A 45490-nucleotide genomic window follows, 5' to 3' on the forward strand; every position below is an offset into this window, starting at 1 on the left:
CCCCCCCCCTTCAGCCCCCCCTGGTCTGCTACTCGCTCCGGTACGGCAGCGTCGTCCCGGGCAGGTTGTACTCGTCCCGCCGGCCGCACATGCCGAAGCCGCCGAGCCGGGTGGGCGCGGCCTCGTAGGCGGTGGCCTCGCCGAGGTAGGCGGGTTCGCCGTCGGCCAGCGCGTCGAGCTGGGCGCCGGTGCGTTCGGCGGTGGCCAGGGCGCCCGCCCGCCACAGGTCGCGCCAGGTGGGCACCTTCTCGCGCACGATCCGGGCGGCGGCCCGCTGGAACTCCAGGTACGGGCCGTCGTCGCCGGCGACGAGCGCCTCGCGCAGGGCGAGGTAGCCCTCCACCGCGAGGTCCCGGCGGCGCTGGGCGGCCGCCGCCGTCTCCGGACCCGTGCCGGGCGGCAGGGTCGCCGCCGCAGCGTACTGCTCGGGGTCGGCGAGCACCTCGGGCGGGAAGGTGAACACGGCGTCCCCGGCTTCGGGCAGGCCGCTGTTCTGCATCAGCACGGTGATGCGCAGATCGCCGCCCTGCACCATGCGGTGCACGGTGCCCGGCGTGAACCACGCGATGGAGCCGGCCTCGAGGGGGATGTCCCGGTAGCCGTCGGGGCTCAGTGTCTGGACCGCGCCCCGGCCGCCGGTGACGACGTACGCCTCGGTGCAGACCAGGTGCAGATGCGGACTGCCACCGCAGACGCCGTCGGCGGCCTCCCAGTCGTAGGCGCTCAGATGGGACAGGCCGATCGCGCCGGGCAGCGGGTGCGGCAGGGCGGGCTTCGCTTCGTTCACCACGGCAGGCCCTCCAGGTGCGTGCCGACCCGGTCGCGGTCCCAGGCGCCGTCGGCGACGACGAGCCGGTAGCGGAAGGCGAAGGACTCGCCCGGCGGGAGTTCGAACTCCTCGAAGAACGCCCAGGAGAAGGCGACCGTCGGGAAGGGTTCGGAGCGGACGAACCAGTGCGACTCGTGGATCGCGGACGCCTCGTCGAGGTTCTCGGGCGCGTGCGCGAAGACGAGAGTGGAGTGGCCGTCGACGTCGTCGTGCTCGGTGGTGAAGGCGAGCCAGGGGCCCTGGGTGCCCATCAGCTTCCCCGCGTCGGCGTCGGTGTCCGGGGCGAAGACCGTACCGCCGGTGAAGTCGCGCGGGCCGCGCCACTGGAGCCCGGTGTAGCCGGCCATCTCCCGACCGGCGGTGGTCGGGGACCCGAAGGCCAGCGGCTCGGAACGGACGTTGGTGAGGCGGATCGACCAGTCCAGGGCCCAGGCCCCGGCCTCTTCGACCACCGAGTGGACGGTCAGCCCCCGCACCTCGCGCGCCCACTCCTCGCCGCCGTTCTCCACCCAGGTGAGCTCCTCGGTGAAGGCGAGGCGGTCGTCCTCGACCGTGAACTCCGGGAAACCGTCGTGCCGCATGGAGCCGACGCGCTCGGGCAGGGGCAGATAGCCCTGGCCGTGGACGTAGCAGTTGCCGCCCCAGAAGTTCTGGCCGGACAGATGGCTCGCGGTCATCTGGAGGCCCTTGTGCCAGCGGTGGTCGTTCGGGCGGTAGCCGGTGACCGTGCGGCCGGACAGGGTGCGCACCGGGTGGGCGTACGGCTTGCGGGATTCGAAGGGATCCGGGTCGGGGCGGTAGACGTAGCGGAGGATCTCCGTGCCGTTCGCCGCCGTGACGGCGATGTCCTCGCCGTGGGTGTGGGTGACTCGGATGCTCATGCGCGCTCCTTGGGGGCCCAGTCGGGGTACTCGCCGTGCATGGCCTCGTAGAAGGGGTCGCCGGGTCCGATCTCGCCCGCGTGCACGGAGCGGCCGGTGAACGCCGCCTTGTACAGGGCGGCGGCGAACTCGAGGGTGGCGCGGGCGTCCTGGCCGCTGCCCGGTGGCCGGGTGCCGTTGTCGTAGGCGTCGAGGAGTGCGCCCAGCTGGGCGGTGTGCGAGCTGGGCACGTCGTGCGCGGGGGCGCGCCAGGCGGTGGCCCGGTCGGAGCCGACGTGCGGGGCCGGGGTGTAGGCCCAGCTGTCGTTGGTGTGGCCGTACAGGTGGGTGAGCTCGACGGTGGCGTCCGCGCAGTCGATGCGGATACGGCTGACCTCGTCCGGGGACAGCACGCTGTTGACGACCGTGGCGAGGGCGCCGCTCCTGAAACGCACCAGCGCGGTGGAGACGTCCTCGCTCTCGGTGTCGTGCACGAGCCGGGCGGCCATGGCCCGGATCTCCTCCCACTCGCCGAGCAGGTGCAGCATCAGGTCGTACTGGTGGATGCCGTGGCCCATGGTCGGCCCGCCGCCCTCGCTGGCCCACTTTCCCCGCCACGGCACGGCGTAGTAGGCGGCGTCCCGGTGCCAGGTGGTCTGGCAGTGCGCCACCAGCGGGGCGCCCAGCTCGCCGCTCGTGATCAGCTCGCGGGCGTGTACCGCGCCGGAGCCGTAGCGGTGCTGGAAGACGACCGCCGCGTACGCCCCGGAGGCCTCCTCGGCGGCGGCGATCTCGTCGTACTCGGCGAGCGACAGGGTGAGCGGCTTCTCGCACAGCACCCAGGCACCCGCCTTGAGGGCCGCCACCGTCTGGTCGCGGTGCAGGGAGGGCGGCGTCCCGATGAGGACCAGATCGGGACGGACGGCGTCCAGCATCGCGTCCACCGAGGTGTACCCGGCGAGCCGGCCGCCGGCCAGCTCGCGGAAGGCGTCGAGCCGCTCCTGGTCGACGTCGACGGCGGCCACCAGCTCCACCCGGTCGGAATGGGACCGCAGCGCGGGCAGATGGCTGCCGCCGACGATGGCTCCGGTGCCGACGACGGCCACGCGGCGGCGGGTGGGGGACAAGGACATGCGGCGCTCCTCGGACGGCCGGCGGACACACGCTGGGAAAGCACTTTGGAAAGCGCTTGCACCGGAAGCCGACCCTAGGCGTGAGCGAATGTCTGGACAACCCCCCTGCATCGACCTGCACAAGGTCTTCCCGAGCATTTTCCCAGCTCGGGGCCAAGATTGTGGTTGTTGCCGTGACCATGGAAACGGTATTCCCCCGCCTCTGTGCTGGGGCTCGCCCCACCTCGAAGCGGCTGCCAGCCGGAGTGAGCGGACGGCGGCCCGTCCCTAGCGTTCTGTCGCACCGCCCCCCTCTCCGGCAGGTCCCTGCCCGCCACGAGGGGCATCGGCGACAGAAAGGACATCCACCCGTGTTATCCCGCTTCCCGGGAACCGCGAGGCGAGCCGCCCTCGCCCTGACGGCCGCCGGTCTCGCCTTGACGGCGCTGCCCGCCACGGCCGGGGCGAGTCCCGGCCCCGGCCCCCTCGCCCGCTACCACGACCAGCAACTCACCTGGAAGAGCTGCCTGCTCGGACCGGACGACACGACCGGCAAGGAACTGGAGCAGGCGGGTGCCCGCTGCGCCGACGTGACCGTCCCGCTGGACTACTCGGACCCCGGCGGCCGCACGATCACCGTCGCGATATCCCGGATCCGCGCCACCGACACCGCCCACCGCGTCGGCCCGCTGCTGCTCAACGGCGGCGGCCCCGGCGGGACGTCCCTCGGCGACGGGCCGTGGGTGCGCAAAGCCATGAAAGACGTCGCCGCGCGGTACGACGTGGTCGGCGTCGATCCCCGTTTCGTCGGCCGCAGCACACCGCTGGACTGCCGCTGGCCGACCGGCTCGGCCTGGCGCGGGGCGGGTGAGGACCGGGCCGGCTTCGACCGCGTGGCCGCGTTCTCGAAGGACCTCGCCCGGCGCTGCCGTATCCACGCGGGCGACGTGCTGCCCCACGCCACCACCCGCAACACCGCCCGCGACATGGACGTCATCCGGGCCGCGCTCGGCGAGCGGCGGATCTCCTACCTCGGCTACTCGTACGGCAGTTACCTCGGCGAGGTGTACGCCACGATGTTCCCCGGCCGGACCGACCGGGTCGTCCTGGACGGTGTGATCGACCCGGACCGGTACGGGCCCCGGCTGCTCCGGGGCGTCGAGCGGGCCAACCGCCGCGCGCTGGAGGGCTGGGCCTCCTGGGCCGCCGCCCGCCAGGCGACGTACGGGCTGGGCCGCACACGGGGCGAGGTGCTGGCGACCGTGGACCGCGTCCGCAAGGCCGCGGCCCGCACGCCGCTGCGGCTCGGCGGCCACCGGCTGGACGAGCACGTGATGCCGATCGTCGCCTTCAACGGCCTGTCGCAGCACAACGACGCCGCCTACGGGGACTTCGCGCAGGGCGTCCGGGACATGCTGCGGGCGTCGCGGGGGCAGCGGGTCACGCCGTCCCCGTGGCTCGCCGGGGTGCTCGAGTTCGTGCTCACGGACACCGACTCCCACTACGGCAGCGTGCAGACGGCGATCCTGTGCGGCGACGGCCCCGCTCCGCGCGACCCGGAGGTGTACTGGCGCGACGTGCAGCGCACCCGGGCCGAGGACCCGCTGTTCGCGCCCGTCACGCACAACCTGAGCCCGTGCACGTTCTGGGACCGGCCGCGTGAGCGTCCGACCGTGATCCGGGACGACCTGCCGGCCCTGCTGGTCAACGCCACCGGGGACCCGCGCACCGACTACGAGGGCGCGCAGACGGTCCGCGGGATGTGGCCCTCTTCCCGCCTGATCACCGTGCCCGGCGCCGACCAGCACGCGGTGTACGGCGTGTACGGCGTGCCGTGCGTCGACGACACGGTCAACGCGTACCTGGCCACGGGGCGGCTGCCGGGGCGGGACATCGCCTGCCGGGCCCCCGCGGACGGCTAGGCCCTGTGGTCACATTCCCGTCGTCCGCCCGAAGGGCGGGCCCCGCGGCAGCAGGTGCGTGCTCTCGGCGTGCCGGGCGCAGGCCCTCGTACTGGTTGTACGTGGGTCTGTGCCCGGTGCGGCGAGTGGGGTTCCCCCCTGTTCGAAGAGCTTGGGGGAGCGTGCATGGCGTCGCGGGGCAGGCGGGAATTCGACGACAGGGCCTGGCGCACACCGGTGCCCGGGCCGTTCCCGGTCCGGGCACCGTGAGCGGGCGGGATCGGAGCCCTCAGGACTCGACGATCTTGCGCACGTTGTCGACGGAACCGCAGCCGGCCTTCAGCTGCCGCTCGCGCTCCTGCCAGAACGCCTGGCCCAGTTCCTCGCGCCGCCCCATCGCCACATTCTCGCGCGCGCCGTTGAGGATGGTGCGCTCCTCCTCGTCGGCGTGGTGGGTGACGGCCTCCACCAGTTCCTCGAGCTTCTCGTCCCACTCGTCGGAGCCGACCTCCTCCACTTGGAGGAGTTCCAGGAGGGCCTTGTTGCCCTCGTCGTGCTCGTGCTCGCCGTGCTCGACCTCTTCGTCGTCGATGTTCTTGTACCGCTTCAAGGCCGGGTAGACCTTGGCCTCCTCGGCCAGCGCGTGCGCGATCAGCAGATCCGCGAATTCCCGCAGCGCACCCGACCGGTCGGCTTCGACGCTCCGCATCTCGCGGAAGAGGTCCTCCATGCGCCGATGATCCCGGAGGATGAGCTCGACGACGTCTTGTTTATCGGCCATGGAACCGGAACGCCTTTCATACGAGGGAATCGGGCCACATTCCTTTACCCCATTCCTGACGCTTTGTGCGTCTACCACCGATACCAGCGACCCTTGCGGCCGCCGCTGTCCGCCGTGCGGATCACGAAGCCCAGCAGCCACAGCACCAGCACGACCACCGCGATCCACCACAGGGCCTTGAGCGCGAAACCCGCGCCGAACAGGATCAGGGCCAGCAGAAGGACAAGAAGCAGGGGAACCATAGATATCAACCTCCGCTCCCCCTGGTGCCCCGCCGGCTAGCGAACACACACTCGATTTCCTGGGTTTACCCATCCCCGCCCGGGGCATATGCGCCGCTTCGGCCGAGCCGGGGCGCCGAGGCCCGATCAGACCTTAAGTCGCCCCGATGGAACGGGAGTTGTTCCGCGTGTTGCGGGTAATGGGAGCGGCGGCCGGTGCACCGGCCACTCCATCCGACCCGAGGGGGGTTTCATGGGCAGCACGGCGAGACGCGTCCGGATCAGATCGGGCTGCGTGGTGGCGACGGCCCTGGCGGTTCTGGCCGTCGGCGCCGGCCCCGGCGGCGCGGCGAGCGCGGCACCCGCGCCCGCTACGTCGACCACGGAACCGGCGGACGCCACACTGGGGTACCGCGCCAACGCCCGTCACGACAGCTTCGTCGCCAAGGCCACGGCGGCGCCGCCGTTCACCAAGCTCTGGTCGGCCGACCTGGGCTCGGCCGTCTCCGCGCCGGTGGCGGTCGGCGGGAAGGTCTTCGTGGTGGTCAACGCGGTGGGCGAGGACGAGACCGGCGGTCCGCACATGGAACTCGCCGGCCTGGACGCGGCCACCGGCACGAGGCTGTGGCCCCAGCGCCTGATCGCCGACAACGACGCCAAGGCCACGCTGGCCTACGGCGGCGGACTGCTGTACACCCAGACCGGCAGGGGCGTGGTGACCGCCTGGGACCCGGCGACGGGCCGGCAGCGGTGGTCCCGCAGCATCGGATCCGGCATCTGCGAGTATCCGCCGACGTGGTACGACGGCGTCCTCTACACCCAGTACGGCCGCGGTACGGCCCTGGCGCTGCGTGCGAGCGACGGAGCGGAGCTGTGGCGGGCCCCGCTCGTCGACTGGGGCATCTCGCCGGTCGTCGTCGACGACCTCGGCGTGTGGTTCGGCTTCGACAACTACTCGTTCCAGCTCCTGGACCGGAGCAGCGGCCGGGAACTGCGCCGCTACGACGTGCCCGACCTCACCGCGCGCGGCGGCAACCCGATCGCGCGCGGCGCCGGGGCGCTGTGGCTGCGCAGTTCGGCCGCCGACGACGAGCGGACCGTGGCGTACGACCAGAACACCGGAGCCGTCCTGCGCTCCTTCCCCGCCGACGCCACGCCCGCGTTCGGACCGGGCCGGGTCTACGTGGCCCACCGGGGCGTCGTGAAGGCGCTCAGCACGACGACGTACCAACCCGCCTGGAGCTACACCAGTCCGCGCCAGGCGGCCACCGTCCGCCTCGTCGCGGGCGGCCACGTGTACGTCCAGGACGGCAACGGCAAGCTGGTGGTCCTGAACGAGCGCACCGGCGCCGTCGTCTGGTCCTACCGGCTGTGGTCCGAACCGCACCCGATGGAGAACGTGCTCGCGGAGGAGGACTGGCGGGGCTGGGTCAACCCCGGCATCGCGACCGCGGGCGGCCGGGTGTTCGCGCCCGGGCAGAACGGGGTGCTGACCGCGTTCGGCCACTGAGCACCCGGGCGATGCCGAGGCGGCCGGTGCCGGCCGCCTCGGCGTCGCGGGCTCGGCGGGCCCGGAATACAGGTCGCGCACTCTACGGCCCCGGAATACAGGTCGCGCGCTCGGCGGCCCCGGGAACTCGCGTCGTCCGGGTCGCGCCGGTGACCGCAAAGACCAAAACCTCCGTTGATTCCGCAAGAGAGACAGCTCGTCGGCGCTCGGTGCAGCATGTGGCCCACGTCACCCTCCCCCACAGGGCCCTTACCTACCCGCAACGACGTACCGACAGGTGGTGGCACTCGTGCGCCTGCGCACTCCCCTCGCCCTGCTCGGGGCCGCCGTGCTCGTGCTCGTCGGACCGCCGCTGCTGACCACCGGCAGCGGCTCCGAGACCGGCACACAGATCCCTGGCCTGCGTTTCATGGTCCCCAACACGCCCGGCGGCGGCTACGACATCACGGCCCGTACGGCCGCGAAGAACGCCGAGGACGCCGGACTGACCCACAACATCGAGGTGTTCAACCTGCCCGGTGCCGGCGGCACGGTGGGGCTGAGCCGGCTGGTGAGCGAGCACGGCAACGGCAAACTCGCCATGTCCATGGGCCTCGGGGTCGTGGGCGCCGTCCGTTCCAACGACGCGCCGAAGACGCTCGGCGACACCACGCCGATCGCCCGGCTCACCGAGGAGCAGGACGTCGTCGTGGTCGCCAAGGACTCCCCGTACAAGACGATCGACGATCTCATCGGCGCCTGGAAGGAGAACCCGGGCAAGCTCCCGGTGGGCGGCGGCTCGTCGCCCGGCGGGCCCGACCACCTCGCGCCGATGCTGATGGCGCGGGCCGCCGGGATCCCCCCGAAGCAGGTCAACTACATCCCGTTCGACGGCGGCGGCGAGCTGCTCGCGTCGATCCTCGGCAACAAGGTCGCCTTCGGTGTGTCCGGCGTCGGCGAGTACCTGGACCAGATCAAGGCGGGCGAGCTGCGTCTCCTCGCGGTCACCGGCCCCGAGCGCGTCGAGGGGCTGGACGCGCCCACGCTGAAGGAGGCCGGGTACGACGTGAACTTCACCAACTGGCGCGGCATCGTCGCCCCGCCCGGCCTGACCGACGGGGAGCGCGCCAAGCTCGTGCGGCTGCTCGAGGAACTGCACGGCTCGGACGAGTGGCGCAAGTCCCTGGAGCAGAACGGCTGGGACGACGCCTTCCTCACCGGTGAGGAGTTCGACGCGTTCCTCGACGCCGAGGACAAGCGTGTGGTTTCGGTGCTGAAGGAGCTGGGACTGTGACGACGCAGACCACCGGGAATCCCCCGGCCGAGCGCAGCGAGCGGCGCGCGTGGCTGCGCGAGCACTCCGAACTCGGCGTGTGCGTGTTGCTGCTGGTGCTGGGCGTGCTCGTCCTGACGGACGCGCTCACCATGGACGTCGACATCGCCCAGCGCGGCCCGATCGGCCCGAAGACCGTGCCGGTCGTGGTCGGTGCCGGCCTGCTGGTGATCGCCGCCCTGCTCGCCGTTGACGTGTTGCGCGGCGGCCGGGGCCAGGCCGAGACTGGCGAGGACGTCGACCTGTCGGAACCCGCCGACTGGCGCACGGTGCTGCTGCTCGCCGGGGTGTTCCTCGGCTCGGCCGTGCTGATCGAGCCGCTCGGCTTTCCCGTCGCGGGCGCGCTGCTGTTCTGGGGTGCGGCCTTCGCGCTGGGCAGCCGCAGGATCGACCGCGATCCGATCATCGCGGCCGGGCTCTCCCTCGTCACCTACGTGGTCTTCAACAACCTGCTCGGAGTGCCCCTGCCCGGCGGTCCGCTGATGGGAGTGCTGTGACATGGATGCCTTCAACTCCCTCATGGACGGCTTCGGTACGGCCCTCACCCCGGTCAACCTGCTGTGGGCTGTCATCGGTGTGCTGCTCGGCACGGCGATCGGCGTGCTGCCCGGCATCGGCCCGGCGATGGCGGTCGCGCTGCTGCTGCCGGTGACGTACGGGCTCGAACCGACCGGCGCGTTCATCATGTTCGCGGGCATCTACTACGGCGCGATGTTCGGCGGCTCGACCACCTCCATCCTGCTCAACACGCCCGGCGAGAGCGCGGCGGTGGTGGCGGCCATGGAGGGCAACCCCATGGCCAAGTCCGGGCGTGGCGCGCAGGCGCTCGCGGCGGCAGCCGTCGGGCATTTCGCGGGTGGCCTGATCGGCACGATCCTGCTGGTCGCGCTCGCCCCGACGGTCGCCGAACTGGCCGTGGACATCGGCGCGCCGGACTACTTCGCCATCATGGTGCTGGCGTTCATCGCGGTGACGTCGGTGCTGGGCTCGTCCCGCATCCGGGGCCTCGCCTCCCTGCTCATCGGCCTCACGCTGGGCCTGGTGGGCCTGGACCAGATGACCGGCCAGCAGCGCCTGACCTTCGGCTCGCTCCAACTGGCCGACGGCATCGACGTGGTGATCGTCGCGGTCGGTCTGTTCGCGATCGGCGAGGCCCTGTGGGTCGCGGCGCACCTGCGGCGCAGCCCGCCGGAGCCGATCCCGGTGGGGCGCCCGTGGCTGGGGCGCGGGGATGTGAACCGGACCTGGAAGTCGTGGCTGCGCGGCCCGTTCATCGGTTTCCCGTTCGGCGCGATCCCGGCGGGCGGCGCGGAGATCCCGACCTTCCTGTCGTACGTGACGGAGAAGCGCCTGTCGAAGCACAAGGACGAGTGGGGCAAGGGCGCCATCGAGGGCGTGGCCGGTCCGGAGTCGGCGGCGTCGGCCTCGGCGGCGGGCACCCTGGTGTCGATGCTGACCCTGGGCCTGCCGACCACGGCGGTCGCGGCCGTCATGCTGGCCGCCTTCCAGCAGTACGGCATCCAGCCCGGCCCGCTGCTCTTCGAGCGCGAACCCGACCTGGTGTGGGGCCTGATCGCCTCGCTCTTCGTCGGCATGGTGCTGCTGCTCGCGCTCAACCTGCCGCTGGCACCGCTGTGGGCGAAGCTGCTGCGCATTCCGCGGCCGTACCTGTACGCCGGGATCATGTTCTTCGCGGCGGTCGGCGCGTACGCGGTCGGCGGTGAGGTGATCGACCTGGTGATCCTGCTGATCATCGGCCTGATCGGCTTCGGCATGCGCCGCTACGGCCTGCCGGTGCTGCCCGCCGTCATCGGCGTGATCCTCGGCCCGAACGCCGAACAGCAGCTGCGGCGCGCCCTCCAGATCAGCGACGGCAGCGTGACGGGACTGTTCAACACGCCGTTCGCGGTGACGGTGTACGCGGTAATCGTGCTGCTGCTGGCCTGGCCGCTGCTGAGGAAGGCGGTGACGCGCAGGCGCGTGGAGGCCTGACGCGGCGTGACGCCGTGGGGGCGTGGCTCGGCCGAGCCACGCCCCCACGGCGTTTCTCAGGGCACCGACTCCCGTATGCCGTCGGGGAAGCGGATCTCCACGCTCCCGTCGGCTCCGGTCCATACGCGGGCCCCCTCGACCAGGGCGTGCGCCACCGGGTCGGCACTGAGCGCGACCAGTGTCACCATCAGGCGCGTACCTCCGGGGTGGGACGGCAGCGTCAGGAGCGGCGTCGCCGAGTGGTGTCCGTACGCATTGCCGCCCACCGCCGCCATGACCGCCCCCTCGTCGTCGCTCCACCCGTGCAGGCCGACGAGTGTGCTGGTCAGGCCGTCCGTGCGGCGGGCCAGAGCCCAACCGGGGCCGGTTCGGGCGGCCAGTGGCGTGGTGTCGTCGGCGACGGCCCAGCCGCCCTCGCGCACGGGCGTGCCGGGGGGCGCCTCGACGCGGTGCACCCGGACCTCCCAGGGGCCGTGCACCACGCTGACCGTCTCGATGCGGTGTCCTGAGCTGTCGCCCGGGAGCAGGGCCCGGTGCCAGGAGGCGGCCCGGGCGCCCTCGACGCCGAGGGGGTGGATGCGCCCGCGGGGGCTGGGTGTGCCGTCGGGAGCGAGCAGCGCGATGTGGTTGTCGGGGCCCACCCGCGGTGCCGGTGGTGTCTCGGGGGCCGTGGCGCTGGAGTAGGCGAAGCGGGCGTAGTGGGGGCTGTCGTCGGCCGTTGCCGGTGGGGGCGGGAGGCGGTCGCTGCCGTGGTTGACGAGCCGGACGATGCCGTCGGCCGTCGTGGAGTGCAGGAGCCAGCCCGGGGCGGGTAACGCGAGGCGCACGTCGGCCGTCTCCACCGGGCCGGGTTCCTCGGGCGCCGTCCACACGGGGTGGTCGGCGGGCAGGAGCAGGCCGAGGAAGGCCTTGCTCGCCCAGTACGGGGAGGCCGGGCCCGAGTACCGCTGGGTGACGGGGAGGAAGGGCCCGTACCAGCCGAGCGTGAGCAGCCCGTGCTCGTCGGGCACGCCGCGCTCGGCGAAGTGCTTCAGCGCGCCGGAGGCCAGGCGGCGGGTGCGGCCGGGCGGCAGCGGGGTGGCGTCGGCGAGGACACCCGCCCACAAGGGGGCCGCCGTCGCGAACCGGTAGGTGAGCGAGCGGCCCTGGTGGACGGGCGCGCCGTCGGCCCCGAAGAAGTGCTGGTGGTCGTGGAGGAACGAGCGCAGACGCGTCCGGTGTTCCGCCACCAGCCGGGGGTCGGCGCGCGGCCCCGCGATACGGGCCCACAGGACCGGGTACAGGTGCAGCGCCCAGGCGTTGTAGTAGTCGAACTTGCGGCCGTCGCCGTCGGTGTACCAGCCGTCGCCCCGGTACCAGTCCTCCAGGCGTGCCAGGCCCGCGTCGATCTCGCTGCGGCTGTGCGGGGCGCCGACGGAGGCGAGGAACTCCTCGGTGATGACCTGGAACAGCCTCCAGTTGGAGTCGTTGACCACGGCTCCGACGAAGCCGCCCAGCCAGTCGGCGACCCGCTGCCGTACCCGGTCGTCGAGCCGGTCCCAGATCCAGGGGCGGGTCTCGTGCAGGGCGATCGCGAGGGACGCGGCCTCCACCATGGGCTGGGACCGGTCGGTGATGGGCGGCCAGCGGTCGGGGCCGCGCGGGTCGGTGCCGGCCGCGAGCCCGGCCGCGTACCGCTCGATCAGGCCGGACACACCCTGCCCGCCCGAACCGGCGATACGGAACGCGGCCAGCAGGAAGGAGCGGGCGAACCCTTCGAGACCGTCCGACCAGGGCCCGGAGTGGCTGGGCGGGCCGGGCAGCCGGTACTGGGCCAGGCCCGGGGAGGCGTAGGGCGTGAGGGCGTCGAGGAGGCGGTCGGCGATGGCCTCCCAGTGGGCGCGGGTCCAGCCGGTGAGGGGCGAGGTCAGCGGGTCCGGGGGTGGCAGGTGGGGCAGGTTGGGGAGGTGCGTCGGGTCGGGGAGCGACACGTGCGGCGCGCTCATGCGGGTGCGGTTCCTCCGTTGGTCACAGGGCGCGCCCGGGCGGGGGCGCGCCGACGCTGTCGCGTACGACGATGTGGGTGCCGAGCAGATGGTGGGCCCCCGCGGCGTGCTCGGGGTCGCGCAGCGCGATGCGCACGGCGGCGCGGCCGAGTTCCTCCGCGGGGGTGCGGACGGTGGTGAGGGGCGGGTTGAAGTCCTCGGCGAGCGGGATGTCGTTGTAGCCGACGACGGAGATGTCGCCGGGGACGCGCAGTCCGGCGTCGGCGATGGCGCGCAGGGCGCCGGCGGCGACCATGTCGTCCCCGGCGAAGACAGCGGTCAACTCCCGCCCGAACTTGAGGAGTTCGGTCATCGCGCGGTGACCGGCGGCCCTGCCGAGTCCGCAGTCGACGACGTGTGCGGCCTCGGGCGGCAGCCCGTGCTCGGCGAGGGCGGCCCGGTAGCCGGCGACGCGGGCGTCGAGCGCGGTGTTGCCGGGCAGTCCGCCGAGGAAGACGATCCTGCGGTGTCCGGCCGACAGCAGATGGGCGGTGATGGCGCGGGCCCCGGCCTCGTTGTCGAACTCGACGACGAGCGCCGGTATTTCCGGGTCGGGCGCGGGCCGGCCGCAGAGCACGAGCCGGGCTCCGGAGGAGTCGAGGGCGTGGGCGTAGTGGGCGACGCGCTCGCGGTAGGCGTCGTCCTCGACGACCCCGCCGACCAGGATCACCAGCCGGGCGCCCTCCTCCCGCATGAGCTGCACGAACTCCATCTCGCGCTGCGCGTCGCCGCCGGTGGCGCCGACCACGCAGAGCCAGCCGCGGTCGGCGGCCTCCGCCTCCACGCCCTCGGCGACCTGGGCGTAGAAGGGGCTGGTCACCTGGCGGACCACGGCGGCGGCCATCTTGCGGCCGCCGCCGACCAGGGCGCGGGCGTGCGCGTTGGCCACGTAGTCGAGGTCGCGGGCCGCGCGCAGGACCCGGGCCCGGGTCGCCGGCGGCACCGGGTGGTTGCCGCTGAGCGCGCGGGAGGCGGTGGCCGTCGACACGCCCGCCCGCTCGGCGACCTCGCGGATCGTGACCCGTCCCTTGGACACCCTGTCGTTCCCCATCCCCCGCGTCTCCTCTTCCGCCCACCGCTGTTCAGGTGTTGGCCGCGTAGTCCTTCGCGTACTCCTCGGCCATTCTGTCGCCGCCCCGGCTCCGCCACTTCTTCACCGCCGCGTCCCACTCGGACATCGGCAGCCGTCCGGCGATGATCCCGGTGATGGTGTCGTCGAGGAACGTCTTGAGGGTGGCGCCCTGCGAGTTGTTCGTCGCGGACTGGAGCCCGAAGGAGGCGTCGCGGATGGCGTGCGGTACGACCTCGCGCTGCCAGGCGTGCAGGGCGCGCACGGCGTCGGGCATGCCGGGCACGAACAGCACCTGGGGGCCTTCGGCGAGGTACTTCAGCGGCAGGTTGGTGTTGTTCTCGACCTCGCCGAGCTTGGTGGGTTCGGGCGAGCCGCCCTTGCCGCGGGTGAAGTGGACGCCCTCGACGCCGTAGTGCACGAGTTCCCACTCCTCGCTGCCGAAGGGCGCGGCGAGGTAGTCGAGGATGCGCAGCAGCAGTTCGATGCGCTCCTTCTTGGCCTGCTTCAGGACGGTGTAGCCGAAGGAGCGGCGGGCGGCGACGATGCCGCCGGGCTCGCCGCCGACGCTGTACGGCAGGGCCGCGGCGGGGCTCATCTTGCCCTTGGACTCCCGGTACTTGGGCAGGTATGCGCCGAACCCGTCCTGCATGGAGCCGACGGTGCCGTTGTAGTAGAGGGTCGTCAGGTCGATCTGCGAGATGGACGTGGCGTCGGGGTGGTAGGAGCCGTTCTTGCGCAGCTGGGCCTGGAAGGCGATCGACGCCTTGTAGCGCTCGTCGGCGGGGGCCGGCAGGAAGGTGCCGTCCTTGGTGACGGCCCAGCGCTGGGGCGCGTTGTGGGCGGCGGAGTGGTAGGCGTTGCCGAACAGGGAGCCGTTGGCGGCACCGAGCATGTACGTCCGGCCGCGGGTGCCCTGCCGGGCCACGGCGGTGAAGTCCTCGGCGGTCCAGCCCTCCTTCATCCCCGCGTCGGCGAACATGTCCTGGTTGATCCAGAGGGTCGAGCCGGGCAGCGGGCGTTCCAGCGGGATGCCGTAGATGCGGCCGCCGATGCGGCCCATGTCGCGCCAGGCGTGGGTGGGGATGTTGGCTAGGTTGGGGTAGTCGGCGATCGCGTCGCCCGACAGGTACGGCGTGAGGTCCTGGCCGCGGCGCTGCACGAACTGCGCCTCGCGGGGCAGGGTGAAGCCCGCGAACATGTTGATGATGTCGGGCAGGGCGTCGGCGTCGCCGGCCATGACCGTCGCCATCTTCTTCTGGTAGTCGGCCTGGGAGATGATCGTGTACTCGATCTTCACGCCGAGGGCCTTCTCGACGGCTGCCCAGAAGCGGTTCTGCGAGCGGGGCTTGGGCGGCGTGCCGAAGGAGACGGTCATGACGCGGACGGTGGAGCCGTCGCCCGGGGTGCGGGAGACGGACTTGACCAGGTCGGACGGGTAGGTGGTGTAGCCCGCCTGGACACCGGCGTCGGTGGGCGCCAGGTCGGGCTTGGGCCCGGCGGCGGGCCGGTAGGCGGGCCAGGGGGCGAGCTTCTTGCCGGCGTTGGAGACGTCGCTGTCGCCTGAGTCCGAGGAGCAGGCGGTCAGCAGACCGGGGACGGAGACGGCGGCACCACCGGCGGCCACGGTACGCAGCAGGGTGCGTCGGGACATGCTGGGCATGGGTGAATCACCTCGTGTCGGCTTGGGTCAGCTCTTGATGGCGCCGGTGAGCACGCCCTTGGTGAAGTACTTCTGGAGGAACGGGTAGACGAGCAGGATCGGCACGGTGGCGATCACGAGCACCGCCATCTGCACGGTCTGCGGAGCGGTGACGGTGGCCTCGCCGGTGGTCGCGTCGGTGAGTCCGGCGCCGGACACCACATAGGTGCGCAGCACCTGCTGGAGCGGCCAGTGGTCGCTCTCCAGGTACAGCGAGGCGTAGAACCAGGAGTTCCAGTAGGCGACGGCGTAGAACAGGCCGACGACGGCGAGGGCGGCCTTGGACAGCGGCAGCACCACCGACACCAGGACCCGCCAGTCCCCCGCCCCGTCCAGCCGGGCCGCCTCGTACAGCTCCTCGGGGACCGACTGGAAGAAGCCGCGCAGGACGACCAGGTTGAACACGTTGACCAGGACGGGCAGGACGAGCGAGGCGTACGAGTCGAGCAGGCCGAGTTCCTTGACGAGCAGGAAGCTCGGGATCATGCCGGGCGGGAAGAGGAACGTGAACAGCACCAGCAGGAGCACGGGCTTGCCGCCGAAGACGCCAGGGCGGGACAGCGCGTACGCCAGCGTCACCGTGCAGGCGAGGCTGAGCAGGGTGCCGACGATCGTCACGCCCGCGCTGACGCCGAGGGCGTGGGTGACGATGCCGCCGTCGAAGATGTCGCGGTAGGCGTCGAGCGTGGGCTCGCTGGGCCACAGCACCCAGCCGCCGTTGTCGACGACCTCCTGGGTGGACGCCAGCGAGGTCGACACGATCACCAGGAACGGCACGCACACCAGCAGCACGACGGCGGCGAGGGCGAGGGCCTTCGCGGCCTGGGTGAGGGGCCTGGGCTTCTCCATCCAGCCGGGCCGGGCGGACGCGCTCACTTGTAGACCCCCTGTTCGCCGAGGCGGTGAGCCACCTTGTTGGCGGCGTACACGAGGAGGGCGCCGACGACACCCTTGAACAGGCCCGCTGCGGCCGCGAATCCGTAGTCGCCGCCGACGATGCCCTGGTAGTACACGAAGGTGTCGATGACCTCGGCGGCCTGCGGGCCGACCGCGTCGCGTTGCAGCAGCATCTGCTCGAAGCCGACGGAGAGGATGTCGCCGAGCCGCATGATCAGCAGCAGCACGATCACCGGGCGGATGGCGGGCAGGGTGACGTGCCAGAAGCGCCGCCAGGGCCCGGCGCCGTCGATGGCGGCGGCCTCGTACTGCTGCTCGTCGACCTGGGCGAGCGCGGCGAGGAAGATGATCGTGCCCCAGCCGGCGTCCTTCCAGATGACCTGGGCGACGACGAGCGGCTCGAACGCGTCGGGGTTGCCGATGATGTCGACGGTGTGCAGACCGGCCCCGCTCAGGCCGCTGTTGAGCAGGCCTGTGTCCCCCAGCACCTGCTGGAAGAGCGCGACGACGATCACCCACGAGATGAAGTGCGGCAGATACGCCACCGACTGCACGAACCGGCGAACCGAGCTCCAGGTGAGCGTGTGCAGCAGCAGGGCGAGGCCGAGCGGTACCGGGAAGTAGAAGACCAGCTGGAGGACGGAGATCCAGAGGGTGTTGAGGACCGAGTCCCAGAACGCCGCGTCCTCGAACATGCGCTGGAAGTTGCCCGGGCCCACCCAGGGGCTGCCCCACAGGCCGTCGAACGGCACGTACTCCTTGAACGCGATGACGTTGCCGACGAGTGCGCCGTAGTGGAACAGCAGGAAGTAGGCGACGCCGGGCAGCATGAGCAGGAACAACGTCCCGCTCTGAAAACCTTTACGCTTGCGCTGCACCCCATCAGGATCGCGTCGGCCCGGACCCACCCCCTTCGTACCTGCTCGTTCCCGTAAGGCAGTTGCCACGGCTCCCCCTCACCTCGGCGCGTCCGGTGAAGGGAAGTTAAAACGTTTGCACAGCCCGGTCAACACTTCTGACACAGACGGGACTTCACGCCTGGAGACGGGACTTCAGGCCGAGAGCAGTCCCCGGCCGAACCAGTCGGAGGACGAGCGCACGCCGGGCAGGGCGAAGAAGTAGCCGCCGCCGGTCGGGGAGATGTAGTCCACGAGGGGTTCGTCGATCAACCGGGTCTGCGTTGCCTCGAACTGGCGCCGCACGTCCTGCTGGTAGCAGCAGAAGACCAGGCCCATGTCGAGGTTGCCGACGCTGTCGACGCCCCGGTCGTAGTTGTAACCCCGGCGCAGGATGCGGGAGTCGTCGGTCGCCGCGGTGCGGGGGTTCGCGAGGCGGATGTGGGCGTCGAGCGGGATGGCCGTGCCGTGCGGGTCCTTGGCGTAGTTCGGGCTGTCGGTCTCCTTGGCGCCGTCCAGCGGCGCACCGGTGTCCTTGCGCCGGCCGAACATCTGCTCCTGCTCGGTCAGCGAGACCCGGTCCCAGAACTCCACCAGCATCCGGATGATCCGGACGACCTGGTAACTTCCCCCGCTCGCCCAGCCGGGTTCGCCCTGCCCGTCACCGACCCACACGAGGTGGTCCATCTCGCGGGCCGAGGCGACGTCCGGGTTGGCTATGCCGTCCTTGAAGCCCAGCAGGTTGCGCTGGGCACCGCTGGGCCGGGGCACGTTCTGGAAGCCGTCGACGCGCCACCGGATCTGCATCGCGCCCCTGGTGTGCTTGGCGATGTCGCGCAGCGCGTGCAGCACGGTGTCCTGCCGGGCCGCGCAGATCTGGAGGGACAGGTCGCCGTGGCACTCGGCGGGATCGAGGTTGTCGTTGGGGAAGGTGCGCATGGGGGTGAGCCGGCGCGGCTTCGCGCCGGCGAGTCCGTAGCGGTCGTCGAAGAGGGAGGCACCGACACCGACGGTCACGGTGAGCGCGTCGGCCGGGACGACCGGGCCGAGGATGCCGTTGTCCGAGGGCGGGGCGCCGACACCCAGGTCGGTGGGGGTGCCGCCGGTGGTGAGGAAACGGGCTCGCTGGGTCAGGGTCCGCAGCAGGTCGGCAAGTTCCGCGCGATCGTCGGCGATGACGTCGAAGGAGACGAAGGCGGCGGCCTTCTGCTGGGGGGTGAGGATCCCGGCCTGGCGGGGGCCGTGGAAGGGCACGGCGGCGGCGTTCATCCCTTCAGCCGCTCGGGCCGCTTGGGCCGCGCCACTGCCGGTCTCGGCGAGCGCCACGCCTCCCCCGGCGAGGACCGCGCCCGCCGCTCCGGCACCCAGGGCCGTCTTGACGAAGGAACGGCGGCCGGTGTGGGCGGGGCAGCCCGGCGGAGGCGTGTCAGCGGACGGCATGGGGACGTTCCCTTCGGCGTGTTCGTTGTGCTCGTGGCGGCCGGTGCTCACGCGGACTTCCTGATCTCGAGCAGGTCCGGCACGGGCGACAGGTCTTCCAGGAGCTGCCCCGTGGCCCCGTCGATCCGGGCCTTCTCGGTCCGGCCGAGCCGGCCGACAGGGGTCCAGCGGCCGTCGCGGTGCTCGGCGTCGAGCAGCGTCTGGAGTCGCGCGATGTCCGCGTCGACGGTGGGCAGCAGATGCGGGGCCCGCGTGGTGAGCAACGGCCGGAGCACGGTGAGCAGTTCGCGTGTACCGGAGAGGTTGGCGTCGGCCGTGGCCAGTCCGGTGCCGCTGCCCTGGTCGGTGTCGCCGGTCAGCTCGAACTGGAGGGTGTTCTCCAGGATCTCGTGGGCGCGCAGGGGCAGGTCGGAGGCGTCGAAATCCTGGTGCGGGAAGGCCTTTCGCAACCCGGCGGAATCGGCGGCCAGTTGTTGTGCCGGGCCCTTGAGCTCGTCCGCCGCCCGGCCGTGCCACAGCCCGTACTCGATCCGCTGGAAGCCGGTGAAGTCCTTGTCGTGAACCCCGCCTGGCAGACCGTCGGGCCGGCCGTTGATCTTCTGGTCGAAGTCCTCGAAGGTGCCGTAGGCGGCGCCGAGGGAGGCGTAGGTGCGGTGCGCGGTCAGCCAGTCGGCGCGTGCCGCGTCCAGGTGACCGGCGCGAATGTCGTCGCCGAGCTTCCGGGTCTCGGTGACGAGGGTGGCCAGACCCCGGTTCACGTACGCCTTGTAGGCCCGCAGCGGCCCCGCGAGATCCTGCTCGGAGACAGGGACGACGGCCCCGGCACCGGCGGCACCGCCGACCCGGACCGCCTTGGAGGTGACGGCCTTGCCGTCGGCCGGGACACAGCGCCAGGCGTACGTACCACCCGCCACGGTGGCGACGAGGTCGCGGGTGGTGCCGGGGGCCAGGCCCTCGATCTCGCCGTAGACCGCGTTGGTGGCCGGGTCGATGAGGTACACCTCGGACGTCTGGTCGCCGGTGTTGCGCATCTGGAAGGCCTGCCGCCCCGGCTTGGGCGCGGTGAAACCCTCACCGCAGTCCTTCGCGGAGACGGCGACCGTCTCGCCCCCGGCGGGCTCGGGGCGCGCCAGGACGACGACGAGCCCGGCCAGGAGGGCGGGCACGGCGACCACGGCGACGGGGATGGGCCAGGCGGGGCGGTGGCGTGCGGGGACGGGGAGGGGTGGCGGGGCCTTCGTGGGGCGGGGCGGGGTCGCGGGCGCGGTGCGTGTCGGGCTCGGGCTCGGGCTCGGGCTCGGGCTGGAGGCAATTCCCCGCAGGCCCCTCACGAACAGCGTCATCACCACGCCGAGATACCCGACGTACCCCACCACCTGAAGCCACGTCATCGTCGGCGTCAGATTGAGCACGCCCTGGAGCAGAGTGCTGTACCAGGACCCGGCGTCGACGCTGCCGCTCAGGTCGACGGCGTAGGCCGCCCCACCGGGCAGGACCCCGCCCTCCTGGAGGTCGCGCAGCCCGTAGCCGAGCACGCCCGCGGCGATCACGATGAGGACGGCGCCGGTAGCGGTGAAGAAGCGGGTGAGGTTGATGGAGAGCACCCGGCGGTAGAGCCCCCAGCACAGCACCGTCGCCAGAACGAGGCCGATACCGGCGCCGGTGAGCGGCCCAATCGACTCGTCCGCCGCGCGGGCCGTGGTCCACAGGAACAGGGCGGTTTCCAGGCCCTCGCGCCCCACCGCCAGGAAGGAGGTGAGGACCAGCACACCGGCGCCCATGGTCAGTGCCTCGGTGACCTTCTCCTTGATCTCTCCCGCCAGACTGCGGGCCGAGCGGCGCATCCAGAACACCATCGCGGTCACGAAGGCGACGGCGACGACACTCAGCACGCCGCCGAAGGCTTCCTGCACGGCGGTGGAAAGGGAGGCGGCGGTGAACGTGAGGACCGCGCCGAAGCTCATCGAGAGCGCGATCGCGGCCAGTACGCCCGTCCACACCTGCGGCAGACGGGACTTAGCGTCCGCCCGCACGAGGGTGGCGACCAGCACGGAGACGATGAGGCCGGCTTCCAGTCCTTCCCTCAGTCCGATCAGGAAGCTCGGAAACGCGTCGTCCCACATGTGCTGCGGCCCTCCCGGCCCTCCGCCCCGACCCACCACGCGAGCGGGTTAGCCAAGGCATGCCTTACCGACGCCGACCATCATGACCTCGGCTCTCTGGGCATCTGGTCATGAATGGCTCATGGCACGGCAAAAGTCGGGAGTCCGAGCTGCCCCGTCGGGCCGGCAGAGGCTGCCGGGCCTGGCTCAGCCGGACGGCGTGACCGAGGACCACACGCCGAACCACTGTTCGGCGCCGAACTCCTCGAACCGCTCCACCTCGGTGAACCCCAGCTTCGCCGCCAGCCGCATCGAGCGGTCGTTGGCGGTCTGGGTGCAGAGCACCACCGGCTCACCGGGAAGCGCGTCGGCGAACCAGCCGAGTGCCGCTGCGCACGCCTCAGCGGCGTACCCCCATCCCCACGCCTCCGGCAGGAACATGTAGCCGAGCTCGGCCTCTCCGCCCTCCGGACGGACGCGACCCGGGCGTTCCGCGTCACGTCGGTCGAGCGTGACCGTGCCGATCATCACTCCGTCGAGATCGATCACGAACAGGCCGGGGCGCCGCCCGGGCACCTCGGGCACCGCGCGCTCGAGCTCATCACGCGGTCGGGGGCCACCGAGGTAGGTGCGCACCTCCGGCGACGCGAACAACTCGATGAACGCCGCACGGTCCCGGGCCTCGGACTCGCGGAGCACGAGCCGTTCGGTTCTAATCGGGGCAGTTGGCCAGGCGACGGGTCCGGATCCAGTCATGACGGGCAACCTATCGCCAGCCCACGAGAGAGATCCGAAAGAGAAGGCCTGGCCGGAGGCGCCCGGGCCCCTACCCCGAAAACCTCCCCCCTCAGAGGTCGTCTCAGGTGGTGGCGCGTCGATACAGATCAAGGCGCTGGCGACACCTACGAAGCCCAGGAAATGCTCAGCTTTGCGTTCGTATCGAGGGTGCAACCGACGGCAGCCCGCCAGCCAGGCCATCGTGCGCTCGACCACCCAGCGGTGGCAGCCGAGGTGTGCAGAGGACTCGACGCCCCGGCGGGCGGTGCGCGGCACGATGTTCCTGTGGCGCAGGTGCTCAAAGTCGTAGCCCTTGTCGGCGTGCAGCTTGGCTGGGCGGCGACGCCTGCGCGGTCATCGCACCTGCGCCGGTCCCCGCCCTGCGGACGCCGCGGTGCTTCCGGCGCCACACACTGGAACAGTTCCCACACTCCGTCCGGTACCAGCTGTTCGACTGTCGCCATGCTCGGAGCAACGAGCTTCAGGCCAGTCGTGGTCAGGAAAGCCGCAAGTCGATCCAGGGGATGGTGTCACCCGGCAACAGGTAACGCTCGGTCTCGATGAACCCGTGCTTCTGCGCGAACCGCAAACCGTCCTCATTCGACGACAGGACGACGGTCTCGATCACCCTGGCACCCAGCTCCCGCGCCCGGTGCAGCCCACGCCCATAGAGCGCTTCGCCGAATCCCTGTCCACGGTAAGCGGCAAGCACCCGGGCGATCACTGTCGCCGTCAGAGTGTTGTCCGTCGGCGGGCGTACCGTGCTGCAGCCCACGACTGCGTCACCGAGATACGCGATCTCCAGGTGGTGGCGCTCGGAACGTTCCCGTACCTCTTCCATGGACAGGACGTGGGTCGGGATGACCACATTGTGGACGTGCTGCCAGTCTTGGAGAGTGGCATCGCCGTCAGGCTGTTGGAACCGAAGATCAGACATCGCAGCAGGAGATCTGAGTACTTCTCAGACGTCAACTCCTTATGCCAGCCAACAAGTCACCGCTCGAGTTACGCGCCCGGAGCCAACCGAGACGCCCCCTTATGCTTCCCGGGAGCCGCCGGCGGCAGACGGCACCGGGCTGGCGACCCGCTCAGCGTGACCGGGCAGGCGACCTGCCGGGACTCGGCGCCGCCGGCCGGCGCGGGCACGGCGACGATGCCCGGCAGCCCGAGCCGGTCGGCGAAGGCGAACGCCTCGTCGAGGGTGTTCACGGGCGGCCCGGCGGGCACGCCGGCGGCCGGCAGCAGGCGGACCGATGAGTCTGCACCGGCCGTGCGCAGCCGTTCCCCCAGCGTCTCGAGCAACTCGTCGCGATGAGCCACCCCGTTCCGGGTCCGTGCGGAACCGGTCGCCGTCGGCGAGGGCGCGAGCCGCCGGTCCGCGGTGGGGAGGTCTCATAGGGGGCGATGCTCGGACGGGCGTTGCCTATGCGCCCGCCGGGACGACGCCCACGACGGCGTGGGCGGACGTCTGGTCGACGCTCGGACGGGCGTTGCCCATGCGCCCGCCGGGACGACGCCCACGACGGCGTAGGCGGACGTCTGGTCGACCATCGCCGACAGCAACGAACTCAGCGGATCCACCTCGACGCGCCGGCCCTTGCCGCTTCGCCGCCGGGCTCCCCCGTCACGCTCGTCAGTCCGCCGGCTTCCGCGCGGCACCGCACGAGTTGCCCCACCCCTCTTGACGCGTCAGTGACAACAGTGGCTTGATGCATGGGAGCGCTCCCACCTCACCCAGGGAAGGGATCACCATGCGCAGAACCCGCCGCCCCTCCTCGCGCTTACGCATCATCCCGGTTCTCGGCCTCCTCGCCGCGCTGCTCCTCCCCCTCGGTCTCACGTTCGCGCCCCGGGCCACGGCCGCACCGGCGGCGGACCCCGTCCGCGTCATGCCGCTCGGCGATTCGATCACCGGCTCGCCGGGCTGCTGGCGAGCGGTGCTCTGGAACCGGCTGCTGAACAGCGGGTACACGGACATCGACTTCGTCGGCACCCTCCCGCCGCAGGGCTGCGGACAGGCGCACGACGGCGACAACGAGGGGCGCGGCGGTGAGCTGGTGACCAACGTGGCCGACCAGAACCTGCTGCCGGGCAGGCTCGCGGCCACCCGCCCGGACATCGTTGTCATGCACTTCGGCACGAACGACGTGTGGAGCAGCATCGCCCCGGACCGCATCCTGGCCGCCTACACCAAGCTCGTGACGCAGATGAGGGCCTCGAATCCGGACATGCGGATCCTTGTCGCGCAGCTCATCCCCATGGCGCCGGGAAGTTGCGCGGCCTGCGCTCAGCGTGTCGTCGACTTCAACGCGCGGATCCCCGACTGGGCCCGGGCCACCAGCACCGAACGATCCCCGATCACCGTGGTCGACCAGTGGACGGGCTTCAGCACCGCCACGGACACCTACGACGGGGTGCACCCCAACGCCTCCGGTGACAACAAGATCGCCGCCCGCTGGTTCCCGGCCCTGGCGGCGGTCCTCGACGCGGGTGTCCCGCAGAACCCGGGCGGCCCGGGTGACCCGGGGGACCCCGCGGCCTGCGCGGCCCGCTTCCGGGCTGTCTCCACATGGCAGGGCGGCTACCAGGGAGAGGTGACCGTGACGAACACGTCCGCCTCCGCCGCCTCGGGCTGGAGCGCGGTGGTCGTACCGGCGAGCGACGCCCGCATCGGCCAGGTCTGGAACGGCACCCTCAGCACGGCCGCGGACGGTACGGCCACCGTCACCAACGCGGCGTGGAACGGGGCGTTGGCGCCCGGCGCGAGTGCCACGTTCGGTTTCGTCGCCACCGCCCCGGCAACGGCCGGCGCCCCGGCGGCGACCGTCACGTGCACGGCGAAGAGTTCCGCCGACTGACACCCGGCACGGATCAGGACCGGCCCGGCAGCACACTCACCGCGACGGCCCGGCAGCACACCCCCCGCTCCCTCCCCGGGACTGGACGCGACCCGGAACAGGCCCCATCCCATCCGCCCCCACCTCTGGAGCCGCCATGAGACCCCGCACCGCCCCCACCCCACGCGTGGCCACCGTGGCCGTCGCCCTCCTCGGACTCCTGCTCTCCTTCCTCTCCCTCGGCACACCGGCGCACGCCGCCCCCACCGGCTTCCGCATCGACAACGGCCGGCTGCTGGAGGCGTCCGGGAACGACTTCGTGATGCGTGGCGTCAACCACGCCCACACCTGGTTCCCGGACCGGATCAGCTCCCTCTCCCACATCAAGGCGAAGGGCGCCAACACCGTCCGCGTGGTCCTCTCCAGCGGTGACCGCTGGACCCGCAACGACACCGCCGACGTGGCGAACGTGGTCGCCCAGTGCAAGCAGAACAAGCTGATCTGTGTGCTGGAGGTGCACGACACCACCGGGTACGGCGAACAGAGCGGAGCCGCCACGCTCTCCCGCGCCGCCGACTACTGGATCAGCGTGCAGAGCGCGCTGACCGGTCAGGAGGACTACGTCATCGTCAACATCGGCAACGAGCCGTACGGCAACACGAACTACGCGGGCTGGACGGCCGACACCAAGGCGGCGATCCAGAAGCTCCGCACCGCCGGGTTCGACCACACGATCATGGTCGACGCGCCCAACTGGGGCCAGGACTGGGCGTTCACCATGCGGGACAACGCCGCCTCGGTCTTCGCCGCCGACCCCGACGCCAACACGATCTTCTCGATCCACATGTACGGCGTCTTCGACACCGCCGCCGAGATCACCGACTATCTGAACCGCTTCGTCAGGGCGAAACTCCCCATCGTCGTCGGTGAGTTCGGCCACGACCACTCGGACGGCAACCCCGACGAGGACACCATCCTGGCCGTCGCCCAGCAGCTCCGCCTGGGCTACCTCGGCTGGTCCTGGAGCGGCAACGGCGGCGGCGTCGAGTACCTGGACATGGTCACGAACTTCGACCCGGACCAGCTCACCAGCTGGGGACAGCGGCTCTTCAACGGCGCGAACGGCATCGCCGCCACCGCCAAGGAGGCCGCGATCTACTCCTCCGGCGGAGGCGACACCACTCCCCCGACGGCTCCCGGCACCCCGACCGCCTCCGGGGTGACCTCCTCGTCCGCCACCCTGACCTGGGCCGCCGCCACCGACGCGACGGGCGTCACCGGCTACGACGTGGTCCGGATCGGCGGCGGCGCCGAGACGGTCGTCACCTCCACGACCAGGACGACCGCCGCCCTCACCGGCCTGTCCCCCGCCACCTCCTACACCTTCGCCGTCTACGCCCGTGATGCCGCCGGCAACCGCTCGCCCCGCTCGGCCACGGTGACGTTCACGACGTCCTCCGGCGGCTCGACGGCGGCCTGCGGCGTCGGCTACCGCGTGACGAGCAGCTGGCCCGGCGGATTCCAGGGCGAGATCACCCTGCGCAACACCGGCACGTCGGCGATCAACGGCTGGACCCTGCGCTGGACCTTCCCGGACAGCCAGCGCATCACCAACCTCTGGGGCGGTACGGCGACGCAGAGCGGCTCCGAGGTCAGCGTCGCGGCCGCCCCGTACACCGCGACGGTCCCCGCGGCGGGCTCGGTCACCCTCGGCTTCACGGCCTCCCGGGCGACGGCGAACCCCAGCCCGACGGCGTTCACGCTGAACGGCGCCGCCTGCTCGGTGAGCTGACCGGGTCGTGTGTGTGACGGTGCCGCCCGTTCCCGACCAGTCGGCGCGGCGGCACCGTCACCGTCCGGCGCGACGGCACCGTCACTCTCCAGCACGGCCGCATCATCCCCGTGGGTGTGATCCGCGCGACATCCGCACCGGAAAGCGGTTTACTCCGCCCCGCAGTGGTCAGGCGGCGGGGATGTCGCACCGGCACCCCACCGCCGTAACCCCGGCAAGACGCGTATCCGCCCGTCCCGGTTCCCCGCACCGCGCGTGGGAGGCGTGATGAGCGAGGACACCCTGCGCATGCGGCCCGTCGCCGACACCCGCGGCGAGGCCGGGGCGAGCACGTCACGCGAGGCCACTGCCCCGCCGAAGCAGGACGGGCAGCGCGACGCGTTCTTCGACAACGCCAAGTACCTGGCGATCGTGCTGGTGGCGATCGGACACGCCTGGGAGCCGTTGCGGGACGGCAGCCGGGCGGTCAGCGCGCTCTACATGGTCGTCTACGCCTTCCACATGCCGGCGTTCATCGTCATCTCCGGCTACTTCTCGCGCTCCTTCGACGCGAGCCCGGGGCGGGTCAGGCGTCTGGTCACCGGGCTCGCCGTTCCGTATGTCGTCTTCGAGACGGCGTACACGCTGTTCACACGCTGGACGGACCAGGAACCCGACCGGCCCGTGAGCCTGCTGGATCCGCTGTATCTGACGTGGTTCCTGGCGGCGCTGTTCATCTGGCGGCTGACCACGCCGGTGTGGCGGCGCGTGCGGTGGCCGCTGCCGGTCGCCCTCGTCATCGCGATGCTGGCGACGCTCTCGTCGTCCGTCGGCAACGACCTCGACCTGCAACGCACCCTTCAGTTCCTGCCGTACTTCGTACTCGGTCTGCTGCTGAAACCGGAGCACTTCCGGCTGGTGCGCCGCCGCTCGGCGCGTGTGCTGGCCGTGCCGGTCTTCGCCGCCGCGGTCGTCGTGGCCTACTGGGCGGTCCCGCGGATGACCGGCGCCTGGTTCTACCACCGCGACAGTGCCGAGGAACTCGCCGCGCCCGCCTGGTACGGACCCGTGATGACGCTGGTGACCTTCGGCTGCTCGCTGGTCCTGGTGGCCTGCTTCCTCGCGTGGGTGCCCGGGCGCCGCGCATGGTTCACGGTGCTGGGCGCGGGGACGCTGTACGGCTACCTGCTGCACGGCTTCGTCGCCCAGGGGTCCAAGTTCTGGGGCTGGTACGAGCCGGCGTGGGTCCACGGGCCCGTGGGCGCGGCCGCCGTGACGGTCGTCGCGGCCGTGCTCGTGACCGCGCTGTGCACCGCGCCGGTGCGGCGGCTGTTCCGCTGGGTGGTGGAGCCCGAGATGGCGTGGGCGTTCCGCCGGGACGCACATCAGCAGGCGCGGGAACGGAATGCCGTCCGCGAGGGGAGCGCCGTACGCGGTTGACGCCGAGCGCCCCGCCTACCGTTCTGGGCTACCCGTCCTGCGTGAGCCGGATCAGCAGCACACCGGGCGTGCGCGGCACGGACACCGTCAGCCCGTCCCCGTCCCACACGGCCCGACCCGCCTCCGCGGAGGACGGGTGCAGGACCTCCGCACGGGCGGACCGGCCCGCCAGATGCCGGACGGGGACACGGAGTTCGGCCGGACCGCCCCGGCGCCAGACCGACAGGTAGGCCGTGGGGTCACCGGGAACCGAGAGCCCCAGGGCCAGCCACTCGTCCGTCCAGCCTGGCAGGCCGAGCGGCCAGAAGGGCAGGGCACGCGCGAGGTCCCCGCGGATCGACTTGTAGACCGCGACCGCATCCCGTACGAGGGCCAGTTGGTGTTCCGGCATGCGATTGAGATGGCCGGAGAGGTGGATACGGCCGAGCAGTGCCCCGCCCAGGGTCCACGTCGTCAGGTCGTCGTCGAACTCGGGCTGCGGGTAGGCCCAGACCGCGCCCTGTTCGGGCGGGACGGCGGTCGGCGCGGCGGCGGCGATCGGCGGGTAGCGCAGCGGGTCCTGCTGGTCGCTGGTGGACTGGAGCTGGGAGACGGCCAGGGTGGCGCCGTCCATGCGCATGCCGCCCGAGGCGCAGTTCTCCACGACGAGTCCGGGGTGGCGGTCCAGTACGCCGGAGAGCCAGTCCAGGTAGGCGTGGGCGTGGCCCAGCAGCCCGGCTCCCGGTGCGAGGTCGCCGGGCGCCTGGGTGCCGGGGTCGACCACGATGTTGTAGTCCAGCTTGAGGTAGCCCACGCCCCAGTCGCCGACGATCCGGTCCACGGTCTTGTCGAGGTGGGCGCGGGCGGCCGGGTGCCGCAGGTCGAGCTGGTGGCGGCCCTGTTCGGCCAGGCGCACGCCGTCGCGCTGGAAGAACGCGTCGTCGGGCAGTTCGGCCGCGACGGGGCTGCGCACCCCGACGACCTCCGGCTCCAGCCACAGCCCGGGCACCATCCCGCGCTCCCGGATCCGGTCCAGGACGGCCCGGATGCCGCCGTCGGGGAAGCGGCGCGGCGAGGGCTGCCAGGTGCCGACGCTGTCCCACCAGCCCCGGGTGTCGTCGTCGTACCAGCCCGAGTCGATGCAGAAGTACTCGGCGCCGGCGTCCGCGGCGGCGTCGATCAGCGGCAGGAGCTTGGCCGTGGTCGGGTCGCCCATCAGGGTGTTCATGTAGTCGTTGAAGACGACGGGCAGGGCGGTGTGGTCCGGGTGCGGGCGGCGGACCGCCCGGCGGTAAGAGGTCAGGGCGCCCATGGCGGAGTCGAGGTCGGAGCCGAGTGCCAGGGCCCCGTACACGGTGGTGAACTCCTCGCCCGGGGCGAGCCGGACCCGCCACTGGTGTTCCGCGTCGGTGGGGCCGTTCAGCGCCAGGTACGTGCCGTGTGCGCGCTCGCCCAGGTCCCAGCGCCAGCCGGCCGGGGACTCGACCTGCCAGACCCAGGCCCGGCCGCCGTCCCGCTCCGTCAGCGCGCCCATGGCGAGATGGCCGTCGGTGGGCCAGCTGCCGCGCCCGGTGAGGGCGAGGGCGGCCCGGCTGTCGTGCTGGTGGACGTCGACGTGGATGTCGGCGACGGCGGCGCGCAGCGGCTCGGCGTACCAACGGCACTCGGCGAGCCAGTCGTTGCGGGCCCGGTGGACGTCGAGGGCGTCCGGGGCGGGCAGGCCGCCGAGCAGGAGGCTGCTGACGGACTGGACGACCAGCGGCTCCCGGCCCTCGTTGCGGAGGCGGACTCGGGAGCGCAGGACGGGCAGTCCGGCGGGTGACGTGAGCTCGACGGACGCCGTCAACCCGGTGTCCGGGTCGTGGAGTTCGACGGTCAGCCACTCCCAGCCGTCGAGTCTGTCCGTGCGGTGGGTCCGGTAGGCGAGCCGGGCTCCGAAGGCCGTGCCGGTGAAGCGGGGGCCGGACCAGCCGCTGCCGTGGCCGAGGGCGGTGAGCTCCACGAGCGGGAGCGCGGAGTGCGGGGTGGCGGGGCGCTCGTCGTCGGGGTGGGTCAGCCGGACCAGCCGCAGGGTCCCGTCGGCGGCGACCGCGAAATCGGACCGGAGGGCTTGATGCCCCCAAGTGAACTCGTGCTGCCGCTGGTTGGAGGCCATGTGCGCCGCATCCGCCGTGCCGGTCAAGGTGCTCCCCCTCCTGACCCCGCCCCGTCCTCGGGGAGGGAGGCCCGCGTGAATCCCTCGTTACGGTCTCTTGACGACCCAAGTGTGACCGGTCACAATCCTCGCATGAATGTGACCGGTCACACAAGGCGCCCGGCGAGCATCAGGGACGTCGCGACCGCCGCGGGGGTCTCGTACCAGACGGTCTCGCGGGTGATCAACGGCCATCCCAGCGTCCGGCCGTCCACCCGGGAGCGGGTGCTCGCCGCCATCGAGGAACTGGGCTTCCGCCGCAACACGACCGCCCTCGCCCTGGCCAGCGGGCGCAGCCGGGCCGTGACCGTGCTCACCGCGAACACCACCCACTACGGCTACGCCTCGATCCTCCAGGGCATCGAGGAGGCCGCCCGCGCGGCGTCGTACGCGGTCGGGATAGGGGTGCTGGAGTCGGCCGAGGACGCGGCCGTCGCCGCCGAGGTGCAGCGCGCGGCGGACGCGGGCGGCGGGATCGTCGTGATCGCATACGATCCGGCCGGTGTCCGGGCGCTGGGAGCCGTGCCCGCCGGGCTGCCGGTCGTGGGCGTGGTCGAGACCCCGGCGAGCCCGCCCGGCGGCGACCGCCCGTGGGTGTGGACCGACGACCGCGAGGCCGCCTACCAGGCGACCAGCCATCTGCTGTCCCTCGGCCACGAGACCGTGCACTACGTGGCCATCCCGTCCAGCACCCGCCGCACCAGCGCCCGCACCAGCGGCTGGCGGCAGGCGCTGAAGGAAGCCGGCGCCCCAGAACCCCGCCCCGTGCAGAGCAGTTGGGGGCCCGCGGGCGGTCACACGGCCGGGTTGAAGCTGGCGCGGGACGAGTCCGTCACCGCGATCCTGTGCGGCAACGACGACCTCGCGCTCGGTGTCCTGCGCGCCCTGCACGAGACCGGCCGCTCGGTGCCGGGCGAGGTCAGCGTGGCCGGTTTCGACGACGCCCCGCACTCCGCCTTCCTCACCCCGTCCCTGACGACCGTACGACTGGACTTCACCGGCCTCGGGCGGTCCGCGTTCGCCCTGCTGCACGGCGTGCTGGAGGAGTCCGCGCCGGTCGCCCCGCACCCCGTGTCCGTACCGGAACTGGTGGTGCGGGAGAGCTCGGGGCCACCGCCCTCCGACGCCTGAACAGCCGGTGCCTGAACAGCCCGTAAGACCCCGGAAGTTGTGAGTCCCGCTTTCTGAACCCGAACCGCCTGCTCCGAAAGGCACGAGATGAACAGAAGAGCCCTCCCCGCCCTGGCGCTGATATGTGCCGCCGGCCTGGCCGCCACCGCGTGCAGCGACCCGACCGCCGGGGACTCCGGTTCGGACGGTTCGGACGCCAAGCGGACGGCGGTGAATCCGACCGCCCGGCTGGACGGCGTGAAGCTGACCATGTGGACCGCGCAGAACACGGTGAACGCGCCCAAGCAGGTCATCGACGCCTTCGAGAAGGCCACCGGCGCCGAGGTCGACACCCAGGCGATCCCGGACCTCTACGAGCAGAACGTGCCGACCAAGCTTGCCTCCGGCGACCGCCCCGACCTGATGTTCTGGCAGCCGTCCATCTCCACGCTGCCGTTCATCCAGCCGAAGCAGAACCTCCTGGCCCTCGGCGGGGAGCCGTGGGAGGCCAGGCTCGGCGACACCGAGAGGTCCCTCGGCGTCATCGACGGCAAGCGGTACGCGGCGATCGTCACCAGCCCCGCCATGCTCGGCGTCTACTACAACAAGGACGTCTTCAAGCAGGCCGGGCTGAGCGAGAAGGACTTCCCCACGTCCTACGACGAGCTGCTCGCCCTCGGCCGCAAGGTCGTCGACAAGACCGACGCGGCCGCCTTCTACGAGGCCGGCGGCGACAAGTGGCCGCTGCAGTGGCAGATGCAGGTCCAGCTCACCGACCTCGACCCGCAGTGGTGGGCCGATCTGAACGCCGGCAAGAAGAAGTGGACCGACCCGGTCGTCGTCGGCACGATCAAGAAGTACAAGGAGAAGCTGCTCGACGCCGGGCTCGCCCAGAAGAACTACCGGACGGGCACCTTCACCGGGCAGGCCGACGCGCTGTGGGAGGGCGACGCCGGCATGGTCCTCAACGTCACGTCCTTCCAGAGCCAGTTGCAGGCCAAGTACTCCACCGCCGAACTCGACAAGAAGATCGGCTGGTTCCCGGTCGCCAACTCCTCGGCCACGGGCCTGTACTCCCCCGACCAGACCAACGGTGTCGTCGCCTTCAAGACCGGTGACGACAAGCGGCAGAACGCGGCCCGGCAGTTCCTCGCCTTCTGGCTCGGGCCGGACTACCCGGACTACATCAAGACGATGAAGATCCCGTCCGTGCAGCCGTCCGTGCCCACCCCCGACGGCCTGCCCGAGGCGTCCAAGGCCCAGGTGGCGGCCCTGCCCAAGGCCATCGGCGTCTTCCAGGCCAAGGCGATCGTCGCCCCCGACACCCACCTCTACCTCGCCGACATGATCTTCGGCAAGAAGAGCCCGCAGCAGGTCGCGCAGGCCATCCAGGACCAGTTCGCGCAGGTGGCCAAGGCCCAGGGCGCACCCGGGTTCTGACCATGACGGACACGGTCGTACGTACGCGCAAGCAGCCGGCTGCACAAGGCGCACCGAAGGGCGTGGGGCGACTCCCGCGCGCCGCCGTGCACCACCCCTGGTGGTTCGCGCTCCCCGCGATCGTCGTCTTCGCGGGCTTCTTCCTGGTGCCCAACCTGCTGAACTTCTACTACCCGTTCACCAACTGGTCCTCGTACCACGCGGACATCGCCTTCACGGGCCTGGACAACTTCAGGACCATCGCCGAGGACGGCTCGCTGCTGCGGGCGATCCGGACAACGCTGGTGTACGCGCTGCTGGCGGCGCTGTTCCAGAACGGCTTCGGGCTCGTGCTGGCGCTGCTGCTGGAGGACGACAGCCGCTTCAACCGGTTCTTCCGTGCCGTGTTCTTCCTGCCGGTACTGATCTCGGCACTCGCGACCGGTTACGTCTTCCAGGCGCTGCTCGACCAGGACGGGGCCGTCAACTCCGTGCTGGGCACGGACATCCCGTGGCTGGGCTCGACGACCTGGACGCTGGTGATCGTCACGCTCATCCACGGGTGGAAGTGGATGGGCCTGTCGATGCTGATCTATCTGGCCGGGCTCAAGGGCATCCCCGGGGAGATGCTGGAGGCCGCGAAGTGCGACGGCGCGGGCCCTTGGCGGACCTTCTGGTCGGTGCGCTGGCCGATGCTCGCGCCGGCCGTCACCTTCAACGTCACCACCGCGCTGATCGGTTCGATGAACACCTTCGACATCGTGCAGGCCACGACGGGCGGGGGCCCCGCGGCCTCCACCGAGGTCTTCAACATCTACATGTTCCGCGTCTTCGGGCAAGGGCTGTACGCCCAAGCCTCCACGATGAGTTTGGTGCTCTTCCTCATCGTGGTGGCCTTGGCGATCCCGCTTGTCTTCGGCTTGCGTCGAAGGGAGCAGCTGCTTTGAACCCTCCTCCTCGCGAGCGAGCAGGATTCCTGGCTCACGCAGCTCAGTCGCTCAACGAGCGATCGAGACTCACACGATCAACACCAGCCGGGTTGGAACCAGCCCGGTTCCCCGAAAGAAGGGAGGAAGATGTGCTGGCTTGGTTCTCGCGCAACGCGCCGGAGAGCCTACCAGCTGCCGGCCCACGCCTGTGGCGCATCGGTCGCCCCACTCTGATCGTGACCATCGCTGCCCTCGCCGTCGGCGTGCCGCTGTGGCTGGTCGCCGTCACCTCGGCCAAGCCGCAGGCGGAGGCGATCAAGCCGAACCTGGACCTGCCCCGGCAGTGGCAGCCCGCGAGCAACTACGCGGACGCCGTCAGCGAGGGCGAGATGCTGCGCGGCTTCCTCAACTCGCTGCTGGTCGTGGTGCCTTCGGTGGTCCTGGTGCTGATCCTGGGCGCGGGCGCCGCCTGGGTCTTCGCCCGCCGTAAGTCGAAGCTGGTCTCGGCGGCCTACGCGCTCTGCATCAGCGGACTGCTGCTGCCGCCCGCCGTCATCACCATCGTGATGGAGCTGCGGCAACTGGGCCTTTCCAACACCCGCCCCGGCATGATCGCCGTCTACACCGGGATGTACCTGTCGACGTCGATCTTCTTCATGACCGGCTTCATCCGCGCCATCCCCATGGAACTGGAGGAGGCGGCCCGGATGGACGGGGCGAGCCCGTCACGCGTCTTCTGGCGGATCGTCCTGCCGCTGCTCCGGCCGGTGATCGCCACCGCGACGATCATGGTGATGCTCTACGCCTGGAGCGACATCTTCTACGCGTTCTTCGTCCTCGGCGGCGGAGACCGGGCGACCTTGCCGCTCAACCTCTACCAGGTCGCCAGCGCCCAGCTCTACCTCAACAACTGGCATCTCGTCTTCGCGTACGTCGTGGTGATGAGCCTGCCCATGGTCGCCGTGTTCCTCGTCGGCCAGCGAAAGATCGTGTCCGGAATCACCAGTGGAGCCGTGAAGTGACTGGAGGTCCAGCAGCGTGATCACCCCCACCCGCACGAGAGCCGGTACGAGGTCCCGTACCAGAACCGCCTTGATGACAGCACTACTTGGAGCAGCCGCCATGGCAGCCACCCTCCCCGCGGCCGGGCCCGCCGCCGCGGCCGATCCACAGCGCCTCACCGTCGACCTCAAAGCCTCCGAGGGCCCGGTGATGCTCGGCGCCAACGGCTCGCTGTACGGGCTCAGCGACGACGGGGTGCCCAGCGACGCCGCGATGGCGCCCCTGAAGATCACGAGCATCTCGCAGAAGCCGGAGGGCGGCGCCCAGCACCCCAACGGCGACGCGCTCACCGTCTCCAAGTCGTTCTTCCGCAACGGTGGCGGCGAGATCAACGTGATGATGCAGGACATGTACGCCAAGTGGCCGTACGAGGACCTCGGCATCGACGACTACCTCCCCAAGGTCGACAAGATCGTCAAGGAGGTCTCGGCCGACCCGAACAGCGAGCGTTTCGTCTACATCCCGTTCAACGAGCCGGACCAGATCTGGTACAAGCTCGACGTCGCCGACCAGGCACAGTACGAGAAGAACCGCGACCGGTTCTTCAAGGACTGGAAGACGGTGTACCAGCGCATCCGCGCGATCGACCCGGACGCGAGGATCGCCGGACCCAACGAAGCCGCCTACCACACCCGCCTGTTGAAGGACTTCCTCGCCTTCGCCAAGCGGGAGAACGTGCTCCCCCAGATAATGACCTGGCACGAACTGGGCTCCGGCTCGCTGCGCGACTTCCAGGCGCACTACGACGACTACCGCAAGCTGGAGCGCGAGGCGGGCATAGCCCCGCTGAAGATCAACATCGACGAGTACGCCAACCGCCGCGACCTGTCCGTGCCCGGGCAACTCGTGCAGTGGGTCTCGATGTTCGAGCGCAACAAGGTGTACGCCAACATGGCGTACTGGGACGCGGCCGGCAACCTCAGCGGCCACGTCGTGCGCTCCAACATCCCCAACGGCGGCTGGTGGCTGTTCCGCTGGTACGCGGGCATGACCGGGAACACCGTGAAGGTGACGCCGCCGCAGCCCAACACCATCGACACCCTCCAGGGGCTGGCCTCCCTCGACACCTCCCGCCGCCAGGCGCAGGTCCTGCTCGGCGGCTCCGCGGCTGACTCGGACGTGGTCGTGCGCAACGTCCCGAGGTCGGTGTTCGGCCGTACGGTCACCGCGACCGTCGCCGAGGCCGCCTGGTCCGGATACGAGGGGCAGCACGCGGCGCCGCGAGTCCTCGCGCGCACCAAGGTGAAGGTCGCGGACGACGGTTCGGTGACGGTCCCGCTGCGCGGCCTGCACAAGATGTCGGCCTACCGGGTCGTCCTCACCCCCGGCGGCTCCGGCACCCCGTCCGCCGCCTCCGTCCCGTGGTCGGCGTCGTACGAGGCCGAGGACGCGGCGATCACCGACGGCAAGGTCTACACGCAGGGCACGGTCCAGAACGCCAACGGCTACGCGGCCTCCGGCACCAAGGACGTCGGCTCGCTCAACCAGCCCGGCAGCAAGGTCGCCTTCTCGGTGACGGTCCCGAAGGACGGCACGTACGACCTGGCGATCCTGTACGGCAACCAGTCCGGCGGCCCCGCCACGCAGAAGCTGTCGGTCGACGGCGGCGCCCCGGTGACGGTCACCTACCCCTCAACGGAGAACTGGACGTACCGCGCCAAGAAGGACGTCAGTGTCCAGCTGAAGGCGGGCACGCACCAGCTGACCCTGTCGAAGGGCGACGCCGAGGTCACCCTGGACCGGATCGACCTGACCACGCGGACGGGCGCGCCCTCCGCCTCCTACGAGGCCACGCTGGCGGACATCAGCGGCAAGCCGTCCTACGACTACACCTCGTCGGCCGGGGTGGGCACGGGCGCTCTGGTCCTGCGCTCCGGTGACAAGGCGGTGTTCGACGTCTACGCCCCGCGCGACGGCTACTACACGGTGGTGCCGCGGACCTCGGCGGCCGTGAAGCTCTCGCTGCACGGGGAGACGGTCACGGCCGCGCCCGGCCGCCCGCTGCGGCTCTACCTGGTCGCGGGCAACAACCGGATCGCGATGACGTCGGGCCACTCCGCCGTCCGCTCCCTCGACGTCTCCGGCGACGGCTCGGCCGTCGGCACCCTCTTCTACGAGGGCGCCAGGGCCACGCTCGCCGGCGGCGCCAAGCTCGTCGACTCCCCGCACGCGTCCGCCGGCTCCTACATCGGCTGGCTCGGCAACAGCTCCTCCAGCACCGCCGAGTTCACGGTGGACGCGCCCCGGTCCGGCCGCTACCTGCTGGTCGTCCACTACGCGCACAACGACCGCCGGGACAACGGCCACGCCTACAACACGGACATCATGTCCCGTACGGCGGACATCACGGTCGGGACCGCGGACCCGGTGAAGGTCACCTTCAAGAACACCTGGAGCTGGGACGACTACTGGACCGTCGGTGTCCCGGTCGACCTGGCGAAGGGCGCGAACAAGGTGACGTTCGGCAACGCGAGCGCCTGGGCGCCGAACATCGACCGGATCGAGCTGGGCCGGGTCGTGGGCTGAACGGCGCGGTATCGGGGGGCGGTTGCGGAGAATCGAACGTCCCCCTCCGCAACCGGGACGCCGTCACGCATCGTCTGTTGTCATGGCCGCCGCACGGCACGGCGGCCATGACCACGGCCCGACCCGGGCCACGACCACGGGGGAGTTCCATGCGTACGAAGCTCGGCTCGGTCCTGGCGGCGACGGTTCTGGCGACCGGCCTGGGCGTCGCGATGGCGCCCAGCGCCTCCGCCGCCGACAACTGCTGGGCGGACGGGGACGGCATCCGCTCCTGGTGCCGCAACGTGTCCGGAGCACCGGTGTACGGATACATCGGCAACAACCACATCTACCCCGACCCCACCAAGGTGGTCGGATACATGTACTCCAACCCCAGCTGGTTCTACTGCAAGCTGGACGGCCAGGCCTGGGTCGGCGGGCCGCACCCGACCCGCTGGCTGCTCACCGTGGCCGACAACGGGAAGCTCGGCTACATGAAGGACACCGCGATCTACAGCGAGACCGACCCCGTACGCAACTGCTGACCTCATGTCTGCGCGCGGCAGTGCCGCAGTCCGCCGTGGAGGCGGGCTGCGGGGCTGAGGCCCCTTAAAGAGGCGTCGCGGCGTGCAGGATGAGCACCATCGTGACGGCGGAGTTCGCGGAGGACATCGCCGACACGGCCGTTCCCGCGGCCGCGCCCCACGCCGCCAGTCCGACCGAGGTGGACACCGGGGGCCAGTTGCGTACGGCGGGTGGCGGGCCGAGCAGGGCCGCCACCCGGCGCGGCACCGGGCCCGGAGCGGCGAGTCCCGCGAGCGTGGGCGCCGGGGTGCCCCGGGAGACGAGGGCGGCCGTGCCGATGGCACGCGCCACCGTGCGGCGGCTGCCGACCGCCCGGGCCGCCTCCTCGTCCGCCCACCGCTCGGCCGTGTACGCCACGGCCGTGCGCAGCGGCCTCAGGAACGGGTTGGCCCGGGCCGCGAGCTGCACGGTGAGCAGGAAACGGTCGTGCCGGGCGGCGAGGTGCGCCCGCTCATGGGCGAACAGGGCCCGGCGCTCGGCCGGCCGGAGCCGGTCCAGCAGAGCCGTGGTCACCACGACACGCCCCCCGCGCCGACCACGGACACGGCGCCCGGCGCGGCCATGCGGCTCACCATCGCCCGGACGACCGCCACGCCGAGCACCGCCATGCAACTCACCATCACCCCGGCGACCGCCACGCCGAGCACCGCCACCCAGAACACCACCACCCTGGCGACCGCCTCGCAGCGCACCACCACCCCGGCGACCACCGGGCAGCGCATACGCGTAGGGAACACCGTCCGGCAGTACGGCCACCTCCGTGTCCGGCAGCCCGGACAGCGCGCGGTGGGCCTGGCGGCGCACCCGGGCGTGCCGCCACAGCGAGCGGGCGCAGGCGACGACCACCGCGCACAGCGCGGGGATCGCGGCCTTGCCGACGACCTCATCGAACGGCACCGCCGCCCGCACCTCGGGGTCCGACCAGCCGTCGGGCAGCGGGTTGCCGGGCAGTTGGGCGGTGCCGACCACCATGACCAGCCCCAGGCACACCGTGCTGCACAGCGCCAGCACCGCGGCCATCGCGGTCAGCAACCGGGTCGCGGTGCGCGGATGCAGATGCTGTTCGGCCAGACGCGCGACCGGCCATGCCGTGAGCGGGAGAACCAGTGGCAGAAAGACGAAGACCCCCATGAGGCTTCAGTCTTCCCCCTCGCCATGGGCCTGATCCAGCAGGTCACGCAGCAGCCGCTCGTCGTCCGGGCCGAGGCCGGTGAGGAAGCTGGCCAGCACGGCCTCACGGTCGCTCTCGGCGTCCAGCACCTTGCGCATCTTCCGGGCGGCCAGGCCCGCCTCGTCCGCGGCGGGCGTCCACGCGAAGGACCGGCCCACCCGCTCCCGGGTGACCGCGCCCTTGCCCAGCAGCCGGGTCAGGATCGTGATGACCGTCGTGTACGCGAGGTCACCGCCGAGGCGTTCCTGCACCCAGCCGGCCGTCACCGGACCGTCCGCCTCCCGCAGTGCCGACAGCACCAGCGCCTCCAGCTCGCCCTGCCCCCGCCGGGGGCGCTGCCGGGGTTCCGTCACCGCCCTGTCTCCCTTCGCCGCCCTGCCTTGCCCTGCGGACATCGTATAGATCCGCGGGGCCGACTCCACTCTACTTCTACAGTGCTGTAGATTTTACTCCGTTCGGTACCGACGTCCGACACAGCAACCGACAAGGAGACCCTGTGGCCGATCCGCCCCGCCTTCACCCCGAGGACCGCGCGGACTTCGAAGCGGTACTGGATCTGGCGCTGAGCACCGCGGACATCCACGGCGCCGTGCGCGCCGACCCGACCGGCCGGACGGCCGCGCACCTGCGTGCCCACGCGCTCGCCCACGCCGACGACATCACGGCGGCGGCCGGCGAGCCCTACCGCGCCTACCTCGCCGCACGGGCCGCCGCCTGGCAGGACGCGCGGCGCCCGCTCGCCACCGGCACTCTGCTGCCCGCCCTCGCGGTGCTCACGCCGCTCGTGGCGGCGACATCCGCCGGGGCTCTGCTCCTGCTCGGCAGCCTGCTCCAAGTCGCCGACGCACCGGGCCCGTTGCCCGGGTCGCTCGTCGCGGCCGGCTGGACGCTGGCGCTCGTGGCGGCCGTGACCGGCCTCCTCGGCCTGGCCGCGCTGCTGCGCTCGGCCCTGGGCGGGCGGGCCGACCGCGTGGAGCACGCCCGGCTCGCCTGGCGGCAGGCCCTGCTCGACCACGGCATCCTGCCCCATCTGCTCCGGCATCCGGCGGTCGCGCATGCCGAGGCGGGGATTACACCGTGCTCCCGGCCCGATACGCTCGCGCCGTGCCCGGCTCGGGCGAGAAAGGACAGGACACCATGTTCGGACTGAGCGAGCTCGCGATCATCCTCATCGTCGTCATAGCCGTGATCGGGGCCAGGAAGCTGCCCGAACTGGCCCGGTCGGCAGGCAAGTCGGCCCGCATCCTCAAGGCCGAGGCACGCGCCGCGAAGGACGAGGAGACCGGGGCGGGAGCCGCGCCGCGGGTGGTCCAGGGCGAGATCGTCCCGCCGGGCACCGGCACGCCCCCGCCCGGCGCGCGGGCGGCGGACGCCCCGGACCCCCGCTGATCCGCTCCCCTGCCTACAGCGTGCGCTCCAGGCGGTCGGCCACGAGCTTGACGAAGCGTGCGGGGTCCTTGGGCTGGCCGCCCTCGGCGAGCACCGCCAGCGTGTGGAGCAGCTCGGCGGACTCGACGAGGCCCGAGCGGTCCTCGCGCTCCTTGTACGCCTGGTTCAGGTTCTTCACCAGCGGGTGGTCGGGGTTGAGTTCGAGGATCCGCTTGGTGCGCGGCACCTCCTGGCCCATCGCCCGGTACATGTTCTCCAGGGCCGGGGTCAGGTCCTGCGCGTCCGAGACGACGCAGGCCGGGGAGACGGTGAGCCGTGACGACAGACGCACGTCCTTGATGTCCTCGTCCAGCTGCTCCCGCATCCAGCCGAACAGTCCGGCGTAGTCCTCGGCCTGCTTCTCCCGCTCGCCCTCGGCCTTCTCGCCGCCCTCGGCGTCGAGGTCGATCTCGCCCTTGGCGACGGAACGCAGCTTCTTGCCCTCGTACTCGCCGACGGCGTCGACCCAGACCTCGTCGACCGCGTCGGTGAGCAGCAGGACCTCGATGCCCTTGTCCCGGAACGCCTCCATGTGCGGGGAGTTCTCGATGCTCTGCCGGGACTCGCCGGTGATGTAGTAGATGTCGTCCTGGCCGTCCTTCATCCGCTCCACGTACTGCGCGAGCGTGGTCGGCTCGTCCTCGGCGTGCGTGGTGGCGAACGACGCGACGGCGAGGATGGCGTCCCGGTTCTCGGAGTCGGTGACCAGGCCCTCCTTCAGGACGGTGCCGAACTCGCGCCAGAACGTCGCGTAGCGGTCGGCGTCCTTGGTCTTGATCTCCTTGATCGTGGACAGGACCTTCTTCGTCAGCCGGCGCTGCATCATCCGGATGTGCCGGTCCTGCTGGAGGATCTCGCGGGAGACGTTGAGCGAGAGGTCCTGCGCGTCGACGACGCCCTTGACGAAGCGGAGGTAGGGCGGCAGCAGCGCCTCGCAGTCGTCCATGATGAAGACGCGCTTCACATACAGCTGGACGCCGCGCTGGAAGTCCCGCGTGAACAGGTCGTGCGGGGCGTGCGAGGGGACGAAGAGCAGGGCCTGGTACTCGAAGGTGCCCTCGGCCTGGAGCCGGATCGTCTCCAGCGGCTCGCGCCAGTCGTGGCTGATGTGCTTGTACAGCTCGTGGTACTCGTCGTCGGACACCTCGTCGCGCGACCGCGCCCACAGGGCCTTCATCGAGTTCAGCGTCTCGGGCTCGGGCGCGTCCTCGCCGTCGCCCTTCTCCGGGACCATCCGGATCGGCCAGGTGATGAAGTCCGAGTACCGCTTGACGATCTGCTTGATCGTCCACGGCGAGGTGTAGTCGTGGAGCTGGTTCTCCGGGTCGGCGGGCTTGAGGTGGAGCGTGACGGAGGTGCCCTGCGGCGCGTCGTCGACCTTCTCCAGCGTGTACGTGGACTCGCCGCGGGACGTCCAGCGGGTCCCCTGGCTCTCGCCGGCGCGCCGGGTCACCAGCGTCACCTCGTCCGCCACCATGAAGCCGGAGTAGAAGCCGACGCCGAACTGGCCGATGAGCCCCTCGGCATTGGCCGCGTCCTGGGCCTCCCGCAGCTCCTTCAGGAAGGTGGCCGTACCCGAGTTGGCGATGGTGCCGATGAGCCGTCCGACCTCGTCGTACGACATGCCGATGCCGTTGTCCCGCACGGTGAGGGTCCGGGCGTCCTTGTCGACGTCGATCTCGATGTGCAGGTCGGACACGTCGGCGTCGAGCGAGTCGTCCCGCAGCTTCTCCAGGCGCAGCTTGTCCAGCGCGTCGGAGGCGTTGGAGACTAGCTCCCGCAGGAAGACATCCTTGTTCGAGTAGACCGAGTGGATCATCAGCTGGAGCAGCTGACGCGCCTCTACCTGGAACTCAAACGTTTCGGTCGTCATGGTTCGCGAATACCTCACAGGTCCCACAGTCGCCTGAACTGGTGCAGTCACTTTAAGACACCATGTCAGGCCGGGGACCCGGAATCAGACGAGGTGGGCGAACACGACCAGGTTCTCGGTGTAGTCCCGGGCCTGACGGTCGTAGGCACCCGCGCATGTGATGAGCCGGACCTGCGCGTCGGGGGTGTCGCCGTACACGCGCTCGCTGGGGAAGTCGTCCTTGTCGAAGGACTTGGCGTCGTCGACCACGAAGGTCGCCCTGCGGCCGTCGGCTCGCGTCACGTGGAACCGGTCGCCCTTCTTCAGCTGGCTGAGCCCCGCGAACACGGCCGGGGACGTCGCGGTGTCCACGTGCCCGGCGATGATCGCCGTTCCGGCCTCGCCGGGCGAGACGCCCTTGGCGTGCCAGCCGACGAGGTTGGTGTCGTCGGCCGGAGGTGGTTCGAGCTGACCCGAACGGCCGATGGCGAGGTCGGTGAAGGGCGCGTTCACCGAGATCTTGGGGATGTACAGGCGGACCGGCCGGGACCGCGGCAGACGGGGGCCGGTTCCGGACGCGGTGGTCCGGTGCGGCGCCGCGGACGAGGGCGCCGCGGCGGGGGTGGCGGGCGCGGCCGTCGGGACGGCCGGCGGGGCGTGTGGCGGGCCGCCCGCGTCGGACGACGACTCACCACGGCCGGCGACCAGACTCACGGTCAGGACCAGGGCGGCGAGCCCCCAGAAGACCGACACGACGGTGCGGAATCGCCGCTTCGACGGCGCGGGGCCGGGCTCGGCAGGAGACGGGGGGCTGGGGCTGGCTGCCATCGGAGACCACCTCATTCGGGCACGGCAGCGGAACGGACACGGCAGCGGACACGGCATGCGGGAGGACGAGCCGGGCCGCCGCGACGCGAGGAACACGTGCGGCGGCCGCGGCAGCTATGCGGTCAGGCCTCGGTCATGCCGCACTCTGTGAGGCCTTCTGGCGCCGCAGGGCGTACAGGCCGGTGCCGGCCACCGCCAGCACCGCGAGACCGCCGGCCGTCACGCCCGGCGAGGAGGCCAGGCCGCCGCCACCGGTGTGCATCCCGCCGCGCGGCTTGTTGTGCTTGTCGCCGTGCCAGGAGCCCTTCTCGTGGTCGTCGTGCTTGCCGTGCTCGTCGTCCTTGTCGCCCCAGGAGTCGTCGCCGTGCTCGCCGTCCTTGTAGGTGTCCGGGTCGTGCTTGGGGTTGTCCCAGTCGTCACTGGCGTTCACCACGGCCAGCGCTCCGCCACCCGTGTGCATCCCGCCGCGGGGCTTGTGGTGCTTGTCGCCGTGCCGGGAGTCCTTCTCGTGGTCGTCGTGCTTGCCCTGCTCGTCGTGCTTGCCGTACTTGCCGTGCTCGTCGTGCTTGCCCTGCTCGTCGTCCTTGCCGTGCTCGTCGTGCTTGCCGTGCTCGTCGTCCTTGTGGGCATCCTGGTCGTGCTTGGCGCTGTCCGAGTCGTCACTGGCGTTCATCAGGGCCAGCGCTCCGCCACCCGTGTGTACTCCGCCGCGCGGCTTGTGGTGCTTGTCGCCGTGCCGGGAGTCCTTCTCGTGGTCGTCGTGCTTGCCGTGGTCGTCGTGCTTGCCGTGCTCGTCGTGCTTGCCCTGCTCGTCGTGCTTGCCCTGCTCGTCGTGCTTGCCGTGCTCGTCGTCCTTGTGGGCGTCCTGGTCGTGCTTGGCGCTGTCCCAGTCGTCATCGGCGGTCACCGCGGTCAGCGCTCCGCCACCCGTGTGTACTCCGCCGCGCGGCTTGTGGTGGTTGTTGTCCTTGTCGTGCTCCTTGCTGTAGGAAGTGGTGTCGTGGTCCCGGTCACCCATCGTCACGGCGTAGGCGGTGGGTGCGGTGATCGCGAGGGCGGCCGTGGCCGTGGCCGTCGCGAGCAGCATGCGGGCAGAGCGCATCGGTGAGTCCTTCCGTCGCGGGCCGGGCGCTGACGCCTCGCCAGCTCACGGACCCGGCCTCGACGTGAACCACCGTCAGTCATGCCGGTCCGTCCCACCACCCAGGACGTTCACACGGGTTACGACCCCACCCTGACGGCGGTATTCCCCCCGGCCGGTCCGGCCGGAAAGACCGCAACCTCCCGCCCGTCCCGCCTGTCTCCTACGGCGACACGGGGGCGGGGTCCGCTCTCCCCCGGACCGGCTTCGGGAGGCGTTCATGGCCATGGTCGGCCTGTTCTGGATCGGCGAGGACTCGGTGTACGTGGGGGCCGAGCCCGAGGGGGCGGCCCCCGGGGTGCGGCTGTCCGAGCATGGCGTCGAGACGCTGGGGGCCGGCCGGGGCAGGTTCTGGACCTGGGACGAGGTGGTCAGGATCGAGACGCGCGACGTGCCCGTGCGGTCCGGGGTGCGGAGGCTCGCGTCCATGGCCTTCGACGCCGCGCTCGTCGTGGTCACGGGTGACGGCCAGCTGCCACCCGCCTTCTCCGTGGAGGTGGCGACGGCCGAGGAGACCGTCCAGGTGGATGTGCACGCGGCCGTCGCCGGAGGGATCTACCTGCCCCCCGAGTACGAGCTCTCCGTCGCCCTCCTCCGGCGGCTCGCCGACGGCGGCACCGACATCGGCGACCTCCTCGCCTGGGGCCGTGACCACGCGGCCGAGGGCACGCCGCCGCGCGAGGAACGCGAGGCGCTGCTGCGGAAGTGGGCCGGGGCGTAGGTCCCGGCTGCCGCACGGGTCACCCTCGCCTCTGCCGCTGACGGCCCAGGCGGCTCGGGTCCGGGTCGACCAGCTGGGCCGCCATGCCGACGAGGACCAGGCCGGCAGCGATGAGCAGCCCTTGTGCCAGGGCGATGCCGGAGCCCAGGACGGCCACGCCGAGGGCCAGCGCCCACCAGGCTCCGGTTCGCCGGTACTCCCGGGGCCGGGCCGGGCGGCCTGATCTCATGGCCCGGGTGAACCTGGGGTCCTCCCGCTCGAGTCGTGCTTCGAGGTCGACGAGACGTTGGTCTTCGGACTGGGGCACGGCTTCTCCTTCCCGGAACCCGACAGCGCTTCGAGGCAGGGCACGGCCGAGGCCATGGCAAGTCCTGGGGTGTCGGCCTCGTGGCGATACGGAGGGAGACAGCCCGCCGACGCGCGGCGCGGCCGGTCTCACCAGGGCTTCAGCTTCTCCCTCCTCCAGCGGCGTCCGCCATCAGGCCCAATCCTCATCCTTCCCGGTGGCCGCCCCCCACGAACGCCCTGCCGTAAGGCGGATGTTCGGCCGAGGATGGGTGGTGGCACGGATGGCGGCGCGGCCGGACGGCGCACACGCTGGATCACGACGGTGTCGAGGAGGCGGTACGCGGCGCCCTTGTTCCGGCGGATCTTCCGGCTGAACGCCCTCGTGCTCGTCACGGCCGACGCCCTGTTGCTGCGGCCGGGGCGACATCCGGCGGTCGGTGGCCAGGATGAGGCCGACGAGCGGCTCCAGGCCGCCCGGGAGCTGTCCCGGACCTGCCCCGAGACGCGGATTCTCGTCCTGACCGACCGCGAGGAGGACGTCCTCAAGCTCGTCGCCGGGGGCCACACCTCGCAGCGGACCGCCGAGTTGCCGGCATCAGCCCCAAGACGGTGGGGCGCCACCGCGCCAATCCGCTCCAGAAGCTCGGCATGTAGGAGACCGTCTGGAACTGACCCGCTACGCCATCCGCGTGGGGCTGATCGAGCGCTGAGCCGGGAGTGCGCTAGCGCTCGGCCTCGGCGGGCAGCTCGGCGGAGGCGGACGAGGGTGTGCTGTCGTCCCGGAGGCGGGGCTCGGTGTCGTACG

General features: G+C 71.4%; 38 protein-coding genes and 3 pseudogenes. 18 read left to right on the plus strand and 23 right to left on the minus strand.

Going from position 1 to position 45490, the window contains the following annotated elements:
- Positions 1 to 28: 28 nt before the first annotated feature.
- Genes AOQ53_RS04005 through AOQ53_RS04015 form a run of 3 tightly spaced genes read right to left on the minus strand, consistent with a single transcriptional unit; the run spans position 29 to position 2822 of the window.
- Positions 29 to 790 carry a cupin domain-containing protein gene (locus AOQ53_RS04005; protein ID WP_059415016.1) on the minus strand — a complete coding sequence of 254 codons (762 nt, stop codon included), beginning with the start codon at positions 788 to 790 and terminating at the stop codon, positions 29 to 31.
- On the minus strand, positions 784 to 1710 hold the full coding sequence (locus tag AOQ53_RS04010) for a DUF6807 domain-containing protein (RefSeq protein ID WP_059415018.1): 927 nt from the start codon (positions 1708 to 1710) through the stop codon (positions 784 to 786). The genes AOQ53_RS04005 and AOQ53_RS04010 overlap by 7 nt, the downstream gene beginning before the upstream one ends.
- Positions 1707 to 2822: a Gfo/Idh/MocA family protein gene (locus tag AOQ53_RS04015; RefSeq protein ID WP_059415020.1), complete on the minus strand. Its 1116-nt coding sequence runs from the start codon at positions 2820 to 2822 to the stop codon at positions 1707 to 1709. The genes AOQ53_RS04010 and AOQ53_RS04015 overlap by 4 nt, the downstream gene beginning before the upstream one ends.
- Before the next feature lie 350 nt (positions 2823 to 3172).
- On the opposite strand from AOQ53_RS04015, the gene AOQ53_RS04020 reads away from it, so the two are divergent.
- On the plus strand, positions 3173 to 4723 hold the full coding sequence (locus tag AOQ53_RS04020; RefSeq protein WP_059415023.1) for an alpha/beta hydrolase: 1551 nt from the start codon (positions 3173 to 3175) through the stop codon (positions 4721 to 4723).
- 268 nt (positions 4724 to 4991) lie between these two features.
- On the opposite strand, the gene AOQ53_RS04025 is transcribed toward AOQ53_RS04020, so the two are convergent.
- Both AOQ53_RS04025 and AOQ53_RS04030 read right to left on the minus strand, forming a co-directional pair.
- Entirely contained in the window at positions 4992 to 5483 is a 492-nt protein-coding gene (locus AOQ53_RS04025) for a hemerythrin domain-containing protein (RefSeq protein WP_059415025.1), read from the minus strand.
- A 71-nt stretch (positions 5484 to 5554) separates the two neighbouring features.
- Positions 5555 to 5725, minus strand: a complete 171-nt coding sequence (locus AOQ53_RS04030) for a DUF5670 family protein (protein WP_059415027.1) — start codon at positions 5723 to 5725, stop codon at positions 5555 to 5557.
- Positions 5726 to 5957: 232 nt separating this feature from the next.
- Here AOQ53_RS04030 and AOQ53_RS04035 point away from each other — a divergent pair, with 232 nt between their 5' ends.
- From AOQ53_RS04035 to AOQ53_RS04050, 4 genes are all read left to right on the plus strand, one after another.
- On the plus strand, positions 5958 to 7214 hold the full coding sequence (locus AOQ53_RS04035) for an outer membrane protein assembly factor BamB family protein (RefSeq protein WP_167745679.1): 1257 nt from the start codon (positions 5958 to 5960) through the stop codon (positions 7212 to 7214).
- Positions 7215 to 7503: 289 nt separating this feature from the next.
- Positions 7504 to 8487 carry a Bug family tripartite tricarboxylate transporter substrate binding protein gene (locus AOQ53_RS04040; protein ID WP_059415074.1) on the plus strand — a complete coding sequence of 328 codons (984 nt, stop codon included), beginning with the start codon at positions 7504 to 7506 and terminating at the stop codon, positions 8485 to 8487.
- Positions 8484 to 9023 (plus strand): tripartite tricarboxylate transporter TctB family protein, encoded by a 540-nt coding sequence (locus tag AOQ53_RS04045; RefSeq protein WP_059415031.1) that lies wholly within the window; start codon positions 8484 to 8486, stop codon positions 9021 to 9023. The genes AOQ53_RS04040 and AOQ53_RS04045 overlap by 4 nt, the downstream gene beginning before the upstream one ends.
- A gap of 1 nt (position 9024) precedes the next feature.
- Positions 9025 to 10518: a tripartite tricarboxylate transporter permease gene (locus AOQ53_RS04050; RefSeq protein WP_059415033.1), complete on the plus strand. Its 1494-nt coding sequence runs from the start codon at positions 9025 to 9027 to the stop codon at positions 10516 to 10518.
- A gap of 56 nt (positions 10519 to 10574) precedes the next feature.
- Here the strand turns inward: AOQ53_RS04050 and AOQ53_RS04055 are convergent, their stop codons facing one another.
- The 11 genes and pseudogenes from AOQ53_RS04055 to AOQ53_RS04100 all read right to left on the minus strand — a co-directional run.
- Positions 10575 to 12503, minus strand: a complete 1929-nt coding sequence (locus tag AOQ53_RS04055; RefSeq protein ID WP_059415035.1) for a DUF2264 domain-containing protein — start codon at positions 12501 to 12503, stop codon at positions 10575 to 10577.
- Between the two features lie 22 nt (positions 12504 to 12525).
- Positions 12526 to 13593, minus strand: a complete 1068-nt coding sequence (locus AOQ53_RS04060) for a LacI family DNA-binding transcriptional regulator (protein ID WP_059415037.1) — start codon at positions 13591 to 13593, stop codon at positions 12526 to 12528.
- Between the two features lie 31 nt (positions 13594 to 13624).
- Positions 13625 to 15274: an extracellular solute-binding protein gene (locus AOQ53_RS04065; RefSeq protein WP_059415038.1), complete on the minus strand. Its 1650-nt coding sequence runs from the start codon at positions 15272 to 15274 to the stop codon at positions 13625 to 13627.
- Positions 15275 to 15301: 27 nt separating this feature from the next.
- A complete protein-coding gene (locus tag AOQ53_RS04070; RefSeq protein WP_059415039.1) occupies positions 15302 to 16189 on the minus strand; it encodes a carbohydrate ABC transporter permease in 888 nt (295 codons plus the stop codon).
- Positions 16186 to 17040, minus strand: a complete 855-nt coding sequence (locus AOQ53_RS04075) for an ABC transporter permease (RefSeq protein WP_059415076.1) — start codon at positions 17038 to 17040, stop codon at positions 16186 to 16188. Before AOQ53_RS04075 ends, AOQ53_RS04070 begins: the two co-directional genes overlap by 4 nt.
- Before the next feature lie 222 nt (positions 17041 to 17262).
- Positions 17263 to 18546, minus strand: coding sequence for an iron uptake transporter deferrochelatase/peroxidase subunit (gene efeB, locus AOQ53_RS04080; RefSeq protein ID WP_059415079.1), 1284 nt, complete (start codon positions 18544 to 18546; stop codon positions 17263 to 17265).
- Between the two features lie 47 nt (positions 18547 to 18593).
- Entirely contained in the window at positions 18594 to 20669 is a 2076-nt protein-coding gene (gene efeU / locus AOQ53_RS04085; RefSeq protein WP_059415040.1) for an iron uptake transporter permease EfeU, read from the minus strand.
- 186 nt (positions 20670 to 20855) lie between these two features.
- A complete protein-coding gene (locus AOQ53_RS04090; RefSeq protein ID WP_059415042.1) occupies positions 20856 to 21404 on the minus strand; it encodes a GNAT family N-acetyltransferase in 549 nt (182 codons plus the stop codon).
- A 123-nt stretch (positions 21405 to 21527) separates the two neighbouring features.
- Positions 21528 to 21776, minus strand: a pseudogene (locus AOQ53_RS40315) (transposase); the annotation flags it as partial.
- Positions 21777 to 21921: 145 nt separating this feature from the next.
- Positions 21922 to 22362 carry a GNAT family N-acetyltransferase gene (locus tag AOQ53_RS04095; protein WP_059415043.1) on the minus strand — a complete coding sequence of 147 codons (441 nt, stop codon included), beginning with the start codon at positions 22360 to 22362 and terminating at the stop codon, positions 21922 to 21924.
- A gap of 68 nt (positions 22363 to 22430) precedes the next feature.
- Positions 22431 to 22751: pseudogene (locus tag AOQ53_RS04100) on the minus strand (CoA transferase); the annotation flags it as partial.
- A gap of 425 nt (positions 22752 to 23176) precedes the next feature.
- On the opposite strand from AOQ53_RS04100, the gene AOQ53_RS04105 reads away from it, so the two are divergent.
- The 3 genes from AOQ53_RS04105 to AOQ53_RS04115 all read left to right on the plus strand — a co-directional run bounded on the left by AOQ53_RS04105 (position 23177) and on the right by AOQ53_RS04115 (position 27473).
- Positions 23177 to 24283 carry a GDSL-type esterase/lipase family protein gene (locus tag AOQ53_RS04105; protein WP_059415046.1) on the plus strand — a complete coding sequence of 369 codons (1107 nt, stop codon included), beginning with the start codon at positions 23177 to 23179 and terminating at the stop codon, positions 24281 to 24283.
- A 136-nt stretch (positions 24284 to 24419) separates the two neighbouring features.
- The gene (locus tag AOQ53_RS04110; protein ID WP_059415047.1) at positions 24420 to 26054 is read left to right on the plus strand and encodes a cellulase family glycosylhydrolase; all 1635 of its coding nucleotides are present in this window, start codon (positions 24420 to 24422) and stop codon (positions 26052 to 26054) included.
- A gap of 267 nt (positions 26055 to 26321) precedes the next feature.
- Positions 26322 to 27473: an acyltransferase family protein gene (locus AOQ53_RS04115; protein ID WP_059415048.1), complete on the plus strand. Its 1152-nt coding sequence runs from the start codon at positions 26322 to 26324 to the stop codon at positions 27471 to 27473.
- Between the two features lie 28 nt (positions 27474 to 27501).
- Here AOQ53_RS04115 and AOQ53_RS04120 read toward each other — a convergent pair whose 3' ends face one another.
- Positions 27502 to 29634: an alpha-galactosidase gene (locus AOQ53_RS04120; protein WP_408055135.1), complete on the minus strand. Its 2133-nt coding sequence runs from the start codon at positions 29632 to 29634 to the stop codon at positions 27502 to 27504.
- Between the two features lie 105 nt (positions 29635 to 29739).
- On the opposite strand from AOQ53_RS04120, the gene AOQ53_RS04125 reads away from it, so the two are divergent.
- From AOQ53_RS04125 to AOQ53_RS04150, 6 genes are all read left to right on the plus strand, one after another.
- Positions 29740 to 30777 (plus strand): LacI family DNA-binding transcriptional regulator, encoded by a 1038-nt coding sequence (locus tag AOQ53_RS04125; RefSeq protein ID WP_059415049.1) that lies wholly within the window; start codon positions 29740 to 29742, stop codon positions 30775 to 30777.
- An 87-nt stretch (positions 30778 to 30864) separates the two neighbouring features.
- Entirely contained in the window at positions 30865 to 32196 is a 1332-nt protein-coding gene (locus AOQ53_RS04130; RefSeq protein WP_059415050.1) for an ABC transporter substrate-binding protein, read from the plus strand.
- Positions 32197 to 32198: 2 nt separating this feature from the next.
- Entirely contained in the window at positions 32199 to 33122 is a 924-nt protein-coding gene (locus AOQ53_RS04135; RefSeq protein WP_059415052.1) for a carbohydrate ABC transporter permease, read from the plus strand.
- Between the two features lie 218 nt (positions 33123 to 33340).
- Positions 33341 to 34126, plus strand: a complete 786-nt coding sequence (locus tag AOQ53_RS04140) for a carbohydrate ABC transporter permease (protein ID WP_236711563.1) — start codon at positions 33341 to 33343, stop codon at positions 34124 to 34126.
- A 100-nt stretch (positions 34127 to 34226) separates the two neighbouring features.
- On the plus strand, positions 34227 to 36692 hold the full coding sequence (locus tag AOQ53_RS04145) for a CBM35 domain-containing protein (protein ID WP_059415053.1): 2466 nt from the start codon (positions 34227 to 34229) through the stop codon (positions 36690 to 36692).
- 149 nt (positions 36693 to 36841) lie between these two features.
- Positions 36842 to 37216, plus strand: a complete 375-nt coding sequence (locus tag AOQ53_RS04150) for a hypothetical protein (protein ID WP_059415055.1) — start codon at positions 36842 to 36844, stop codon at positions 37214 to 37216.
- A 64-nt stretch (positions 37217 to 37280) separates the two neighbouring features.
- Here the strand turns inward: AOQ53_RS04150 and AOQ53_RS40325 are convergent, their stop codons facing one another.
- Positions 37281 to 38387 carry a M56 family metallopeptidase gene (locus AOQ53_RS40325; protein ID WP_059415057.1) on the minus strand — a complete coding sequence of 369 codons (1107 nt, stop codon included), beginning with the start codon at positions 38385 to 38387 and terminating at the stop codon, positions 37281 to 37283.
- 6 nt (positions 38388 to 38393) lie between these two features.
- Positions 38394 to 38780, minus strand: coding sequence for a BlaI/MecI/CopY family transcriptional regulator (locus AOQ53_RS04160; protein ID WP_059415059.1), 387 nt, complete (start codon positions 38778 to 38780; stop codon positions 38394 to 38396).
- A gap of 143 nt (positions 38781 to 38923) precedes the next feature.
- Here AOQ53_RS04160 and AOQ53_RS04165 point away from each other — a divergent pair, with 143 nt between their 5' ends.
- Positions 38924 to 39577 carry a hypothetical protein gene (locus tag AOQ53_RS04165; protein ID WP_059415061.1) on the plus strand — a complete coding sequence of 218 codons (654 nt, stop codon included), beginning with the start codon at positions 38924 to 38926 and terminating at the stop codon, positions 39575 to 39577.
- Positions 39565 to 39816 (plus strand): twin-arginine translocase TatA/TatE family subunit, encoded by a 252-nt coding sequence (locus AOQ53_RS04170; RefSeq protein ID WP_059415063.1) that lies wholly within the window; start codon positions 39565 to 39567, stop codon positions 39814 to 39816. The genes AOQ53_RS04165 and AOQ53_RS04170 overlap by 13 nt, the downstream gene beginning before the upstream one ends.
- Before the next feature lie 13 nt (positions 39817 to 39829).
- Here AOQ53_RS04170 and htpG read toward each other — a convergent pair whose 3' ends face one another.
- The 3 genes from htpG to AOQ53_RS04185 form a co-directional block, all read right to left on the minus strand.
- Positions 39830 to 41728 (minus strand): molecular chaperone HtpG, encoded by a 1899-nt coding sequence (gene htpG / locus AOQ53_RS04175; RefSeq protein WP_059415065.1) that lies wholly within the window; start codon positions 41726 to 41728, stop codon positions 39830 to 39832.
- Between the two features lie 84 nt (positions 41729 to 41812).
- Positions 41813 to 42535 (minus strand): class F sortase, encoded by a 723-nt coding sequence (locus AOQ53_RS04180; protein WP_059415067.1) that lies wholly within the window; start codon positions 42533 to 42535, stop codon positions 41813 to 41815.
- Between the two features lie 133 nt (positions 42536 to 42668).
- Positions 42669 to 43637: a hypothetical protein gene (locus tag AOQ53_RS04185; protein WP_059415069.1), complete on the minus strand. Its 969-nt coding sequence runs from the start codon at positions 43635 to 43637 to the stop codon at positions 42669 to 42671.
- 259 nt (positions 43638 to 43896) lie between these two features.
- On the opposite strand from AOQ53_RS04185, the gene AOQ53_RS04190 reads away from it, so the two are divergent.
- Positions 43897 to 44397, plus strand: a complete 501-nt coding sequence (locus tag AOQ53_RS04190; RefSeq protein WP_059415071.1) for a hypothetical protein — start codon at positions 43897 to 43899, stop codon at positions 44395 to 44397.
- A 19-nt stretch (positions 44398 to 44416) separates the two neighbouring features.
- Here AOQ53_RS04190 and AOQ53_RS04195 read toward each other — a convergent pair whose 3' ends face one another.
- Positions 44417 to 44704, minus strand: a complete 288-nt coding sequence (locus AOQ53_RS04195) for a DUF3040 domain-containing protein (RefSeq protein WP_059415072.1) — start codon at positions 44702 to 44704, stop codon at positions 44417 to 44419.
- A 498-nt stretch (positions 44705 to 45202) separates the two neighbouring features.
- Between AOQ53_RS04195 and AOQ53_RS45760 the strand changes: the two are divergent.
- A pseudogene (locus AOQ53_RS45760) lies at positions 45203 to 45395 on the plus strand (LuxR C-terminal-related transcriptional regulator); the annotation flags it as partial.
- Between the last annotated feature and the right edge of the window lie 95 nt (positions 45396 to 45490).

Origin of the sequence: Streptomyces azureus (genome assembly GCF_001270025.1) — a bacterium.
GTDB classification, from domain to species: Bacteria; Actinomycetota; Actinomycetes; order Streptomycetales; family Streptomycetaceae; genus Streptomyces; species Streptomyces azureus.

Coding starts and splice junctions, on each gene's coding strand:
- efeU (WP_059415040.1), bottom strand. CDS start 20,669: ATGTGGGACGACGCGTTTCCGAGCTTCCTGATCGGACTGAGGGAAGGA.
- AOQ53_RS04015 (WP_059415020.1), bottom strand. CDS start 2,822: ATGTCCTTGTCCCCCACCCGCCGCCGCGTGGCCGTCGTCGGCACCGGA.
- AOQ53_RS04090 (WP_059415042.1), bottom strand. CDS start 21,404: ATGACTGGATCCGGACCCGTCGCCTGGCCAACTGCCCCGATTAGAACC.
- AOQ53_RS04110 (WP_059415047.1), top strand. CDS start 24,420: ATGAGACCCCGCACCGCCCCCACCCCACGCGTGGCCACCGTGGCCGTC.
- AOQ53_RS04060 (WP_059415037.1), bottom strand. CDS start 13,593: ATGGGGAACGACAGGGTGTCCAAGGGACGGGTCACGATCCGCGAGGTC.
- AOQ53_RS40325 (WP_059415057.1), bottom strand. CDS start 38,387: ATGGGGGTCTTCGTCTTTCTGCCACTGGTTCTCCCGCTCACGGCATGG.
- AOQ53_RS04095 (WP_059415043.1), bottom strand. CDS start 22,362: ATGTCTGATCTTCGGTTCCAACAGCCTGACGGCGATGCCACTCTCCAA.
- AOQ53_RS04150 (WP_059415055.1), top strand. CDS start 36,842: ATGCGTACGAAGCTCGGCTCGGTCCTGGCGGCGACGGTTCTGGCGACC.
- AOQ53_RS04055 (WP_059415035.1), bottom strand. CDS start 12,503: ATGAGCGCGCCGCACGTGTCGCTCCCCGACCCGACGCACCTCCCCAAC.
- AOQ53_RS04030 (WP_059415027.1), bottom strand. CDS start 5,725: ATGGTTCCCCTGCTTCTTGTCCTTCTGCTGGCCCTGATCCTGTTCGGC.
- htpG (WP_059415065.1), bottom strand. CDS start 41,728: ATGACGACCGAAACGTTTGAGTTCCAGGTAGAGGCGCGTCAGCTGCTC.
- efeB (WP_059415079.1), bottom strand. CDS start 18,546: ATGCCGTCCGCTGACACGCCTCCGCCGGGCTGCCCCGCCCACACCGGC.
- AOQ53_RS04065 (WP_059415038.1), bottom strand. CDS start 15,274: ATGCCCAGCATGTCCCGACGCACCCTGCTGCGTACCGTGGCCGCCGGT.
- AOQ53_RS04135 (WP_059415052.1), top strand. CDS start 32,199: ATGACGGACACGGTCGTACGTACGCGCAAGCAGCCGGCTGCACAAGGC.
- AOQ53_RS04050 (WP_059415033.1), top strand. CDS start 9,025: ATGGATGCCTTCAACTCCCTCATGGACGGCTTCGGTACGGCCCTCACC.
- AOQ53_RS04115 (WP_059415048.1), top strand. CDS start 26,322: ATGAGCGAGGACACCCTGCGCATGCGGCCCGTCGCCGACACCCGCGGC.
- AOQ53_RS04190 (WP_059415071.1), top strand. CDS start 43,897: ATGGCCATGGTCGGCCTGTTCTGGATCGGCGAGGACTCGGTGTACGTG.
- AOQ53_RS04125 (WP_059415049.1), top strand. CDS start 29,740: ATGAATGTGACCGGTCACACAAGGCGCCCGGCGAGCATCAGGGACGTC.
- AOQ53_RS04010 (WP_059415018.1), bottom strand. CDS start 1,710: ATGAGCATCCGAGTCACCCACACCCACGGCGAGGACATCGCCGTCACG.
- AOQ53_RS04035 (WP_167745679.1), top strand. CDS start 5,958: ATGGGCAGCACGGCGAGACGCGTCCGGATCAGATCGGGCTGCGTGGTG.
- AOQ53_RS04130 (WP_059415050.1), top strand. CDS start 30,865: ATGAACAGAAGAGCCCTCCCCGCCCTGGCGCTGATATGTGCCGCCGGC.
- AOQ53_RS04105 (WP_059415046.1), top strand. CDS start 23,177: ATGCGCAGAACCCGCCGCCCCTCCTCGCGCTTACGCATCATCCCGGTT.
- AOQ53_RS04180 (WP_059415067.1), bottom strand. CDS start 42,535: ATGGCAGCCAGCCCCAGCCCCCCGTCTCCTGCCGAGCCCGGCCCCGCG.
- AOQ53_RS04075 (WP_059415076.1), bottom strand. CDS start 17,040: ATGCTGCCCGGCGTCGCCTACTTCCTGCTGTTCCACTACGGCGCACTC.
- AOQ53_RS04185 (WP_059415069.1), bottom strand. CDS start 43,637: ATGCGCTCTGCCCGCATGCTGCTCGCGACGGCCACGGCCACGGCCGCC.
- AOQ53_RS04170 (WP_059415063.1), top strand. CDS start 39,565: ATGTTCGGACTGAGCGAGCTCGCGATCATCCTCATCGTCGTCATAGCC.
- AOQ53_RS04025 (WP_059415025.1), bottom strand. CDS start 5,483: ATGGCCGATAAACAAGACGTCGTCGAGCTCATCCTCCGGGATCATCGG.
- AOQ53_RS04145 (WP_059415053.1), top strand. CDS start 34,227: ATGGCAGCCACCCTCCCCGCGGCCGGGCCCGCCGCCGCGGCCGATCCA.